A 57,415-nucleotide genomic window follows, 5' to 3' on the forward strand; every position below is an offset into this window, starting at 1 on the left:
GCGGCGCAGGGTTGCGAACTCCGGCGGCAGGTTCCATTCGGCAAGAGGCGCGGCCTGATCCAAAGCATTGATCTTCCTCTCGATGAGCGGGAGGTAATGCACCGGATCGAACACCATGTCCTCGCGGTCATAGCAGCGGGGGTGGCGTGCGATGAGCTCGCCACCGCAGCCGATCACAACCTCGTCGACATAGCCCCTGATCCAGACATCGCGGTGGCCGTAGGCGACCGGCACCGAGTAATCGTTGGTCTTGTAGCGCACCAGCGCTTGGGAACTGACTCGCCCGGTGGCTTGGTCGCAGGCATCGAACGGCGCGGGTGGCAGATCAGACATCACGACCAGATCTCGCACGAGGCGTTCCCCGATGGTCTCGGACTGGCCGCGCAGAACATCCGCCTGACGTTTGCGACACTGCTCCTCCAGATAGGCGTTGAACGAAGCCCAACTCACAAACCGCGGGACCGGGACCATGAAGTTGCGGCGGGAATAGCCGACCAATCCTTCCGCGTTGCCCTTGTCGTTCCCCTTGCCGGGGCGGCCATAGCGGTCTCGGAACAGGTAGTGGGACAGGAACCCGCTGAAGAGCGTGGCCCGCTGACGTGTGCCGTCCGCCAGGATCTTCGCAACAAGACAGCGATCGTTGTCGTAGAGGACCGATACCGGCACCCTGCCGAAGAAGGCGAAGGCGTGGACGTGGCCGTCTACCCAGGCTTCCGCTGTCGCCGCGGGATAGGCGCGCACGAAGCAGGCATCACTGTGCGGCAAGTCCATAACGAAGAAGTGCGCCTTCTGCTCGACGCCGCCGATGACGACCACAGCCTCGCCGAAGTCGGCCTGGGCATGTCCTGGCGGATGGGCTAGCGGCACGAAAATCTCTCGGCCGCGCCGCTCGCGCTCCCGCATATAGTCCTTGATGATCGTATAGCCGCCGGTGAAGCCATGCTCATCGCGAAGCCGCTCGAATACCCGCTTCGCCGTGTGCCGTTGCTTTCGATGGACCTCGCGATCCCCCTCCAGCCAGCCATCGATGATCTCGGTGAACCCATCCAGCTTCGGCCGCTTCACCGGCGCCGTCCGCCGGTATCCAGGCGGAACCGAGAACGCCAACATCTTCCGAACGCTGTCGCGGGAAACCCCAAACTGACGCGCAGCCTCGCGCTGGCTCATGCCTTCTGAACAAGCCAGGCGAACCTTCCGATACAAATCCACGGTGAAAATCCTCCCGCCCTCCCTGTCGCCAGAAAGGGTAAAGGTGGACGACTTTTACGCCGCCCGCAGCGGGCTCATCCCGCCGCTACCGTGGTCGACTTTCTCACCGCCGTTCTCAGCCGGGCTGGACGAGATGTTCAACGAGCCCGGTCCCGATCCCGGCATGATGGAAGAGGACGTGCAGGCCGAGGACGATTACCTGCGTATTTCGCCGCCGGCGGGTGAGGCCGACGATGTGCCCGAGGCGCTGACCGAGAACGTGCCTTACGAAACTTGCGAGAAGGTGCCGGAAGCAAAGACGCAAGAATTCTTCAGGGGAACGCCGGACGCCTATGCCAATCGCATGTTCTACGATTTTGCGCGCTATGAGCGGGTATTGACGACGAAAGACTGCACCTGCGCCGGCAAAGTCGCGCCTTTCGATACGGTGCAAGAGATCAGGGATCAGATCACGGCGGAACAGGGCGAGGACTGGAACCGTCTCATCATCGGTGGTGACTACGAAACCGCAGGAAACAAACTGCGCGATCAGGTCGAGGCCATGTGCGGAGGCAGGTTCTGATGGGCATTGTCACCGACATCCTGACCACCATCGACACCAGCGTCATGACCGCCGGCGAACGGTTTTTTGAAAGCACCGCCGCGGGCATGTTGCCGGTCATGACCATCGCGACCACCATCCTGCTCATCCTGGTTGGCATGAACATGGCGCTCGGGGTCTACCAGATGACGGCGCGGGACTCGCTCCAGCTCACGGTGCGGATCGTCATGGTCTATCTCTTCGCCTTCAGCTGGTCGAGCTTCGGCACGATCTACGATGCCTTCGCCACTGCCAGCGGCGACATGGCCATGCGCTTCTTCGACATTGCCGCGACCACCGGGGAACGCAGCACCTATGAGGCGATGGACAGGTTTGCCTCCCAGATGGCGGATACGGCCGATGGTGTGGCCAAGTCGCAGGGCTCGATCCTGCGGGGTGTGCTCGGCGCCTTCTTCTTCGCATTGCTGGCGCTCCTGATGGGCATCTATGTCCTCATCGTCGGCTTTGCCAAGATCATGCTGGCCTTCCTGATCGGCATCGCCCCGATCGCCATGGTGGCAACCCTCTTCGAGCGGACGAAGAACATGTTCGAGGCCTGGCTCAGCAGCTTCGTCGGCTACCTGATCTACCCGATTGCCGCCTCGGCCGTGATCGCCACCATCGTGGCCGTGGCCAGGCAGCAATTCGTGCGCCAAGAGAATGTGGACACGATCAGCCAGATCATCGGCTTCCTGGTCATCGTCTTCGTCGGCATCTTTGCGCTGAAAGCCATCCCGTCCGCAGCATCGAACATCACCGGGCATTTCCACCTGGCCAATATCACGCCGCAGGCGCTGCGCCTCGGACAGGGCGGGCTCGGCGTCGCGGCGCGGAACCTGCCCGGCAGCTCGACGATCCGCGACGCGGCGACCATCGCCAGCGCGATCCGCACGGGCAGCGCCGATGATCCGAGGCTGCAGGCCCAGAGGCGCGACCGCGAGCTGCGCGAGCGCGGCGCGGCGATCCGGCAGAAGTTCAACGACATCCGCCTGCTGCGCGGCGGCAAGGACTGAACAGAGCGGGCCCAAGCGCCAGCTTCAGGAGGTGAGGGAATGACAGACCGCCTGTCTGAACAAAAGACGATTCTCGAAAGCGAGCTGATTTTCGGGGCCAGGCGCAGCCTGCGCACGGCTTGGGGGGTGGCCGGCCTTACCAGCCTGATCGCACTGGGCGCGCTGAGTGCGCTGATCCTCTTGCTGCCGCTGAAGGAGACCCAGGCCTACCTGACCATCGTGGACCGCGACACAGGCATTGCCGAACGCGCGGTCGCGATCGAGAAGGCGACGATTGAACAGGCCGATGCGGTCAAGCAGAGTCTCGTCTTCAATTACGTCATGGATCGCGAGACCTATGATGCCAATGACAATGAGCGGCGCATCCTCAAGGTCTATCGCCAGTCGGCGGGCCTCGCGCAGCAGGGGCTTCGCGCGCTCTGGACCGAGGGCAATGCCGATTATCCACCCGATCTTTATGGGACGACGGGCAAGATCTCGATCGAGGTGTTGAGCGTCAACCCGATCGACGAGGACACGGTGCAGCTGCGCTTCACCAAGACCCTGACCCGTCCCGGCGAGGATGACCGGATCGGCAATTTCTACGCCACCGTCACCTGGCAGTTCGTGCCCACCCAGCAATCGGCGGTCGAGCTGGTCTGGGAAAACCCCTTCGGCTTCACCGTGACGGATTACCGGGTGAGCGCCGAATCTCTCGAAGCCCAGCAGGACGGAGGCAAGTGATGCTGAAATCGACCTATGGCGCGGCCGCGCTGGCCGCATATCTCGCCCTGCCGGGCCTTGTTCATGCCGAAGCGCGACCGCAATCGGGCGCGCGCGATCATCGCGTGACCTATGCCACCTACCAGGAGGGGCAGGTCTATACCGTCGCGACCCGCCTGCGCAACGTCACCCTGATCGAGCTTGGCGCTGGCGAGCGCATCCAGTCCATCGCCATCGGCGACAGTGAAAGCTTCCAGGTCGACAAGCTGGAAGGCGCCAATGTCTTCACCGTGAAGCCGGTGATCCAGGGGGCCGCGACCAATATGACCGTGGAGACCAACCGGAGGTTCTATTTTGTGAACCTGGTCGAGACGAGCCGCGGCACGCCGAGCTGGTCGGTCAAGTTCACCGTGCCGGGCGAGAGCGGTGGCCCGCGCGCAGCGGGTGCCGCCGCGAGGGTGGCGGCCGCGACCCTGCCGCCGATGCGCTATGCGGTCACGCGCAGGGTGAATGGCGCCACATTCGCGCCGACCGGCGTCTCCGATGACGGCAACAGGACGTATTTCCAGATCCCGCCCGGCGCGCCGATGCCAAGCGTCTTCCGGGTCGATGGCAAGGGGCTCGAATATGCGGTCAACAGCACGACGAAGGGCACCGTCATCACCGTGGCCGGCCGCTCGGAACGCTGGGTGCTGCGCTACGGCGATCATTCTGTCTGCGTGACCGGCAGGGTCGCGCGGGCCGGGTCGTAAGGAGGCCGCGATGGCGAAGGAGAGCGATGAGAGCGGCATCGAGGAGCGGTTGCAGCGCCTGCAGCGCAAGCCTGGACGGGTGAGCCGCTGGAAACCCTGGGCGATCGGCGCCGGCACCTTCACCGCCGGTGCGGCGCTCGCCAGCTACGCCTTCCTGAGCGCGACCGATGCGCCGCCGCAAGGGACATCGCTGAACCTGCCCACCTCGCAGGTGACGGATTTCCAGGACGGCAGCGGTCTCGACGGCTTCACCATTACCCGGCCGAGGCCCGGGTCGCAGGCGCCCGAGGCCGCCGATCCGCCGGCCACGCGCACCCAAACCGTGGAGGTGGTCGATCAGGCCCGGATCGACGAGTTGGCGGCCGAGCTCGAAGGGCTGCAGTTGAAGCTGACCGAGGGCGAGACGGCCCGCGACGCGCTTCTGGCGGAACTGGACGAGATGAAGGGCGATGCGGTGCTGAAGGACGAGGCACTCGCCGAGGCCGAGCGGGAAATGCTGCGGCTGCAATCGCAACTGGAAACCCAGGACCAGCTTTTTGGCGAAGAGGAGGCCGCGGCCGCGCTGGCCGCGGAGCGCCGGGCGGCCTACGAGGCCCGCCGGGCCGAAGAGGAAGCCCGCCGGCAGGCGCAGATCGCCTCGCCCATGGTGGCCTGGCGCGCCAGCGGCGGGTCTGGAGCGGCGTCGGGCGAAGGCGGCGAGACAGGCGATTACGCCGCCGGCGATAACTTCCTCAGGGCCGGGGCGAATACGGCACGGGTGAGCCAGAGCGAGGTCATCGGCAGCCCGTCGAACACCATCATCCAGGGCACGCTGATCGAGGCGACGCTGGAGACGGCGATCAGCAGCCAGCTGCCCGGCAATGTCGCGGCCAATGTCAGCTATGATGTCTGGTCCATGGACATGAGCCAGGTGCTGATCCCCCGTGGCTCGAAGCTCTATGGCCGCTATGATGCGCAGATCGAGCGCGGACAGCGCCGGGTGATGATTGCCTGGGACCGACTGGTCACGTCCGATGGCCAATCGGTGCAGCTCGAAGGCTATGGCACAGACCGGATCGGCCGCGCCGGCATGACCGGCAAGGTCAACAATCATACGCTGGCCCGCTTCGGATCGGCCGCGGCCGTGTCGATCATCGGCGCGCTGCCAGAGATTGCCGTCGCCAGGATCGAGGAGCATGACGGCAGCGAGACCACGCGCGATACGGTCGAGAGCATCGGCCAGGATGCCTCTGACGCCCTCGATAACGTCATGGCGGACTATCTCGACATACCGGCGACGATCTCGGTCGACCAGGGCGCCGTGGTCATGGTCCGGGTGAATGCGGATCTCGAGATGTTCTGATGGCAGGTTATCTCGATCATTACCTGAAGCGGCTGGATCCGATCCTGGGCGATCCATCGACGATCGAACTGGCGATCAATGGCGATGCCGGCCTCTGGGTCGAGAAAGCCGGCGCCGCCCATATGAGCCGCTTCGACGGGATCAGCATGAGCCCATCGGATGTGACCGACCTGGCCCGGCAGATCGCCAATGCCGCCGAGCAACCGCTGACGGCCGCATCGCCGATGATCTCGACCACCGTCCCCTATGGCCGGGCGACGCTGCGGGTGCAGGCGATCATCGCCCCGGCAGCCTTCGGCGGCACGGTGCTCTCCGTCAGGCTATTCCGCCAGCGCCGGCCCTCCGAGGCGCCGAAGAGATTCGGCTTCCTCCGCCCGCAGGGCATCTCGCTCGAAACCGAACGACTGGCGAAGATCGAGACGATCCAGCGCCTCGCGGCCGGTCTCGGGCTGGGCGGCGATGCCGATGCGCTCCTCAAAGCCTGCATCGATCTGAAGCTGAACCTGATCCTCTCCGGCCCGACCTCGGCCGGCAAGACCGAACTCGCACGCCGGCTGATCTGGATGATCCCCGATACCGAACGCCTGGTTCTGATCGAGGATTCGGCCGAGGCCCTGCCGCATCAGCCAAACCATGTCAGCCTGATCGCCGCGCGCGATGACGCCTCACCGCGCTCTGCCGACAAGCTCTTGCAGGCCACCCTTCGGCTGCGGCCCGACAGGATCATCCTGGGCGAGGTGCGCGGCGGCGAAGCCGCCACCTTCCTCGGCGCCATCAATACCGGCCATGAGGGCAGCTTCACCACGCTGCACGCGGCCAGCGGCCGCAAGGCCATGGACAAGATGGCGCTCCTCGTCATGAACACCGGCACCCAGCTGAGCTACCGCGAGATCCTGCGCTACCTGCGCGGCTCCATCGATGCGGTGATCCAGACCGGCCGCGACGGAGAAACCCGCGGCATCATGGAAGTCTATGTCCCGGCACTGGACCAGGACCTTCTCCGATGAGAACAGATCACCCTTCCTTTCCCCGGCAACAAAAAGGAGCATTGCCATGACACAGGCCTATTACCGCATCACCGTCCCCGTCGAGGGCAGCGACGGCAAGACCCGCTTCCGCCCGGTCGGAACCCTGTTTGCGCAACGCGAGGACGCCAAAAGCGCCTTCAAGATCAAGCTCGACTTCCCCGTAGGCGCCACGGAGCTCGTGGTCTTCGATCCAAAACAGGTCGCCGACGACAATCCCGTCGAGTGAAAAACCCGGGGGGCTTGCGGAAGTGGCCCCTGAGCAACTGCCAAAAGAGCCGCACGCGATTGGAGGAGGCCGGTGATCTGAGCACGACCGCGCCATCAGGTGTCGCGTCTCTCGGGCGGGGGGTGGTCTTGCGGCGCTCGAGTTCGTGCTCTGCGCCGCAACCTGATTTGAAGGAGTGAGAGATGGACAAGGAAACCGAAGACCTGGCCCGGCGTCAGCGGGAGGCATTGGCCGAGGGGCGTGCGGCGGAAGAGGCGGGGGAGCCCGTCATCTACATTCATGGTCGCCCTTACGCGGACCCTGCCGGCGAATTCTCTCCCTCCAGTGAAGGCACTCGTCCGCCGGCAACACTTGCGACACGGGATGTTGGCAATGAGCGTCTGAGGGACATCGAGTCTGACAATACGACGATGATGATGAAGCTGATTGAAAGCACCGCAGAGACCATGGCCTTCATCCGCAAGAATCTCTCGCAGCTGGCGGAACCGGATCGCCGGGTCGTCGCGGCGGCATATGGCCGGATCGTCGCCGAGGCCGCCAGGGACCATCGGCACAGCGTTGCTCCGAGGACGCATGATCTGGACATGGATCTCTAGGAGCCAGGCAGATGAACCGGACCTTCCTTGCCCTGCCCTTCGGCATTCTCGGCGGCGCCCTCATCGGCCTGATGCTGGGCGGTCTCTGGGTCCAGCATCAACTCGGGGTCAATGCCGCCTCCGCCGACATGTTCATCCTGATAAAGCAGTTCCCGGGGCTGGCCCGCAGCCTGACCCAGCCCTGGCTGACGGGCTATCAGATCGCCGCGGCGGGCCTGGTCGCGACCGTGCTCTTCACGCTGGCGATGTCCTTCACCGAGACGCTGACCCAATATGGCAGGGCCCATTTCCAGTCTCCGGCCGAGATCAGGAAGAACGGCCTCCTGCGCGAGATCGGTGGCGGCCTGGTCTTTGCCCGGCTCAGGACCCACAGCATCCTCGGCCGCATCCTCGGCAGGTCACGCTTCATCGCCTCGGGTTGGGACAAGTTCCCGCATTGCCTGGTTGTCGCGCCGACGCGGGCCGGCAAGGGTGTCGGCTATGTCATCCCGAACACGCTGCTGTTCCCCGGCAGCTGCGTCATCCTCGATGTGAAGGGGGAGATCTTCGAGGCCACCTCCCGCCACCGCCAGCGCCAAGGTGACGAAATCTTCTACTTCGCCCCCTTCGACTTCGAACATCCCTCGCATCGCTACAACCCGCTTGAACGCATCGGCGCGCTGGCCAACCCTGATCAGCAGTTCACCGAGCTGAGCAAGCTGGCCAGCTATTTCCTGACCACCAGCGAGAAGGGCGGGGCGGCGGATTTTATCGTCGGCGCAAGGGAGTTGTTCGTCGCCGGCGGGATGCTGGCGATCGAGCGCGGAAAGCCCTCCATCGGCGAGATCACCCGCATCCTCTTCGGCGGGGCCGACAAGTCCGAGGTCTACCTGGCCCGGGCCGACGAGCTGCGACACCGCCAGGCCCGGGCGACCTTCGTCGATTTCAGCGGCTATGCCGATCGCACGCTCTCCTCCTATATCTCGGTCCTGAAGGGTGCCGGCCTCGGGCTCTGGCTGAACCCGCAGGTCGACCGTGTCACCAGCGGCAGCGATGTCAGCTGGCAGAGCATCCGCATGAAACCGCAGACGGTCTATATCGTCGTCAACAGCGACGATATCGTCACCCTCGCGCCGCTGATGCGGCTGCTCTTTGGCGAGTTGATCGCCACCCTGCGGTCGTCCCTGCCGAACCAGAAAACCGAGCCCTGGCCGGTGCAGATCATCCTCGACGAGTTCGACCAGCTGGGCCGGATGCCGATCGTCGTGCAATCGCTGAAGCAGCTGGCCGGCCATGGCGGGCGTGTCTCGATCATCACCCAATCCATTCCCGGTCTCGACACCCTTTATGGCGAGAATGACCGACTGTCGCTCGAATCCGGCGCTGGCATGAAGTTCTTCATCAGCCCGAACGAGAAAAAGACCGCCGCCGAGGTTTCCGAGGCCCTGGGCAAGACGACCCGGCTCTCGGTCAGCGACAGCCTGTCCTCCGACGGGTACGGCTGGCGGCGGCGGTCGCTGTCCCGCCGGAACGAGGAGCGGCCGCTGATGAGCCCGGATGAGGTCAGGAAACTCGACGCCTCGAAAGTTATCCTGATCCCCGAGCGCCAGAACCCGATCCTGGCGGATCGCATCGTCCATTACCGAGACCGGTACTTCTCGAAGATCATGGCGGCGCAGACCGGGCCGCTGCCCTATCCCGGCGAACGGCACCAGATCAGGTCGTTGCGTGACGAGATCGAAAAGCTGCAAGGCCAGGTGGCGCAGTTCCGGCCGCTGGCCTATGCGCCGCCGGCGGGTATCACCGCCAAGGCGGTCATCGCCGAGGTCGAGGCGGCACGGCCGACCATGACCGAAGCCGAGGCGCAGGAGACCCTGCGCCAATCCGACGAGGAAGCCATGAGGAAAGCCTCTGACTTCCGGAAGAAGATTAAGGCGAAGGTTCCTGACGCGTGATGCTCCTGTGTGCAAACCCGACCGGCGGTGTCGCGCTAGGGGATGCTCACATTCAGGGTTTGTTGACGGCGGCACAGGGTGCAGAGGTCCGGCACCACCCAGTCCAGGCCGACAAGCTTCAGCAGGCTTTGCACGAACCCAGTCGTTTGTCGCAAGGGCATGCCAAAGAGCACCTTCAATGTCAGGCAGGTCAGGATCGCCGTGTCACCGTAGCTCGGTTTTCTGCCACGCTTGCTGGTCGGCGGCGGTGCCCAGATCATTTCTGGATCAAACCAGATTGTCAGCGATCCGCGCCGCTAAAACGCATCATTGTAAGCCGACCAGTTCGTGGTCTGGTATTCGTAGCTGCCCAACTGCTCATGCCTACAAGCTATCATACTGGGTTCACGCGGTGAATCTTCCACCCGATTCGTGCGCGAAAGCCAGTGCCATTGATATTTACAAATTAATTTTAAGAAAGAAGATGTTTATTGTTTATGATATTGTCATTTTGTATTTTAATATAAGGAATCGAGTAATTAATATATGGGCGTTTTCGCGATGTCCATTATCCATTTTTTACAATGTTCAGATAGGAGCGCAAAGATGAAAACCGAGAACGGCGACGTCAGGATCTACAGCCGCAAGGTGGTGTTCCGGCTGCATGAATTCATCCGGGTAGACGATCCGAAATGGACAGCAAAGCTGATCGAGGCAGGCGAATTCGGACCCTGGTCCAAACTGCTCGAGATCTTTCCAGGCATCCGCATCGAACCGCGCTGGATGGCGGCGGATGACAGCGAGATCCGAAAGCTGGTGGACAGGGCGCGCCATACGGATCCGGAATTCAAGCCGGGACCGATCCTGCATTATTTCCAGATCGTCTGCCCGCACGATGTCGATCCGGACAAACTGGCCGCAGTGTTGGGCGAATGGTCGACGGTAGATTCCGCCTGGCGCGCGCCCGATCCGCAGGCGCCCCCAGTCGTGCCGAATGACGATCCGCGCTTTCCGAACCAGGGCTATCTGGACCCGGCCCCCGAGGGCATAGATGCCGAATATGCCTGGACCATTGCAGGCGGAGACGGCACTGGCCAGAATTTCATCGATATCGAATGGGGATGGACACTGAATCACGAGGATCTGGCCGCGCATGGCGCTACTTTGCTGTCGGGGCTGAACAATGGCTACGAAGGCCATGGCACTGCGGTTCTGGGCCAGGTCGCGGCGGTCGACAATACCCTCGGCTGCGTTGGGATCACCCCGGCGCTGGCCTCGGTCAATGTGATTGGGCAGTGGCGCGACGCCACCAATTTCGACATTGCCGATGCGACGCTGGACGCCTGCAAGCGGATGGGCTTCGGTGACGTGCTGCTGCTGGAGGCCCATAGCAGTTTCAACGGCTTTACCCTTGTTCCGGTCGAGGCCTTCGACGACACTTTCGAGGCGATACGGCTGGCTACCGCGCTTGGAATCATCGTGGTCGAGGCGGGTGGCAACGGCGGCGAGGATCTGGACCTCGTAACCAATCCGGGCGGACAGAACTTCTTCGATCCGAGCGATCCATCGTTCCGCGATTCCGGTGCGATCATCGTAGGCGCCGCCTCGTCGGTTGCCCCGCATGCGCGGCTGGGTTTCAGCAGCCACGGGGGTCGGATCGACTGCTATGGCTGGGGCGAGAACATCGACACGACCGGTGACGGTTGGACCGGCACGTCAACGACCGCCTATACGACCAGTTTCAATGGCACCTCGGGCGCCTCGCCGATCATTAGCGGCGCGGCCCTTTCGGTGCAGGGCATGGTCGAGTCGGCCACAGGCTCGCGCCTGTCGCCCCGGCAGATGCGGGCAGTGCTGACCAATCCTGTGACCTCAACGGCTTCGGCCAATCCGGCCGTGGACCGCATCGGCGTGATGCCGAACCTGCGCGCTATCGTCGAGGATGGGCAGTTCAACATGCGCCCCGACATCTATTTGCGGGATTTCGTCGGTGACGCCGGCGATCCCCATGCAGGCGCGATATCGGCCAGCCCGGACGTGATACTGGTACCGATGACCGTGGTCAATGCACAGGCCGCCTTCGGCGCGGGAAGCGGAACCGAGAACCAGAACAATCTCGGCCACGAGGCCGAGGACGGGCAGGACAATTTCATCTATGTCCGTGCGATGAACCGTGGCGGATCGGATGCCGCGGGCAGCACGGCACAGGTCTTCTGGTCGCCGCCCTCGACGCTGGTCACGCCCGATCTGTGGACTGCCATCGGCACGTTGCCCTTGCCTGATCTGCCGACCGGCGACACGTTGGTCGCGGCAGGTCCGCTGACCTGGAATGCGGCGGATATTCCCGCACCTGGTCATTACTGCTTCGTCGCGATCCTGTCCCACGCGCAGGATCAGGGGCCGACGCCGGCCGAATTCGGCGACTGGGACAATTTCCGCGCCTTCATCCGCAACAACAACAATGTGACCTGGCGCAATTTCAATGTCGTGCCCAATGTACCACCGCCCGGCGCCAAGATGATCGCCCAGGATTTCCTGATGGCGGGGGCGTTCGACAAGACCCGCAGGATGCGGCTCGAGGTCACGCTGCGGTTGCCGCGCGGCTCGAGGGCCTGGCTAAGGCTGCCGAGTCATTTGGCCGAGCCTTTCCTGCGTCAGCGCGGTCCCTTCGTCGAAGCTGATCCAAAGGGCAACGGCCTGCTGCTGCCGCTGAACCCGGCGGGCGTCACCCGCTTTCCCGATGTCGCGCTGCCACCAAAGATCCGGCACGCGCTGCAACTACGTGTCCACATTCCCGAGCAAGCCACCGGACAGTCCTATCTTGGCTGGGCCGCACAGTTCGAGGGTGACGAAGAACTGGGCCGCGTCACCTGGCGCTTTGCCTCGAAGGAAGAGATCGCGCTCCGCGACGAGCATCTGAAGAAGCACGCTGGAAAGCAAATCGGCTGACCGACATCGGGCAAACACCGCGACACCGTCTTTGCAACTGCGGGGTCGCGGCGCCTATCAGGTCAAACGGCACTCAACGCCCCACCGGCCTCCCGATATTCCCGTCTGCATTTCCGTGTCATCCAGGCCTTGCGGGCCTCACAAGCCTCCTCGGCCCCGGCTAACCACGCGCGCCGGGCCTGCCCGTCCCTCCCGGTCCAGCCCCATTGTTTGGTCAATGTAACCCCGCAGAACAGGTCTGCCGTCAGTTCCAGACGATAGAACCGCGTCATGTTGCAGGCAGGGTCCTGCCGGTTCAGATGGATGGCGCTGTTCATGGCGGCATGCTGGACCCCCTGCCCGGCTCCGTGCAACGCCTTTTCTGAATCGGCCCGGCCAGATCGATTCACGGTGCTGATGGATCGCGCTCAGATCATCGCCGACCAGAACCGGAACCGCCGTCCCCCTGTTACCTCCCGCATGGGAACCTCCTGTCTGACGAATGAGAGGCCTCAATCGTCAGACAGCTGCCCACATCTCCAAATGCACAGGGTGGCGACCAGTCCCGAACATCAGCCACGCGCGCCAATGCCGCGCGAGCAGCTTCGTCCAAGGGCTCTGACCGGCCATGCGACATCGCGACATCTGCCGATCGACCTCAGTTTCCCTGCCGGCTGCATGGACGGCCCATAGCCGCCGGTCGAGCTCGACATATGCTGCATTGCCGCATTCCTGGAAGCTGCCGTTCGTCTTGCGCCGCAACACACACGCGACCAAGAGGTAGCGATACGGACGCTCAGACCAAATCACTGTATGAATTGCCGGTTGAAAACCTAACCCATGCCCGCTAACGGCTAGGAGCCTGAACAAACCGCTGATGTAATGGCTTTTTGCCAGGGCCGGAAATCTCTCCCTCATTGTGTCGGAGAGAAAATGTACAGGCAAAGATGACAGATCAAACCGGTCGGCTCGGAAACGCGCCTCCCCGCAACGCGCGCGCCTGGCTCAGCACCCTGGCGCGGTATCGCGACCCGATGTCGGCGCGCAGCCTTTTCGAACTGGCGGCGACGCTGGTGCCGTTCGTCGCCCTCTGGGTGCTGGCCTGGGCGGCGCTTTCCGTAAGCGCATGGCTGGCGCTGTCCGTGGCGCTTCTGAACGGGGCATTCCTTGTCAGGATCTTCGTCATCCAGCACGACTGCGGACATGGGTCGTTTCTGACCAACAGAAAGGCGCAGGACTGGATCGGTCGTACCCTCGGTGTTCTGACCCTGACGCCCTATGCCGTCTGGAAGCGCACCCATTCGATCCATCACGCACATCATGGAGACCTCGATCAGCGCGGTATCGGGGATGTGCTGACACTGACCATCGATGAGTACCGGGCACGCTCGGCCGTCGGTCGCCTGATGTATCGGCTGTATCGCCACCCGGTCGTGCTGTTCCTGCTGGGGCCGAGCTATCTGTTCATCCTGCAAAACCGGCTGCCCATGGGCCTTATGAACGCCGGCTGGCGCTACTGGACCTCGGCCATGGGCACCAATGCGATGATTGGCATAGCCCTAGGGTTGATGATCTGGTTCGGCGGGCTGATGCCGGTGCTGCTGATCTTCCTTCCCACCTCTGTCGTGGCGGCGACGATCGGGGTCTGGCTGTTCTACGTCCAGCACCAGTTCGAAGAGACCCATTGGTCTCGCGGGGAGCAGTGGCAGCTGCATCATGCGGCGCTCGAGGGCAGTTCACATTATGTGCTGCCGCAGCCGCTGCAATGGCTGTCCGGGAACATCGGCATCCACCATGTGCATCACCTCTATTCCCGGATTCCGTTCTATCGGTTGCCCGAAGTCCTCCGCGATCACCGCGAACTGGCAGAGGCGCAACGCCTTACCATTGGCGAAAGCCTTGCGACGGTGCGGCTGCATCTTTGGGATGAGACAGAGGGCAGACTGGTGTCCTTTGCCGAGGTTCGCGCAAGATCCGGCCTGTAGTCTTGACCAGCGACAAGGCCGACACCCTGTCTCGGCCGAAGACAACCGGGGCTGGTCCTGCAGAAAGAAACCCGGTCGCCGCGCACGCAGGCCCTAACTCAAGCGGCCTGACGGCGAGAAAGGGCGATCAGATCCTCGGGGACGAAGCCAGCGCTGCGAGCGGCGGCGATGAAGGCACGGCGCGCGGTTCCGACCGAGCCCAGGCAGTCCATGGCAGCATCAAGATGATGCAGCGCACGTTCGCGAGCGTCATCTGACACCGGCCATTTTCTGGACAGCCAGTATCTTGCCTGCTCGATGGTACTGAATTTCTGCACGTCGCCTTCCGGCGACATGACAAAGGACAGGGGTTCCCCCCAGTGGATTTCTATCAAGTCAACTCTTTCAGGGAGAAGAGAACGGGCACATTCACCATGTGCATCCGGTTCAGGAGTACGGGCGGGTCCGGACATCGCCGATCCCACCCGCAGTAAAGCTGCCTGGACTCAGGCGAGCGTAAGATTCGTAGCCGATTCGCGGGTCACGTCCGTCAAGGTGGTGTAATTTCTCGGATGGCCTGAGGGCATGATTAGGCGGCTTTCGTTGTGATGCTAAGAATGGGATCGATCTCCTCCTTGTCGATCTGGGCGAAGGCCTCGACCATCATGTAGCGGCTTGCAGTCTGCCACTCGTCGTTTTGTTCGAAGAGGACGGCACCGATCAGGCGCATGATGGAGGCCTCGTTGGGGAAGATCCCGACGACGTCGGCGCGGCGTTTCACTTCCTTGTTCAGACGCTCGATCGGGTTGGTCGAGTGCAGTTTGGTGCGGTGCTGGCGAGGGAAGGACATGTAGGCCAGCACATCGTGCTCGCTTTCGTCCATGAGGTCGGCCAGCTTTGGCCATCTCGGGCGCAACTGCTCGGCCACCTTGCGCCAGGTTTCGCCGGCATGGGCACGGTCGGGCTGGTCGAAGGCCTGCCGGATCGCGGCTGCGATGACGGTGTGCTGGCCGCGCGAAACATGAGCGAGGGCATTGCGCATCCAGTGAACGCGGCACCGCTGCCACGTCGCTTCGAACACCCGGGCGATGGCGGCCTTGAGACCGGTGTGGGCGTCGCTGATGACCAAGCGGACCCCACCGAGGCCGCGCGCCTTCAGCGAGCGCAGGAACTCTGTCCAGAAGGTTTCGGCCTCAGAAGGACCGATGCCCAGACCGATGATTTCCCTGCGCCCCTCGGTGTTCGCGGCCACGGCGATTATCGCCGCCACCGGCACGATACGGCCGCCCTGCCGGACCTTCAGATAGGTGGCATCCAGCCAGAGATAGGGCCAATCGCCGGTCAGCGGCCGGTTCAGGAACTCGCCGACCCTTTCGTCGATGTCCTTGCACAGCTTGGACACGGTGCTCTTGGAGATGCCCGACAGCCCCATGGCCTGCACCAACTCGTCGACGCGACGGGTCGAGACGCCACCGATCCAGGCTTCCTGGATCACCGCGACCAGCGCCTGTTCCGAGGTCTTCCGGGCTTCGAGGAAGCCGGGGAAATAGCTGCCCTTCCGGAGCTTCGGCACCCGCAGGTTCAGCGTGCCCAAACGGGTATCGAGAGCGCGCTCTCGATACCCGTTGCGCCAGGTCGTGCGTTCGCCGCTGCGTTCATGCCGGCCGGCGCCGATCAGGCCGTCGACATCACTCTCCATGATCAGCTGAAGAACGGCCTCGGCAATGCCGCGCAGGAAATCGCCCTGATCATGCTTGGCCAGAAGCTCGGACAGGTCCATGTTGGTCTTGGTCATCGGGGTCTCCGTAAGGTTCGTGGTTGAAGCGTCGAAACTCCACCTCGACCATACACCTCGATGGCCACCCGGGATTACACCGATGAAGGCGTAGAAATTACACCACGTCCGCGGACGCTAACGATTCGCGGCCATTGCGGTCGCGCTCGATGTCGAACGAGACAGCCTGACCGTCTTCGAGGCCACGCAGCCCTGCGCGTTCCAGCGCGGTGACATGGACGAAGACGTCCTTGGCTCCACCTTCGGGGGCAATAAAGCCGAAACCCTTGGTAGCGTTGAACCATTTCACGTTGCCATTGGCCATCGTGACATTCCTTTTCAAGATGCTGCCCACACAACGTAGCAGCCCGGCAAAGCTGAAGATCGAATGCTGAGCCGAAAGGAGCAGGTCCGAAAAAAACATATGCTCATCCCATATAGGGCAAGGAGCGTGAAATTACGAGGAGTATCTGGGTGCCCCAAAAAATAACTCAGACCTGCTGCGAAAACAGGGCAGTTTTGCGGAATACTTCAGTCACCCGGCTCTTCCTTCACCCGCTTTTCCGGGCTTGTATCGGCGTTTGCATCCTTTTCCGTCGTCGGCCTCGACGCCGGCTTTCTTCCCCAGACGGGTTTCCGATAGGATCGCGGCGCTGCTTTCTGGCTCAGAAATTCGGCCAGGTTGAACGGCGTCTTAGGTGTCGAATATCCCATATCACTTTCTCCTGATTTACAAAGCAAAGCGGCGGAGCAGGCTCCGCCGCTTTACCCTCCCGGCTACTCTTTCTTGATGGGTGCGGACGAGCTGTAAATTAGCATCGCCTTGTCCCACCAATTCACACGGGAACCTTAACCGCCATTGCGAGGCGGTTTCCTATTCCTGGATCAGCTTGTGCAGCCGGACATAAGGCAGCATCGCCCCGCCACCAGAGGAATCGACCTCGATGGATTTTTCTTCACGCGCTGAACATGTTCTTGAGTCTGTACTCTCATTGGTGTTGCCAGCGGAACTCGCGAGTACTGGCGCGCAGTATCTGTTCGATTTTCGCATCAAATCCCCCCGTATTTTAAGTGTTTACTTGTTCCTGACGATGCCGAAGCCATCGATGGCAGCCTATCAGGGACGGGGCTTTCGCTTCTGTGGAGGGTCCGCAGATAGCTCTTCCTCCTTTGCCAGACGGGCAGCGCGAAGTGACTGAGTCAATTCATGGCGTTTTCGGAATTCCGCTTCGACGATGTCTCGCGCAGCGACTGTGGTTCGGTCCATGAGGTTCTCTCTGGGAGACGCGCGAAGAACCTCTTGCTTCCTTTTTTTGGCAGTCAAATCAACCTCCGCTCCATGCCGTTTTTGCAGAACTGAACTGCAAAACCACACCGGCAAAAGCCGATGTGAGATAAGAGAATTCCACGGAGATTTCTCACGAAAGAGATAAATCGCGCAGTCACCCGATCGTTCACCCGGGCAAGCTCTGCTCCTATCCAAGTAAGCAGTCGTTTCAGAAAATCAAGGCATTACAATAAATAAATTATCAAACCCAACCCGAAGCCACTCCAACCGCATGATATAATGACAACTTATGAGCACCCTTCGCTTCAGCCGCTGTAACGCTCATCCAAAGGGGTTGCTATTGAGGTCCTCTTCCATCATTCTCACGTCACAAGTTGATCTGGCGTCGAGAAAGCTCCGCCCGACGCCGTTGCCTTGATATCCAAAAATTACTGGCACTCCCTGAGTGAGTGAATGTGATCGCTGGTTCGAAACCTTCTCAGCCCCTTCGCATCGCGCGTGGGCTGAATAATCATGCCCGCGCTTTGCGGTCCGTAAATCAAAGGATAACTATATGGCCAAGGGAAATAAACGCGGAAATCGTGAGGCGAAGAAGCCCAAACAGGTCAAGGCTGCCCCAGTAGCGGCGCCTCTGTTCGAAAAAGGCGCACTGGCACCCGCTGCAGCGCCGAAGAAGAAAAAGGGTTGAGCGGCTGCCTCGGAGCGGCGGTCGAACGTATTTCTGCCGGGATGACGACCCGTGATATCGTGCCGGGTCACCCCTGGGCGGATACGGCACCTGTTCGCGCAGAACTTTTCAGCGCCGAGCGGCTTGAGCAGCACGCGATCTCGCTGGCTTCTGCGCAGCCGGTGGCTGAACGGACAAAAAGGGTCCGGACATTGCGCCGCCGGCTGGACGACAATGCAAAGGTGTTGCTTACGGCGTGGCGCGCCAGCGCCAGTGAAGTTGCAGCCGGGCGCGAAGTGGTGCCCGCCGCGACCTGGCTTCTGGACAATTACCACCTCGTCGAGGCGCAGATCCGGGAAGTTCGCACCGATCTTCCCGAAGGGTATTATCGTCTTTTGCCAAAACTGGCGGATGGTCCATTCGCAGGATACCCACGCGTCTTCGGCGTGACCTGGGCATTCGTGGCCCATACCGACAGCCATTTCGATCCGGACATCCTGCGCCGTTACCTCGTCGCATATCAAACGGTGCAGCCGCTGACGATCGGCGAGCTCTGGGCCGTTGCCATCACCCTGCGCATCGTTCTGATCGAGAACCTGCGCCGGCTGGCGGATCAGATGACGATGGGGCGCGCTGACCGGCTCGATGCCAACAGCCTCGCTGATCGCATCTGTGCCCCGGGTCAGGCACATACCGCCTTGTTGCCCGAAGTGGCACGCCTCGCCGGACGCCCGCTGTCCGAGGTGTTCGCCGCCCAACTGGCCAAACGCATGCGCGACCGCGATCCGCGCACCAATCCCGCGCTCGGCTGGCTTGAGGAGACTCTGGCGACGCAGGGAACGAATATCGACACTGTCGTCCGCCACGCACAGGAACGACAGGGCGCCTCGAACGTCACTCTGCGCAATGTCATCACCGCGATGCGCAGAATTTCCGCGACCGACTGGTCTGATCTCTTTGAAAGCGTCAGCCTGGTCGAGGCTGATCTGCGCGACTATCCCGGCTATGCGGCAATGGATTTTCCCAGTCGCAATCTTTACCGCAGTGGGGTCGAGGATCTCGCGCGCGGTGTTGCACTGAGCGAGGGAGAAGTCGTCGCTTTGGCATGCCGACGGGCATCGGCAGCGCCCGCAGGGACCATGCGGGCGGATCCTGGTTGGTCGTTGATCGCGGCAGGAAGACCGGCCTTTGAACAGGAGATCGGCTTTCGCCCCCCTATCCATCTGAGGTTTCGCAGATGGGGGATCGCCGCGGGCCTGCGTGGCTATCTCGGCGCTATCGCGGTTCTGACGCTGGTCTTGCTATCGCTGTGCGTCATGTGGATCACGGGTGGAGTTGTCGGGGCTCTCTGGCTTCTGGCCATGGTGCTGCCGGCCAGCGGCGTTGCGGTGATGCTGGTGGACCGCATCTTGGGCGGCGGTATCGGTGCAACCTTATTGCCGGGCCTCGATCTGAGGGCAGGCGTGCCGTCCGAGTTTCGTACGGTTGTCGCGGTCCCGGTATTGGTGTCTGGCGACGATGATCTGCGCGCGCAAATAGAGGCGTTAGAGGTTCATCATCTTTCTGGTGCAGGCGGCGATCTGACGTTCATTCTGCTGACGGACAACGTTGACGCCCCGCATGAGGTCATGCCGGGCGATGCGGCACTGCTGGAACAGGCGACAGAGGGCATCGCAGCCCTGAACCGTCGCCATCCGCCTGGTCCGGCGGGCCCGCGTTTCCTGCACCTGCACCGCCCCAGGCAGTTCAATGCGTCCGAGGGCGTCTGGATGGGGTGGGAGCGCAAGCGCGGCAAGCTGCACGAATTGAACCTCTTGTTGCGCGGGGCAACGGATACGGGGTTCCGCGAAGCCGATGGGCGCGTGCCCGTCGTTCCTGCCGATGTGCGCTATGTCATCACGCTGGATGCCGACACAAGGATGCCGCGCGACACGGCGGCGCGTCTGATCGGCAAGATCGCCCATCCGCTGAACCGTCCGATCTTTGATCCCGCATTGGGCCGGGTGACCAGCGGCTACGGTATTCTGCAACCCCGTGTCACCCCATCGCTGGAGTCAGGCCTGCCCGCCACGCTCTATCAAAAGGCGACCGCAGGGCCGGGCGGGATGGAACCCTATGCCTCGGCGGCCTCGGATCTGTGGCAGGATCTGTTCGGCGAGGGGTCTTTTACCGGCAAGGGTATCTATGACGTCGACGCCTTCGAGGCGGCGATGCGGGGGCGAGTGCCTGACAATACCCTGCTGAGCCATGACCTGCTGGAGGGCATTTTCTCCCGCGCGGGTCTGGCCTCGGATGTCGAACTGATCGAGGCCTTTCCTGGCCGTGTTGACGTTGCCGCGCGCCGCCAACATCGCTGGACGCGGGGCGACTGGCAGCTTTTGCGCTGGCTCTTCGCGCCCGGGGTGCCGGTGCTGGGACGGGTCAAGATGGCCGATACGCTGCGCCGCTCGCTGATCGCACCGTCCATGCTCGCGGCGTTGACGCTCGGGTGGTTGCTGCCGGGAAAGGCTGCGCTAAGCGCCACGCTGCTGCTGTTGGCCGCGCTGGCGTTGCCGGTGGTCTGGCCGACGATCCTTGGGGTGATCCCGCGTCGGGCGGGGTTGGACTCCTCCAGCCATCTTCGCCAGTCGGCGGGCGATCTGGGTATGGCCGGCTTGCGGGTCGGGCTGGCTGCGACTTTCCTCGCCGATAACGCCTCGCGCATGATGGATGCCATTCTGCGCAGTCTGTGGCGGACCGGTGTCTCTCACCGCCATCTTCTGGAGTGGACAACTGCAGCCCAGGCATCTGGCCGGGCGCGGCCCGGGCTTTGGAGCCTTTCACTCTTCATGGCCGGCGGGATGGGGTTGGGCGTAATTCTGGTGACCGGCGCCGTGACACTGGCGCCTGCTGCGGCCCCGCTGGCGCTGCCGTTTGCGGCGTTGTGGCTTTGTGCGCCGTTCATCGCATTCCGGATCAGCCGTCCATCTGCCGGCCCGCAACAGAATACCCTGTCCCCCGATGCCGCGCGTGACCTGCGCGTGATCGCCCGTGCGACCTGGCGCTATTTCGAGACCTTCGTGACGGCGGATCACAGCCATCTGCCGCCCGACAACCATCAGGAAGTTCCCGTGCCGCTGACTGCGGCCCGCACCTCGCCCACGAATATGGGCCTCTATCTGCTGTCCTGCGTGGCCGCCCGCGATTTCGGCTGGATCGGAACCGTCGAGGCGACAGAAAGGTTGGAGGCTACCCTTGCCACGATGCAAGAACTGCCGAAGCATAAAGGGCATTTCTACAACTGGTATGGGACGGCAGATGGGCAGGTGCTCAACCCGGCCTATGTCTCATCGGTCGACAGCGGGAATCTGGCAGGGCATCTGATCGCTCTGGCAAACGCCTGCGAAAGCTGGGCAAGCGATGAAGGCTGGCCGGACAGCAACACCCAACGCGCGGGCCTTGTCGATACACTCCGACTTGCCCGGCAGTCACAAAATGGCGGCGGAGTGCCCATCAGCGGCCTCCTGGACGGGTTGGAGGCTGCAATACTCATCCCCGGCGAAAGCGTCGCCTGGCCAGCCATCCTTCGTCTGGCCGTAAAGGCCAAGGGGGCATTGGCGAGCGAACCATTTGCCGATGATCTTCGCGAATGGTTGCAGGCCCTGTGTGATCAATGCGCGCGCAACGCTCATCCCTATGATCCCGCCGCGCTGCCGCCGCGGCTGCACGCATTGGCGGCGCAGGCGCGGGCCATGGCTCTGGCGATGGATTTCGCCTTTCTCTTCGATCCAGACCGCAAGCTTCTGTCGATCGGCTGGTCCCGCAACGACAATGCCCTCGACGAGAGCTGCTATGACCTTCTGGCCTCCGAGGCGCGGCTGGCCAGCCTGTTCGCCATCGCAAAGGGCGATGTGCCGGTGCGCCACTGGTTCCGCCTGGGCCGACCCGCCACGCCCGCGCGCGGCGGGTCGGTGCTGGTATCCTGGTCCGGCTCGATGTTCGAATATCTGATGCCGGCATTGGTGATGGAGGAGCCATCGGGCAGCCTGCTCGATCAGACCAACCGGCAGGTTGTGGCCGGGCAGCGCGCCTACGGCCGCCGGCATGGGGTCCCCTGGGGCATATCGGAATCCGGCTTCAACGCTCGCGATCTGGATATGAATTACCAGTACTCCACCTTCGGTATCCCGGGAATGGGGCTGAAGCGCGGCCTTGCCACCGATCTGGTGGTGGCGCCCTATGCCACCGGGCTTGCGACGATGTTCGCCCCGGCCGAGGCTCACCGCAACTATGCCGCGCTGGCGGCGGCTGGAGGCCGTGGTCGCTACGGGTTTTATGAGGCGCTGGATTTCACGCCCTCGCGGCTGCTTGACGGCGAAACCGTTGCCGTGGTTCGCAGCTATATGGCGCATCATCAGGGCATGACCATCGTCGCCATCGCAAATGTCCTGCAGTCTGGCCGCATCCGGTCGCATTTCCATGCCGAGCCGATGATACGCGCGACCGAGCTTGTCTTGCAGGAACGCATCCCGCGCGACATCCCCGCCGTGACGCCGCGCCTTGAAGCCGTGGCGGTGCCCGACAGCCCGAGCGCGCTGGACATGCAGCGGATGGCGCTGATCGAAGGCACCCCACAGGGGCCGCCGGTCAGCCATATCCTGTCGAACGGCAGTTATTCGGTGATGCTGACCACAACCGGCGGCGGCTATAGCCGTTGGGGCGACATCGCCCTGACGCGATGGCAGGCGGATGCCACGCGTGACACCGGCGGCACGCGGATCTGGCTACGCGATCTACAGGGCGGCCAGCTGCATTCCGTCGAGGGCGCGGCAGACGACGACCAGCGCGAGGTGCAGTTCTTTGAGGATCGCGTCGGCTTCTCACGCAGGCAGGGCACTCTATCCACAGCGATGGATGTGCTCGTTTCGGGCGAGGATGATGCCGAAGTGCGCCGGGTTGCAATCACTTCCACGTCCCGCCGTCCGCGTGAGGTAGAACTGACATCCTATGCCGAGCTGGCCCTGACCACACAGGCTGCGGATGCAGCGCATCCCGCCTTTACCCGGATGTTCGTGCAGACCGAATACCTGCCGGAATTCGGCGCGGTCATCGCGACCCGCAGGCCGCGTTCCCCTGATGAAACCCCGGTCTGGGCGGCCCATTTTCTGGTGGTGGAGGGTGAGCTTTCCGCGGCGATGGAATTCGAGACCGACCGCGCTGCTTTTGTCGGGCGCGACAATGACCTGTCCTCGGCGCAGGCTCTGATCCCGGGGAGCCGGTTGGAGGGAGGGATCGGCACTGTGCTGGACCCGGTCTTTGCGCTGCGTCAGCGGGTCAGGATCCCGGCAGGCGGCACCGTGAAACTCGCGTTCTGGACAGTGGTCGCGCCGACCCGCGATGCGCTCACCGACCTGATCGACCGACACCATGACCGCAATGCCTTTGATAGGGCAAAAACACTTGCCTGGACCCAGGCACAGGTTCAACTGCGCCATCTCGCGATCACACCGGTGCAGGCAGCCGGCTTCCAGCGCCTCACCGCGCCGATCCTCTGTTCGGACATGCGTTTCCGGGCGCGTGCCGATCTTGTTGCCACGGGCGCAGGCAAGCAATCTGCACTTTGGCCGATGGGCGTCTCGGGCGATCTGCCCATCGTGCTGCTGCGCATCGACGATGCCGCCGACATCGCGCGGGTGCATGAGATGCTGCTGGCGCAGGAATATTGGCGTGGCAAAGGCTTGGCGGTGGATCTGGTAATCCTCAACGAGCATCCCGCCTCCTATGTTCAGGGCCTGCAAACGGGGATCGAGGCGGCGCTGAGGGGCTCGCGGGCGCCGGATGGCGGTGGAGGTGGGCAAACACATGCCCTGCGCGCCGATCTGATCTCGCCCGAGGCGCGGTCGCTGCTGATCTCGGTGGCGCGGGTGCATCTGGTGGCGCGGCGCGGCACCCTGGCCGAACAGATCGCTGCAATCCTGGCAGATGATATTGGCGAAGAGGAGCCCCCGGCGACACGGGCGCGGCAACTCCCTGCCACGGCCAGCCCACCAGCGGTCGAAGAACTGGAGTTCTTCAACGGCATCGGCGGCTTTGCGCGGCAGGGCCGGGAATATGTTACGATCCTCGACGGCAGCATCCCGACACCGGCGCCCTGGATCAATGTCATTGCCAATGACAGCCTTGGCTTTCACGTCTCGGCCACAGGCAGCACCAGCACCTGGGCCGGGAACAGCCGAGAGAACCGCCTGACACCTTGGTCGAACGATGCAGTGGCCGATCCGACGGGAGAGGCGTTCTACATCCGCGACGATGCCACGGGCGAGGTATTCTCGCCCACCTTTGCTCCTTTGCGCCAGGCGGGGCGTCACATCGCGCGTCATGGCTTTGGCTACAGCCGGCTTCAGCACCAGGCGGGGGGGATCTGCCTTGACCTGCTGCAATTCGTGCCGCTCGCGGATCCAGTAAAAATTTCGCGCCTGACCCTGCGCAACCTGTCCGCCCAGCCCCGGCGGCTGACCGTGATCAGCTATGCCGAGCCAGTGATGGGCCCGTCACGCGCGGGGTCGGCGCCGTTCCTGACCACCGAACGCGACGGTGAGACCGGCGCGCTCTTTGCCCGTAATCCGTGGAACACGGCCTTTCCTGACCGGGTGATGTTCGTCGACCTAGCGGGCGCTCAAAGCGGGTTCACCACCGACCGCACCGGGTTTCTGGGCCGGGGCGGCGCACCCACCATGCCACTGGCGGTCAGCCTCAGACAACCGCTGGCGGGTCGTGCCGGATCAGGCCTCGATCCCTGCATGGCTCTGGAACGCAAGGTAGAGCTGGCGCCGGGTGCTCAGATCGTCATTGACCACTTCCTCGGCCAGACGGTCTCTGTCGAAGACGCACGAACCCTGATCTGCCGCCTCCGCAAGACTGATCTTGATGCCGCGCTGGCCGAGGTCGAAGCGCATTGGGAGGCCGTGCTCGGAACCGTGCAGATCGAAACGCCGGACCGTGCGATGGATGTCATGGTCAATGGCTGGCTGCAGTACCAGACACTGGCGTGCCGCATTCAGGCGCGCGCCGGCTTCTATCAGGCCAGTGGGGCCTATGGGTTCCGAGATCAGTTGCAGGATGGCATGGCACTGACCCTGTCTCAGCCCGACCGTGTCCGCAGCCATTTGTTGCGCGCGGCCGGACGACAATTCCCCGAGGGCGATGTGCAGCACTGGTGGTTGCCGCATTCGGGGCAAGGCGTGCGCACGCGAATATCGGATGATTGCGTCTGGCTGGCCTACGCCGCTGCGGAATATATTGCGGTGACAGGCGACAGCGCGGTGCTGGACGAGCGGGTTCCCTTCATTGAGGGAGCTTTACTGGCATCGGACCAGCATGACGCCTTCTTCCAACCCGAGCCATCGGGAACCGATGCAACACTCTGGCAGCATTGCGCGCTTGGCCTCGACCGCACCATCGCGCTGACAGGCGCGCTCGGCCTGCCGCTGATCGGCACCGGCGACTGGAATGACGGCATGAACCAGGTTGGTGAGGCGGGGCGCGGCGAGAGCGTCTGGCTCGGCTGGCTGCTTCTCGATACGCTTAGCCGCCTCACTCCCCTGGCCGAGGTCCGTGATCCGGTGCGCGCCGTGCGCTGGCAGGCACATGCTACCGACCTCCGCGCGGCGCTGGAGCGGGAAGCGTGGGACGGGGAATGGTATCGCCGCGCCACCTTCGATGACGGGACCTGGCTTGGCTCTGCCGCGGCAACCGCGTGTCGGATCGACTCGATCGCGCAAAGCTGGGCGGTCTTGTCAGGTCAGGCCGATCCGGCCCGCGCCGCGACAGCGATGGCCTCGGTCGAACGGCATCTGATCCGCCCCGATCCGGGTATTGCGCTGCTGTTCACCCCGCCCTTTGACAATGCGGCCGTCGGCTTCGGCCCCGATCCCGGATATATTGCGGGCTATCCCCCCGGCCTGCGTGAGAATGGCGGCCAATACAGCCATGCGGCGATGTGGGCGATACTGGCGCGAGCTAAGCTGGGTGACGGCGACGGCGCGGTGCGCCTGTTCGCGATGCTGAATCCGATCAACCATGCGCTGACCGCGGAATACGCCGGACGATACAAGGTCGAACCCTATGTCGTTGCGGCGGATGTCTATTCAGTCGGCCCGCATGAAGGACGGGGCGGCTGGACATGGTACACCGGGTCTGCGGCCTGGATGTATCGCGCTGCGGTCGAGGGCATTCTCGGCATCCGGCGCGAGGGCGATCATGTGCGGATCGCACCGTGCTTGCCTGCGCATTGGCCTGGCTTCTCCGCAACGGTGCGGGTGGCCGGCACCGCCATCGATATCCGGGTTACGCAGGGCGACATTGCTCCCGAAGGTTTCATCCATTCGAAGGACAACGACACACGCGCGCTGTTGGACGGCGCGCAGCACCTGGTTCGGTTGCATATCCCGCTTCAGTCCGCGTGACCGCCCACACCTCGGTTCGCGCGGCCGACCAGCGCCACGTTAAGATGAGGCTTGGTTCAAGCTCCCCGCAGTCACGGTGACACTGACCGCCATTTCGATAAGTGCATCACTGTTGCCGATGAAGCTGCCCGAAACCGGGACGATCTGGCGCACATCGCGGGCCACGGCCACCGGGATCAGATTCCTTGCACCAACACTCCGGTTGGTCGGATCGAAAGTGATCCAGCCCGCGCCGGGCACATAGATCTCGGTCCAGGCATGGGTCGAACCCGGCCCCGTGGATCCGACAAGGCTTTCACGGGGATCGAACAGATATCCGGACACGATACGTGCGCCGAACTTGAGTATCCTTGCCGCTTCCGCCAGCATGACCGCGAAATCCCTGCACGACCCCCAGCCACGATGCAGGGTTTCAAGCGGCGATTGCGTGCCCTCGGTCTCCCGGCTCTGATAGGAAATGCGGTCGGATATCCCGTCGCTGATATCCATGAGCAGGGACAGCGTGTCGGTGCGCCAGCCGTAGACAAACCCCTCGACCCAGCGTGAGAAATGACCTTCAGGATCGGGATATTGTGGCATGGCCAGCGCACCGAGGTCGGTCCAGTCGTCACCGGAGTAGAGGAACGGCCAGCGCATCGCGGCGGGCGCAATGGCGAATCCTGGCGAGGGCGAAGCCGTCAATTCGATCCTCGCGCGGCTCTCGATCCGCAAGCAGGCGGTCGGCTGCAAAAACGTGGCCGTGGTGATCACGTTTCCCGAGACGTCATTCGCCCATGACAGTTCCGCAGCCGGAGACAGGGAAACGTCATGGGACAGGAGGTGCAGGTCCCGGGACTCGCGTGGCCGAAGCATCATACGGTGCGGTCCGAGGGAGACCTCGCTTCGATATCGGTAGGTGGTCGTATGAACCGTTTCGAGAAAGACCACGTGTATCCTGCTTTCGACCGCCGCTATGCCCGCAGAGAATGCTTTTCAGGACTTTCGCGAAGAGCCCGGGGAAACGGGGACGGCATTCTTCCACGAATGGGACCCTTTGCAGCGTTTGCATATGCGCTCGCCGAACCCCTCGCTCCAGAACATCGTCTGGCATCGCAGGCAGGATCGTTCCCTTGGTGCATCCGTAAGGGCGCGTTGCAGGTCGTTATCGTCAGGCAGGGAATCTTTCACGGTTTTTTCGGTTCGCTCTCGATCAGTCGCGCCAGATCTCCGAGGGCGCGCTGGATCAGCTTCTGCTTACGGGCGTCCCTTGCTTCCGCGGTCTCTGCGTAGCGACGGATCAGGTATTGGGCCTTAACCGCTGCCTCCATCCATGTCACCGATGGCTCGGCGAGAAGTTGCGCTTCAAGCTCCTCCTGGCGTTTGCGCAGGGCCTCCTGATCGGCTTCGAACTCCCTGAGAGCATGACGGCGAAAATCCGTCGCCATCTGTCCTTCGGTGCTACGCCGGGCATCAAGGCTCACCGGATCATCACTCATTCTGCGCCACCCGGCTGAGGTGCTGCCTGATCTCGCCCGATCGCGGCCTCAAGGTCTTTCTCAGTGATCGGTCGCATCTCCGCCCGACCAGCCCGTCCTGTGACAATCATATGGGTCGAGGTCCTGCGGTAGGCCTCAAAGCTCAACCCCTGCAGAAGCTCTTCCTCGACGAGGACATCATAATTTCCGGCGGGCAGCAGATCGGCGTAACCTGACAAGGTGAACGGATGCGCGAAAGTCACCTGCTTCCTGGATGAGCGGATGTTCATCTGTAGCCCCCGATCAGGTCTGAAAAACTTGTCCGCGTGTGACGCCTTCGCTTCGGCGCGGCGACACGGCAGCGTTCTGACCATACGATCATCGTCCGCCGCCGGGGCTGATCGGTGTTAGCGTCCTCTCTGAATTATGCCTGAATCAAAAATGGATGCGACCGTCGCACTTCCGGCTCCCCGGAACGCGATGGCATGCTGAATATCGGCCCATGCAAACCTGGATCAGTCAGCCGCTCCAAGACTCCGTTATACGGAAAGGCGCTGGCGGGGAGCCAGTCAGCAGGTCGTAACAAGTTCCAGCGAGGCTGCGGAGCCCGCAACCGACGATATCCGGCGTGCGGATTGTGCAGCCTCGCTTGTCAGGGCGACAAGGGCGGCAAGGCCTGCCTCCTCAATGGTCGTTGCAGGCGGGTCAACGCAGCAACGGCCCTGCATGATCCATATATCCGGTGTCGAAACCCGCCAGTGCCTGAAGGCCCTCGAAATTGTTGAAGGTCACCTTGCCTTGCCGGAACGTGACCAGCCCGTCCTCCCGCAACTGCCGCAGCACCCGGTTGACGTGAATGGCGCTCAGACCAAGGGCATCGGCCAGATGATACTGGGTCAGGGGACAGGAGAATCCCGTCCTGTCGCCGATCCCCACATGGTTCAGCCGTGCCCCGAGTTCCATGAGCAGATGCGCCATCCGCTCCACCGCTGAGCGCCGCCCGAGATTGACCAGATGCTCGACCATCATCGCCTCGTCGCGGGATGAGGCCCAGAGGACGGCGGTGGCAAGCCGGGGCGCCTCGGCAAATGCGCCGAGGATATCGGGGGCAAAGACCTCGGAGGCTTCGATATCCGTCAGCGCCTCGAGGCTGAGGTCTGACGTTCGGAACAGGATGCTGCGCAAACCCAGAAAATCGCCGGGAATCTGGAAGTTGATGACCTGCCGTCCGCCATCGGGCAGCATCTTGTAGGAGCAGGCCCAGCCTTCGGCCAGAATGTAGACCGAAGCATTCGACTGGCCCTCGTGCATCATCTCATGCCCGGCGAGGAAGGTTCTGCGCCGCCGATGAAAGCGCGCAAGTGTCTCCAGATCCACATCCGACAGGGCCACGAAGGTCGACAGCTTCCGGGTCAGCGGACTGCTCTCAATATGGGTCAACAGCTTCTCCCGGTTGGTGCGGAGTTCACGACAGGCAGTCGGGCAGGCTGCTCTGGATCAGTCCGGCCGACAGAACTTCCTGTCAGGGTGATGCAGCTCATCAGGATTCTGCCCCTGTCCTGATCCTCTTCTATACCAAAAGGACGCCTCGCGATGCCCGGCCAGACAGATCATGCAGGAATGGCAGCACTTTCCATCTGCGAGGCTCTCCTGCTCGCCATCAATGACCACAAACTTCTGCCCGAACGCGAGATCGCAGGCGTGCTCCGCGATGCGGCGGCTGCGCATGAGAATGCAGCAGGCAATGCGACAGAGATGGAGATGCATCAAAGCGTCGCCAGCCTGATCAACGGGATCATGGTCGGGATAAACCCAACCGGTCGGCCTTAGCGCTGCGCTCTCTCAGTCCAGGGGGAACCCGAGACGGCGGCCTTCAGCAGAGGGCAGCGCATCCGGGATCGGCCACGCCCATTCTCGCAGGACTATTGCCCTGCTTCCACATTGCCAATTTTCAGGAGCGACCGACATGTCTGCGAAAGACGTTCTCTTCGGCACCGAAGCCCGCAGTCGCATGGTGAAAGGGATTGATGTCCTCGCCGATACGGTCAGGATCACCCTCGGCCCGAAGGGGCGCAATGTCATCCTGGGCCGGGACTTCGGGGTTCCGCGGATCACCAAGGACGGCGTGACAGTTGCGCAGGAAATCGAGCTTGCGGACAGGTTCGGGAATATGGGCGCCCGGCTGGTTCGGGAAGTTGCGACCCGCACCAATGACGAGGCGGGAGATGGCACGACGACCGCCACCGTCCTTGCGCAGGCCATCGTCAGGGAAGGCATGAAGGCGGTGGCTGCCGGCATGAACCCGATGGATCTGAAACGCGGCATCGACAAGGCTGTAAAGGCTGCCGTCACGGGCATCAGGGACATGTCGCGGCCAGTTCGCGACAGTGATGAAATCGCGCGGGTCGGAATGATCTCGGCGAATGGCGATGCCGCCATCGGCCGACAGATCGCGGATGCGATGGAGCGGGTCGGCAAGGAAGGTGTCATCACCGTCGAGGACGCAAAAGGCATCGAGACAACGACAGAAGTCGTCGAAGGCATGCAGTTCGATCGCGGCTATCTCAGCCCCTACTTCATCACCAACGCGCAAAAGATGACCGTGGAACTCGAAGACTGCGTCATCCTGCTGCTCGACAGCAGGTTATCGGCGCTCAAGCCAATGCTGTCGTTGCTTGAGGAGGTGCTGGAGGCCGACAAAGCGCTGCTGATCGTTGCGGAAGATATCGAAGGCGAGGCGCTTGCGATGCTGGTCGTCAACAAGCTCCGCGCTGATCTGAAGGTTGCGGCGGTCAAGACCCCCGGCTTCGGCGATGGCCGCAAAGCCATGCTGGAAGATCTCGCCATTCTGACGGGCGGCGAGGTGATCTCGGCCGATCTGGGAACGCGGCTTGAAGATGTGACGATGGCGCGGCTGGGCACGGCGAAGAAAATCCTCGTCGGCAAGGACGCCACGACCTTGATCGGCGGTCAGGGCGACAAGGCCGCAATCGCGTCTCGCATCGGCCAGATCCGCGGGCAGATCGAGGATGAAGCGTCGGATTACGAGAAGGGAAAGATGCAGGAGCGGCTGGCACGCCTTTCGGGCAGCGTTGCCGTGATCCGCGTCGGCGGTGCCACCGAGACAGAGGTGACCGAACGCAAGGACAGGATTGACGATGCGCTCCATGCGACGCGTGCGGCCGTCGAGGAGGGTGTGGTTCCGGGCGGAGGGGTCGCGCTCCTTCTCGCCGGAAATCTGCTGGCCGATATGAAAGGCGACAATCCCGAGCAGGACGCCGGGATCAGGATCATCCGAAGGGCGCTACAGGCGCCTCTGCGCCAGATCGCCGAGAATGCCGGGATCGACGGCGCTGTAGTCGCGGGGAAGATCATCGAGGCAGGTCGCGCTGGCTTCGGCTTCGATGCGCAGGCAGAGAGCTTCGTCGACATGTTCGAGGCCGGTATCGTTGATCCGACGAAGGTGGTGCGGATCGCGCTCGAGGATGCCGCCTCGATTGCGGGCCTTCTGATCACCACCGAGGTCATGATCGCTGAGAGCTGATGAGGCGCGCGGAAATTGCGTGAGTGGTTTCCCCGGTGGCCGCTATACGTTCTCACCGACAGAAAACACGGAATTCCGGGAATAATTCAGAAACGCTTTCCTGGCCTTGCGGTGACTACCATGCCGCGTGCCCAACAGAGCGCTCTCCGCCCCTCGCGGTGGTTCTGACTGGGAACTCGCTGCAGTGCGCCCGAACGGCTGCTTCGATAGATTGCTGCAGCGGCCATGCCGCGCTGTAGTCAGGCGGCTCTCCGCCCGATCTGCATGAAGCCCGCGAGAAAACTGACCTTCAAACGACCCATCGTTGTCGACACAGGTCATGCTCATGCGGCGAAGGGATTCCTGATCGTGATCCTGTCGGCCACCCTGAACCCGTCCTGCATGTCCTCGGAAAGCAGGTTATCACAGCCAGCCAGCAGCCCGGCCGCAACGATCATCGCGTCATAGACAGACAGCGCGTGCTTCCGCGCCAGGGCGATGCCCAGATCATGCGTCTCATAGGTCAGTGGCTCGACGGTCACAAACTCACGGATCATGAGCAGAAATTCATCGCTCTGCGCCCAACTCATCCTGAACTTCCGCCGCGTGACGTTCGCGATCTCGTTCAGCACCTGCACGCTGACGGTTCCGCCGCCGCGCAGCAGACATTCGGCAACGTCTGCCTTGGCACGGTCTTCAGAGAGCAGGTAAAGCAGGACGTTGGTGTCGAAGAACCTACCTGGCATTCGCCTCGTTCCGGTCGAACCGGTAGTCCTTGGGCATCAATCCGCGAAACTTGCGAAGCCGGGCCAGGATTTCTTCGGGATCGCGGCGGCGATGAACCTCAAAATGCCCGGCATCGGCCGCGGTGATTTCGATCTCGTCGCCCGCCTTCAACCCGAGTTCCTGGACCATCCGCGCAGGCAGGCGGACGGCCAGAGAATTGCCCCATTTCGCGATCTGCATGATGTTTGGCTCCGCCTTGAATGATACACATCTCCAGCAATGTATATCCTGACTGCCGGCGGTTCAATCGGTGATGCGATCACAACTCATGCCCGTGATCCTTGCCGCGGGAGCGATGCTGCTCACCGACCTCCTGATCGGCCATCTTCTGATTGACCTGCCGGGCTTGGGCGAGGGTCATGCCGACCGACTGATGGGCTTCGCCGGCCGCTGCCACAGCCCGCGCGATAGCCCGTCGCTGACCCGCATCCGGGAAATCGACGGCCAGGGCATTGGTGTCACCCGCCGCGATCCGCGCCAGGACATGCGCGCCATAGCGGTCGCGGAAATCGGCGCCGAAACGCTCTGCGTGATCGTCATTCTGGAATTCGACCTTGCCATGCTGGGCATGCGCCTCGGCCATGGCGGACAGGGTACGGGTCAGCTTGTCGCTCGTGGCCTCCTGCTCGATCGGCACCGCGCGGGAAATGACACGCGCCGCCGCCGCATAGAAGGTATCGACCAGCTCGGCCGCCCTGCCCCGCCCGTCCTCGGAAGCGAGATCGATCTTCTTCGCGTCGGCCACAGCCAGAATATCGGCCTTGATCCACGCGCGCTCCTGCCAGGCATTCGCGGCACCGCTTTCCATCCGGGACTGGATCACGACCGGATCGAGGCCGGCCTTTTCTGCGGCCGCGCCGATCTGCGCCGTCATTTCCCTCGTGCCATCCGGTCCGATAACCTTGTGCCTGTCCTGGACAGTGATGCGGGTCTCGTCCATCTGCGCCTGGTAGATGGCCGTGCGCGGGGCGTGATGCATCATCTGCGCGCCGCGCTTATCGCCCAGATCGCGTACGATCTCCGAGGCGATCCCGTAAAGCTCTTCGCGCAATTCACGCTGGTCCTGCACGGGCAGGCGCGAAATGTCCCTCTCGCTCTCCTCCAGCCAGGTCCCGAAGGCAGTGGCCAGATCGCCGCGATTGCGGATGGTATCGAGGTCCATGACGATCTCCTGGTTGCGGTGATGGATGATGCCGCCCGCTTCAAGCAGCCCGGCCGCGGCTTCGATTTTCCGGGCCAGATCCTCATCGCTGATGAGTGTGGCCATGACGGCGAGACTGCGCAGCACCTCGATATTGCGCTGGACCTGGTCGAGCGCATCGCTGAGCGCCCTGCCCTGCCGGCGGTTCTCGATCGGCGCCCTGCCCTCGCGCGCCGCACGCTCGATCTCGGCTCGCGACGGTCCATAGGTCAGGATGCCGCGATCCAGACGGCTGCTCTTGTCCAGAAACAACCCGTGCTCGCCGGCGATCCCGACCAGCCGTTCCTTCATGAAGTCGAGATTGAAGGCATGGTCCTTCGCCATGAAGAACCAGTCGCCATTCTCCAGGCCCCGGTTGTTCACGACCACATGGACATGCTTGTTGACGCGATCCGTGTGCAGGGCCGCGACATAGGCCCATTCCTCGCCATCCGAATGCAGCCCGGACTGGAACAGCTCCATGCACCATTCCTCCACCACCGGACGGGCGCGCTCGGCGCTGACATCGAAGGGAAAGGAGACCAGCAAATGCGTGGTCTGGCCGTTCTTCGGATCGCCGGTCCATTCATCCGACCACTGATCGACGACAGCCTTGCGCTGATCGCCGTCCAGTGTCCGGGCCCGCGGGTCAAGATCGGCCATGTTGCCGAATACCGCCGCCGCCTTGGAAAACAGGTAATCCAGCTGATTGCCAAGCTGCTTGCCGGTATGGGTGCCGCCCTTGTGGATCTTCTTCAGCACCACCGCATTCGAGCCCTGGGTGACGCGCCACAGGCCCGCTGCCCGCCCGGAAACCTTCGGCCTCGGCGTCATGAACCTGTCGAACGCGCGCGCAACCTCGGCCTGCTGGAAGGCCAGCATCCCCGCCCCGCCCTGCCAGATCGGAAACTCGATCTCGCCGATCAATGCCTCGGCCAGCCCACCCCGGCTCATGCCTCGGTCTCCACGAAGGTCTTGAACAGCCGCACCCCGCGGCGGCGCTGCTCGGCAACGACCGCCTGCAAAAAGGTCCGCAGCCTCGGCAGGCTCAGCCGCAGATCGTCCAAGGCGCGCATCTCGCCCTTCGCCAGCTTGATCTTCCTTGTGTTGGCGGCAAAAGCGATCTGGTTGATGTTCACCCCGATCTTGTGCAGTTCATGCTTGATCGCCTCAAGTTCCGCCGCCTGTTCGGGCGGAAATTCGAGCATCCCGACACTCGACCGCAGCAGCGTGCGCAGCACATCCGACCGGCTCTCCGTACCGAGCACGTCCTTCAGCCGGTCCAGTTGCTGCACTTCCTCCGGGGACAGGCGCACGGTCACGACGCTGCCATAGGTCGTGGTGGCCTCGGACTGACGCAGTTTGAGGGCCTTTTCGGTCTTGATCGCCTCGGGCCCAGCCCCGACAGCATCGGCCACCGTCGAAACTGTCCCGCCCGCCTTCACCTTGCGGATCGCCTCGGCCTTCTGCTCTCTCGTCAGCGATTTGCGAGCCATAAATATCCTCCTGACGACGGCAATCAGACGGCTTGTATACATTCCGCATTTCCTGCCACTTCCCCCTATGTGCCAGAGTAGCCCAGGATCGCGAGCATAACAAACAAATTCGCAACCAGGGGTTGCGCCCGCTGTCGCGATCACCGGGATGCTCGGTGCGGCACATAGGGTCCGTTTGCTTTGAAGAAAAACAACGCCGGCACACCGGCACCGCTGCAGGCGCCAATCTGGCGCCGTCGCCTGTGACCGGATGAACCGTGGGGTGATCTGCAACTTGCCGTGGGAAGCCCGTCAGTCGATTGCCGATCGCGCTGTTACCATTTGGGCCGTCACACAGGGCCTTTAGGAAAGGCTGGCGTTCCCGGTCGGCTGGCACTGCTGCCAGTCCTCCCAAAAACGGCACAGAGGCCCCTGCCCTTCGGCCAGAATCGATACGGATGGAACCGGAACCATGACAGATCGAGGCCATGACAGCGGATCGTGTGCCTGCGGCGCAGGATGATCCGTCAGAAGAATGGAAGGGGCGTTGCCCCTCGCCGCAGCAAGGGCAATCGACAGAACCGGGTCCTCGCCGCTGACGCGGCTGCGGGCCGCGCCACTTCCGTCGATTCCCCTTGTCGCAGCTACCCCCAGTCTCGGCGACGGCCAGACCCCGAAAACGACTGTTTTCGGGGCTGTCCCCATTGCGGGGTGCCCCATACCGGTGGAGGGGAAGATGGCCGATGCAGCTGGACGGGATTGCAAGGAGATGAGCCCGGGACTGCGCCTGTCGCGTGTGGCGGACCTGATCGATGCGATCCATGCCTGCCATCCTGACGATGCCGAGCAGGTTCTGTCGGTCGTCCTGGAGGAATGGCAGACCGGGGCGCCCATGCCGCCCTTCCTTGACGCCATGAGCGATGCAGAGTTCTGGGCCCATGCCGCGACGTTCGAGGAGCTGCGCGCTGTCTTCTTGGCCGCAGGACGGAAGCTGGCGCGATACCCGCTCGGGCCGCAGGGCCGGATGCGCATGATCCGGAGATTGATGGAAGGTCTGAGTGATGGCGAACGGCAGGAGATCATCGGCGTGGTCTCTGCAGAACGCGATCCTGCGTGATAAAGCACGATGGAGACACCAAGCCGGGATGTGCCGGAAGGGTTCGTTCTCGGAGGACCTGCTGTCAACTGCAGGCCCTCGGTCGAGGTCGGCGAAAGCCACCCCCTGATCCGGTTGTCCCGGCGACGGCAGAGGGCCAGGATACGCGCATTCAGCGCCGACCTGCACACTGGTTTGATATTTGCTGAAAATCAGGCGGTGGCCCGCATCGCTGCTCCTCTCAGAGCCCGTCGCGGCCACCGCCTTTCCTTCCGTCCAGTTCCCGCCGGCGGCACTGCGCCGGACGGGAAACACTCTCGCGCATCTTCAGGCTCTTCCAGACGAGTGGAGCAGGATAGACCCCGCGCGAGACCCAAGCTCGACACTGCACCGGAGGTGAGTTTTGCAGCGCGTTGGTGCCGATTGATTGGCTCTGGACTTTCCAACTCTACCCCAATTTCTGATTCAAAGCGAGAAGCCGGTTTGTCACCTCCGGCTACAATTCTGTGTCACGGCTGCCCCGTCCCTGCTCCAGTCTTACGGCGATTGCGCGATCGATGGCGCGCCGGGTAGCGGGCCTCTCGATCGCTGATGGCACCATCGTCGGTCACAGCCTTGAACCTGCAACCTCGGGCTGACATTCGGACAGCTTGTCGGCGGGCGTATGTTCCCATTACGTTCCTACCATGCCGTCGATACCCTCAACCAACAGATTCGCCAACCGCTCGATTCGCGACTGTGCCCGCGACCATATGCTCATCGTGATGCGCTGCGATCTGTGCGGCCGGACGGTCAACTATTGGGCCGAGGATCTGGCGAAGGTCATCGATGACCCGTTTCACGAAGCGCATGTGCCGCCCTGGGGCTGCGGCCATTGCCGGATGATCGATTACATGTCGATCCGCTGGCACCTGCCGAACGCACAAGAGCTGGCGGCAGGCTTGACCGTTCGCAGGCCGGTCAGGCAGGTTGTCAAATGGATCTGGCGCGATGAAAGGGTCTGACGATCTGCAATCTGTATAATAACGGCACCACGCAGGAGATGATGCGCCGGCTCTTCCCCGGCGTGACGGACCGTGCCGGCAATCTGCAGCCGGGCCGGGTCTATCCCGACCAGCCCGGTGCGATCATCCGCCATGATGGCGACGGGTTGGAGCTGGTCACAGCGCGCTGGGGTCTGCCCTCGCCGAAATTCGCCCTGAAGACGGAACGCGACCCCGGCGTGACCAATATCCGCAATCTTGGATCGCCGCATTGGCGCCGCTGGCTCAGTCGGGACAATCGCTGCCTCGTCCCGCTGAGCGCCTTCGCCGAGCCCCGCGGCAAGGGGAAGGGCAACCAGTGGTTTGCCGCCACGAACAACCAGCCAATGTTCTTTGCCGGCATCGAGATCCGCGACTGGACCTCCGTCCGCAAGGTAAAGGACGGCGAGACCACGGATGATCTCTATGCCTTCCTGACTTGCGAACCGAATGCGGAGGTCCGGGAGATCCATCCAAAGGCCATGCCGGTGATCCTGACGCAGCCCGACGACTGGACGGCCTGGATGAACGGGGCTCCCGCTTCGGAGCTTCAACGGCCCCTGCCCGACGGATCCCTTGCGTTGCTGGACGAGGCCGAGCTGACCTGACCGGATCGACGACTGGCCCTGAATACGTCAGCGATGCCCCCCGCACGGCGAGACTGCGCGATCGACAGCGCCGTGACATCCGGCAACCTGGCCATCACAAGCATCTCCGGCGGCGCGGATCAGTCTGGAATTGACCTCGACGAAACCGAGGAGCGAGTGACGAAAGGGCATGGGTGTCAGTTCCAGAGAAGCCGCCTTTATCGGCGATCGCGAGGCCCGCCCGAGCGTAACCTGGACTGCTGCGGGAGCGCGACGTGAAGCGCATTGGATCCGTAGCAACCAGTCAAACTCAGGTGCTTCCGAAAGATCGAGAACGCATCGGAAAATTCACCCCCGGAATCATCCACAGAAATTGGGGATAAGTCTCGCCGCCCAAAAGACACCGCTCGAGGCGGGGCAGGCATAAACAGTGCCCCAGTCTTCAGCGCGGCAGTTCTGCCCGTTCCTCATTCGTCATCTCACCGAGGAGGCGGCGCATGAGGCGCATGCGTCCCCGTGCGCCAAGCCGGCGCTCGCTCAGGCGCGCGCCGGTGGCGAAAAAATAGGCCGTCAGTTCCGGCAATGTCGCAAAGGCCGCCCAGGCTTCCGCCTCCTCCTCGATGGTGGTCAGTGCGGGCAGCGGCGGGCCCGCGACCATCTCGGCCAGAACCCCCGACAGGATGAATTCCGCATCGGCGCGGTCGCAGGCCGCGATGGCATCGAACAGGGCCTGCGTGCGTTCCAGGCGCGTTGGATCTGGGCCGGCCATGAGCTGACCCTCACAGCCGGATCCGCGCGGCCAGCTCGCGCGCATCGTGCTGGTGATGAAGCCTGGCGCAACCATCGTCGTGGTGGTCGCGGCGCCGGGCCAGACCCAACCGGACGCGGGGATTGAGCCTCATGACGGCCGCCCGGATCACGGCGCCGCCGCCGGCTGAGATCAGCACGTTGAGGCGGGAATATCGGGCATGGATGGGCATCATTGCTCTCCCATGGGGCCGCCTTACGCGGCGGCCCGGTTGGTTCTGTCCAAGAGACCCGCGGGGGCGGTGCGCATCAGCCAGTCGGCGGCTTTCTGCGCCTCGGTCGCGGCCTTGAAGATGAACCGCTTCTCGGACTTCAATGCCCGCAGCCAGCTTTCCACATAGGCCGCCGTCTGCCCGAACTCCGGCGTCACGCCGATCTGCGCGCAGACCATGGCGCTGCCAATCTCGGCCACCAGTTCCTCGAAAGCGCGATCTGTGTGCCCGTTGAAGCGGCTGAACCGGTCCAGCCGATGCGCCGCGCCCGTGCCGTGGCAGCTCTCATGGGCGAGCGTGGAATAAAATCCGGCCGCATCATGAAAGGTCCCGACCGGCGGCATGTGGATGAAATCGCCCGCCACATCATAGAAGGCTTCCGGTCGGTCGCTGCTGCGGCGTTCAATGCCGGTGGCATCAAAGAAGGCTTCAAGCGCCGGGTCGGTCTCGGTGCCAAACTCGCGAGGCGCCTCGGCGGGCTTGCCCTGAAATTCTTCGGGCAAGCCGTCGATCTGATCGGCATTGAAAACGCGATAGGCTTTGGCATAGCCGAAGGTTTTTTCTTCGCCGGTCTCGGCATCCTCTTGTTCAAAGGTGCCGTATTTGACGACCGTGGCGGATGTCTCGCCCTTGCGGACCTGCGCACCGGCCTCCTGGGCCTGCCGATAGGTGAACCAATGGGCGCTGCGATAGCCCTGTTCAGCCGCCCGCGCCCAGAGCATCAGGATATTGATGCCGCGATAATACTCGCCATTGCTGCGGCGGGGAAAGGGAATGCCGCCGGCATCGCCGGTCCAGGGCTGCCGCCAGACCGGGGTGCCAGCCTCGATGCTGGCCATGATCTGGTCGGTGACATGCTGATAGACATCGAACTCGGCCATCATGCGCCCTCCTGCACGGGGCGTTCGACGGCGCTGACCTCGATGCCGCAATCGTCGCAGGTCTTGTCGTCAAAGACGTTCGACAATTCCCACTCCTGCGTCTCCACGTTCCAGCGGGCACAGGCGTCGGACAGAAAGTTTTCACCTCCGCAATGCGGGCAGTGAATGGTAACGGGTTGATCGGGTTCAAGCGCGGGCATGGTCGACCTCCACGGCGAACACGACGGTTTCGCCCTCGACGCGATAGTCGATCTGGCGCAGCAGCACCTGTTCCAGTGCCTCACGCGGGACGCCGGGATAGGTCGCGGCGATCACGTCCAGCAGCTGCGGGCGATCTTCCTCGAAATAGTACCCATTGACACCCCATGCGATCAGGCCGGGGGTATGAACGAGGGATGACGATCCCAGGCGATATTCAGCCATGTGTGGCCTCCTTTGCGACGGGCGGCGAGGTCTTTGCCCCTTTCCGCCAATGGGCGGACCTTCCTGCTCTGCTTGTCTCGAAAGGCCCATGCCTTTCGGAAAGCAGGAGCGGGAAGGGCGTAGCCCTGCCCGCGGCCCTGGGGCTGACTGTCACGGGGTCGGGAAGGCGGGGTGGTGCGGCCCGCAGCGCGGCACGCGCGAGGACACGGCCCGCCTGGACGACGACGCGCAACACGCGCGGCGCTTGCCCCTTGACCGGCAGACGCAGGGATGCGTGGCGGATGAAACAAACAGGAAGGTCGTCGGGTCGGGGGTGAGCTGGGCCTGCCCGGTCGATCCCCCGGCACGGCCACCGATCATCCTGGACCGCAAAAGCGGGCCTCCATCGATCTTTCTGGCCGCAGGCGGCCCGCGTGAGCGACTGGATGGAACGGTAAAGGGGCGGCTTGCGCCGCCCCTGTTGTTCACTCCTGGTCGTCGTCCCGTTTCGGGAAGGCGACCATGTCGACGCCGGGGAACATGTTGTGGCGGACCTGGATGGAGGTGATCTCGCCGGCGTCGTTGCGGTTGATGAAGAGGACACCGCAGTTGTCCCAGAACGTCTTGCCGTCTTTCTCGCCGGTTTTCACGCGGAGCTTCATGCTATCAAAGGCCATCTGGTTTTCCTTTCCTGCTTGGCGTTTCGATGAAATTTCTGGGACGGGGCAGGAAGAGGGCCGGTCAATGGGGAATTTGTCTTCCGCGCGGAATGGCCGGAGGCCAGGGGACATTCGTCATTGAAGGCCATAGGCCGTCCGGCGCGCTGCCCTGTCATATTTCATCGATAAGAAACGCACCCGCTGGAACGGACCGTGTTGGCCACGACAGCCAGCATCCGCAGAACCGTGAGCGAGAACGACGGCAAGACCGGGACCGGCTGCCCGTCACCGGTGCAACCGCAATGCCGCTGGGTAGCGCTGCGACCGGCGACGACCGCGACACCATGTTCCTGCACGCGAGATTTTGCCCCGTCCAAACAGGCCGACCGGGGTTGGCCAGGGGCGTTGATAGCTGCCCCATGATCCGGTTGCGAACGCGACGGCAGAAGGGCAACCCGCGTGATCGGCCGAATGGGCCAAGACGCGTCACAGCGGCGCGGGCCCTGCTGCGCCTGCAAAGGTATCTGCAGGCCGGGCGGGAAGCAGGCTTTCGCTGCGTGTGCGAGCCGAGCCCTGCCAGACCGCGGAAGCGGACACTCCGCCAGGATCGCGCCGCGGAACCCTGGTTCACCTGCAGGAAGGGCGGAAAGCGGACGGTCGGGTGAGCGGTGAGAACATCTTTCAGATGTGCCTACCGCCCCCGAGTGTTAGGCCGCCGTCCACATTCCACCCGCCCCATTCGAGCGGACACACGCGCGGATGAAACGCATTCCTGCAAGTCCGTCCTCGGCGGTAGCCAGCGCTCGCGTCGACGCCAAGCCCTTACCTTCGATCAGATCCGCCGCATCGGCGTATAGAGTTGCGAACGCCTCCAGATAGCCCTCGGGATGGCCGGACGGTATGCGGCTTGGCGTTTGGGTCAAGCCGTCACCGCGGCGCAGCAGGCGGGTCGTGTCGCCAAGCGGGGTGAATTCGAGCAGATCAGGGTCTTCCTGATCCCATGCCAGCCCCCCCCTTTCGCCGGCGATGCGGAACCGCAGCGCGTTTTTGGTGCCGGGGGCGATCTGGCTTGCCCAGATCATCCCCTTCGCGCCGCCGTCGAAACGCAAGAGGACTGCCGCGTTGTCATCCAGCCGCCGTCCCGGCTCGAAGGCGGTGAGGTCGGCAAGAACGGCCTGAACTCCAAGCCCCGAAACAAATGTGGCGAGATTTACGGCATGCGTTCCGATATCCGCGATGCAGCCGCCCTCGCCCGACAAGCCGGGATCGGTGCGCCAGACGGCCTGTTTCTGCCCGCTCTGTTCAACGGGTCCGGCCAGCCAGTCCTGCAAATATTCCACCTGCACATGACGCACCGCCCCGATTGCCCCTTCGGCGATCATCCGGCGCGCCTCGCGCACCATCGGATAGCCTGTATAGGTCTGGGTCAGCACGAAGGGCACGGATGTTTCGGCTGCCAGCGCAGCCAGTTCCTCGGCCTCGGGAAGCGTCGCGGTCATCGGCTTGTCGCAGATCACTGCAATGCCTGCCCGCAGGAAGGCCGTCGCCACCTTGGCATGAAGGTGGTTCGGCGTGACGATCGCCACCGCAGCGATCCCGTCAGGACGAGCTGCCTCGGCCAAAGCCATCTGCGCGAAATCGGAATAGCTGCGGTCGGGCGCAATGCCGAGATCCGCCGCCGAAGCCGCGGCCCGTGCCGGGTCGGAGGACAGCGCCCCCGCAACCAACTCCCACCGCCCATCCAGCCTTGCGGCCATGCGGTGGACCCCGCCGATGAAGGCCCCTTGTCCTCCGCCGACCATGCCCAGTTTCAGTGTCATGACCGGATCCCCAGCATTGCGTCCAGCACCGCCTGATCGGCCCTCCCGCCTGCGAAATCGTCGAAGGCCTGCCCCGTCACCTCGATCAGATGACGGGCGATAAAGGGCGCACCCTCGGCGGCACCCTGCGCCGGGGATTTCAGGAAGCACTCCCATTCCATCACCGCCCAGCCGCGATAGCCGTGCTGGGTCAGCCGCGTGAAGACGGCCGGAAAATCCACCTGCCCGTCGCCAAGGCTGCGGAAACGCCCCGCCCGTTCCACCCATGGCGAATAGCCGGAATAGACGCCCTGCCGACCATCGGGGCGGAACTCGGCGTCCTTGACGTGGAACGCCGAGATACGGTCATGATAGATGTCGATGAAGGCCAGATAATCCATCGCCTGTAACAGGAAGTGCGACGGGTCGTAGTTGATCCTCGCGCGGGGGTGTTCGGCCACGGCAGAGAGGAACCTCTCCCAGCTTGCGCCGTCGAACACATCCTCGCCGGGGTGCAGTTCGAAGCCAATATCGACACCCGCATCGTCATAGGCATCAAGGATGGGGGTCCAGCGGCGGGCAAGTTCGGCGAATGCCGTCTCGACCAGTCCGGCGGGGCGCTGCGGCCAAGGATAGAGATAGGGGAAGGCCAGCGATCCGGTGAAGCTGACCGTTCCCGAAAGCCCCAGACGCCGCGCCGCCGTTGCGGCCTTGGTCACCTGATCGACCGCCCATGCCTGCCGTGCGCCGGGATTGCCCCGCACCGTTTCCGGCGCGAAGGCATCGAAGGCCGCGTCATAGGCGGGATTCACCGCGACCAACTGTCCTTGCAAGTGCGTGGACAATTCCGTGATGGCGATGCCCGCTTCGGCGCAAATGCCCACCACCTCGTCAGCATAGGTCTGACTTTCGGCGCAGAGGTTCAGATCGAACAACCGCCGATCCCAGGACGGGATCTGCACGCCTTTGTAGCCCAGCCCTGCCGCCCAGGCCGTGATCGCGGGCAGGCTGTCGAAGGGTGCATCATTCCCCGCGAATTGCGCCAGAAAGATGCCCGGACCCTTGATCGCACTGCCCGTCATGCCGCCCTCTCCGACAGCATGGTCAGGGGCCGGATCTCCACCGGACAGGCCAGCAGACGGTCAAGCTGCGAAACCAGCGGTTGCAGATGCGGCATCGCCAGATGCGCGTCCAGCGCCGCGCGGTCGGTCCAGTTCTCGTAGAAGACAAAGACGCAAGGATCGGCAGCATCGACGTGGAAGTCGTAGCTGATGCAACCCGCCTCGGCCCGCGTCGGCGCCACTAGCGCCATCAGCAGCGATGCCAGTTCCTCGCGCGTTTCAGGGCGGGCGGTGACGGTTCCGATGATCGTATACATGGTCAGCCCCGCTTCTGGCTCAGCGCAACGGCAAGGATGATGATCGCGCCCTTTGCAATCAGCTGCTGGCTGAACTCCAGCCCCATCAGGATCAGGCCATTGTTGATCATCCCGATCATCAGCGCGCCGACGATGGTGCCGATGACCGTCCCCTTGCCGCCGAACAGGCTCGTCCCGCCAAGGACGGCCGCGGCGATGACCGACAACTCATCCCCTTCGCCAAGCTGGAAGCGGCCCGATTGCAGACGGCCAGCGTAAAGCATCCCGGCCAGCGCGGCAGCGCAAGAGGACAGGACCAGCACCTTGAACTTGATGCTGCGCGTATCGATACCGGAATAGCGCGCCGCCATTTCGCCCCCGCCGGTCGCCAGCACCTTGCGGCCAAAGCCGGACCGGCGCAGCGCGACATGACCGACGCCCGCGATCACGGCCATCCAGAACATCAGGACGGGGATCGGGCCGACCGAGCCGCCCCCGAAGATCCAGGAATAGCCGGGGGACAGGATCGGCACGGCCGCCGTGTCGGAAATCCACATGGCCACGCCCTTGGCGATGCCCATCATGGCAAGTGTCGTCAGGAAGGACGGAATGCCGATCCGCGTCGTGAGCCAGCCGTTGAACATCCCGACGGCCAGCCCCGTCGCCAACCCGGCAAGGATGCCGCCAACAGGCCCGGCGATGGCAATCGCCATTGCAACCGTCACCGTGGTCAGCCCCGCCACCGCACCCACCGACAGGTCGATCTCGCCCGCCGACAGCACGAAGGTCATGGCCACCGCCATCACCGCGATCATCGCGGTCTGCCGCACGATGTTCAGCAGGTTGTTCGGATTCAGGAACCCCTTGTCGTTCAGCGTCAGCGCAAAGACGATGAATATCACCACGAAGCCAATATAGATGATGTTCTGCCGCCAATTGGCGAAGAATGCCCCGGCGGGGGCGGTTGCTGCCTTAGCCATGGCTGGCCTCCTTGATGGTCAGGGCTTTCTGGATTTCCACCTGAAGGCGGCGCTCGGCCGCCTGCAGGGCATTTTCGGGGTTCGTCTCAGAGGGATCGTCCAGTTCGGAGCGGTCCAGCATCTGATGCGCCCGGCCATCCGCCATCACGAGGATGCGGTCGCAGGCTGTCAGCAATTCCGACAGTTCCGAGGAGATGACGATCACCCCCTTGCCAGACTGTGCCAGTTCCCGCACGAGACGGATGATCTCGGCCTTGGACCCGATATCGATTCCTGCCGTCGGTTCGTCGAGGATCAGGATCTCGGGTTCAGTAGCCAGCCACTTGCCGATCACCACCTTCTGCTGGTTTCCCCCCGACAGCGTGGACACCGCATGGTCGCGGCTTGCCGTCTTGATCGACAGTCGGGCGATCATGTCCTCGGCGATGTCACGCACGCGGCCACGGTCCACGAAACCCTTCGGCGCGATGCGCCCGATCACCGACATGACCATGTTGTCAGCAACGCTATGCGCCGGGATGATGCCCTGCGTCGCCCGGGCCTCGGGCACCAGCGCGATGCCGTGGGCCACGGCATCGGCCGGGCGGCGGATCCCCGCTTTCATGCCCTTGATGCGGATCTCGCCCGAAACGGCGGGTTCGATACCTGCAATGACGCGGGCCAAGGCGGACCGACCGGAGCCGAGCAGGCCCGCAAGTCCCAGCACTTCCCCCCGATGCAGCGCGAAACTGACGTTCTCGGGTTTGTGCGGGCCGGTCACATTCGCAAGGTCCAGCAGAACCTCGCCCCGCGACACGTCACCCCGGGCGACATCAGCCAGCCCTTTGGATTTCTTGCCGACGATATGTTCGATCATCACGTCGATGGGCAGATCGGCCAGCGGCGCGGTGATCACATGTTTTCCATCCCGCAGGATCGTTGCGCGGTCCGCGATGCGGGCAATCTCGTCCATGCGGTGGCTGACATAGATGATCGCCACGCCCTTGGCCTTCAGCTGCCGCAGAAAGACGAACAGCCGTTCCACATCCGACACAGAAAGCGCGGTCGAAGGTTCATCGAGGATCAGCACCCGCGCATCCTGACTGATCGCCTTTGCAATCTCGGTCAGTTGCTTCTGCCCCGCCCCCAGATCGCCGACCAGCGCGGTCGGATCAACCTCGACCTGCAACATGTCGAAGATCGCCTGCGCCCGCCGGACAGAATCGGCATCGTCGATCATCCCGCGCGCATCGCGAGCTTCGCGGGTCAGGAAGATGTTCTGCGCCACAGTCAGCGTGGGGATCAGCGACATTTCCTGAAAGTTCATGGCGATCCCTGCCGCCCGCGCCGCTTCGGGCGAGTGGGCGGCCAGTTTCTGGCCACCAACCTCGATCTCGCCCTCCTCCGGCACGTGAACGCCGTTCAGGACCTTCAGGATGGTGGACTTCCCCGCCCCGTTACCGCCAAGCAGGGCGTGGACCTCACCGGCAAACACCTCGAAATCCACTCCATCCAGCGCGCGAATGCCGCCGAAGGATTTGGAAATCCCCGTCATCCGCACGGCAACCGGGGCGGGGGCGGTCATTCCACCCGCTCCCACTTGCCGGTTTCACCCGACCGAAGCAGGGCATCGGCCACCAGTTCCGTCAGCAGACCATCCTCGAAATTCGGGCTGGGCTGCTTGCCGCTGGCAATCGCGCTGAACAGGTCGAAGCATTCGACGATCTTCGTTTCCGAATAGCCGATGCCCAGACCGGGGATCGGCCACAGACCGCCGCCATAGGGATGGGCTGGACCAGTGTAGACCGTGCGGAAGCCGCGTGCATCGGCGGGGTCGTCGGCGAACATCACCTGCAACTCGTCACGGCGTTCGTAGTTGAAGTGGATCGACCCCTTCGTCCCGTGGATTTCCAGCGTGATGAAGTTGTTCCGACCCCATGCGTTGCGCGTGGCCTCCAGGCTGCCGATGGCCCCGTTGCCGAAGCGCAGCATCGACACCACCTCGTCATCCACATCCACCGGAGCACGTTCGGCATCAGCGGATTTCTCCGACGCACCCAGCTTGTCCACCCCGCCCTGCTGGATGGGGCGCGTCGTGACATAGGTCTTGGTCATGGCGATCACCTCGGCAATGGGACCGACGAGGTAATGCGCAAGGTCCACCACATGGGTCCCGATATCCCCCACCGTGCCCGACCCCGCGATCTTCTTCTGAAAGCGCCAGGACAGCGGCCCGTTCTCATCTGCCGACCAGTCCTGAAGGTAGGTGCCGCGGAAGTTCAGGATGCGGCCGATGCGGCCTTCCTCGATATATTTCTTGGCCAGCGCCACGGCGGGCGTGCGGCGGTAGTTGAAGGCCACCATGTGGATGATGCCTGCGGCCTTCGCGGCTTCGGTCATCGCGCGGGCCTCTTCCACGGTGCGGGCGAGGGGCTTTTCGCAGATGATGTGCTTGCCCGCCTTGGCGGCGGCGATGGCAATCTCGGCATGGACATTGTTCGGCGTGCAGATGTCGACCACGTCGATATCGGGCCGCTCCACCACGCTGCGCCAGTCGCTGGAGGCTTCGTCAAAGCCGAAGCGGCGGCGGGCTTCCTCGGCGGCGCCATCGGTCATGTCCACGACCACCTTGCGGTGCGGGATTGCCGGGGCGGGCCAGAAGAACATCGGCATCGAGGCATAGGCCATGGCATGCGCCTTGCCCATGAACCCGCCACCGATCATGGCGACGTTCATCACTTTGGTCATTGTCGGTCTCCGATCTTGTGCGGGTCGCGGAAGTTGGGAAGGGCCGGGCCTTCACGGGCGGGGAGCAACGCCCCCAGTAAAGGCCCGGCAGGCGCACGGGGTGATAGGGACACCCCGCGCGTGTTCGGTCACTGCATCGAGGCCTTGATGTTGTCGGTCGCTTCGGTCGAGTAGACCTGCTTCCACGCGTCGAGCAGGTTGTCCTTGCTGACGGGCAGCGCAGGCAGGGCCACGAAGTCGGGCGCATCCTTGTCGAGCAGGGCGTAGCCTGCCAGCTTCGCCTCGACCACGCCGGCGTCATAGGGACGCTGTGCGCCAAGGCCCTTCATGAAGCCGCCCTGCGCCATGCTGATGGCGACGTTTTCGCCAAGGTCGACGGTGGTGATGATCAGATCATCGCGGCCATTGGCGCGGGCGGCGGCCATCACGCCTTCGGCCGGAACGTCCCAGACCGCCCAGATGCCCTTGATGTTCGGGTTCGCGGTCAGCATCGCGCCAGCCGCCTTCTCCGCATCGCCCGAGAAGTCCGGCCCGCCGATCCCCTGTTCTTCCACGATCTTGATGTTCGGGTAGTCGCTGGCGATCGTCGCCTTGAACGCGTCATAGCGCTGCTTCGTTACGAAGAAGTCGGCGGCGTGGAACACGAGCCCGATTTCGCCCCCGTCAGGGCCAAGCGCCTTGGCCATCAGATGGGCTGCGGCGACGCCATTGCCGTAGTTGTCGGCCGAGACGACCGAGACATAGTCGGTGCCCGGAACGAAGCCCGTCGGGACGTTGTCCATGAACACGAGCTTGGCCCCGGCCTCATGCGCGGCGCGGTAGGCGGCGGCGGTGGCGGTGGGGTCGGTCGGGATCGACACGATGATGTCGGGCGACTGCGCCATGATGGTTTCAAGGTCGCTGACCTGCTTTTCGGGCTTGAAGCCCGCATCGGTCACGGAGATCACTTTGATCCCCATCGCGGCGAACTGGGTCTGCAGGCCGTTGATCTGCGCCTGGCTCCAGTCGTTGCCGGCGTAATGCATCACGATGGCAGCGGTGGCGCCCATCTCCTTGATCTTGGCCAGCTCTTCATCGCTGAGCACGACATCCGAGGCGGGCGAGGGGTCTTCACCGCTCGGTCCCTTGGACAGGACGGTTTCCTGCAACTTGGCAAGCGCCGCGTCCGGATCTGCAAAGGCCGGGGCGGCGATCCCCATCAAAAGCGCAAGCGCGGTCGCCGAGCCCATGAGGCTGCGTCTGGTCATCATAACTTCTTCCTCCCAGAGAAGTGTCGGGGTTGCCCCCGTGTGGTGGGCAGGGCGTTCAGCCGGCGATTGCCCGGTTCAGGTAGTCCATGCTCAGCCGCGCCCCTTCGGCGGGGTCACGCCAGGAGTCGAGTTCGGTGCAGACCCAGCCCGCAAAGCCCACATCCCGCATCGCCTTCAGGATCGGCCCCGTCGGCACATCGCCGCGGTCAAGCGGGGTGAAGGCAAAGGGTTCACGCTGGAAGCCCTTGAGGTGGATGTAGGAAATCCGCTTCGCGTGGTCGCGGATCAGTTGCGCCGGATCACCACCGGCTGCGGCCAGATGCGCCGTGTCGGGGCAGAAATCGATGGCGGTCAGGTCGAAGATCTTGGCCACTTCGCCCGGCCCTTCGACGATGGTCGACAAGTGCGGGTGGTAATGCGCCCGCAACCCCCGCGCCTCGGCCAGCGCCTTCACGCGGTCGAGGGCTGCGCCCAGCTTGTGATAATCCGGCTCGCGCGTGCCGTCGAAACGCTTGGCCCCGCCGCCCACCACCAGATGCGGCGCGCCCAGTTCGGCGGCACGGTCGGCGGCGCGCGTCACGCGGGCCAGTTCCTCGGGCAGAATGTCGTCGAAGATGAAGTTCCCGCCCGCATAGGTGGCGACCAGTTCCAGCCCGTTGTCGGCCAGAAGCTTGCGCATCTCGGCGGCGCTGTAGTCCAGCAGGTTGCCGTCGAACAGCTCCACCCCGGCATAACCAGCGGCAGCGATGTCGGCGCAGGCGCGGTCCATATCGCCGTAGGTGCGGTAGGCCAGTTGCGTGATCGAGGTGACGCCCACGGCATCGCCCCCGAGCCCCCCCCAGCAATTGGCGTGATAGGCCAGCTTCCAAGCTGTCATCGGTATCCCCTCCCCGTGCCGCAGGCGCTGCGGGATGGCCCGCCTTGCCTGCTTTCCTGCCGGCCTCCTCTGACCGTGGCAATTTCGTTAAGCCTAGATTCAGCTTTGGTCAATAATAAATCTGCTTATGTCTGATTACTTCTGCATTTTTACAGCATAAGTTTTTCCTTGAACGGCAGAAGGACGCCCTTTATCCCTTCTGAAACCCTGCAAGGACGCGATTTTGCCCCTGACTGCCCAGGACCTGACCGAATCGCCCCGCCCCCGCGGCAAGGGACGGCCGCGCACGGTGGAAACCGCTGCGCCATCGCTGGTCGAACTCCTGAACCTCGTCCGCACGGGTGCCGCCAACACGCGGCAGGAACTGGAACGCCAAAGCGAATTCGGCCGCGCCGTGGTGGCGGATCGCCTGACGATGCTGGGCGATCTGGGACTGGTGGACGAAAGCGAACTGGGCACCGCCACGGGCGGCCGAGCGCCGCGACTGGTGCGCTTTGCCGCGCGACGCGCCGCGATCCTTGTCGCCACGCTGGATCAAACCGCGATCGGGGTAGGTGTGGCCGACCTTTCCGGCAAACTCCTGACCGAACATCACGAAGCCGCCGACCTGACCGCCCCGCCCGCCGAACTGGCCGATCGTCTGACAGCACTCTTCCGCTGGTCGATGGAGCGTCATGCACCGCAGGGCGGCATATGGGGCATCTCCCTCTCCGTCCCCGGGGCCGTTCAGGGCGCGACGGAGGGTGACTTCCTGACCGCCACGCCGCCGGTCCTTCCCGCCTGGGAAGGGTTTCCACTTGTCGAAACGCTGACGCGCGATTTCGGCGTGCCGGTCTGGATGCGGTCCAGCGTCGAGACGATGACGATGGGCGAGCTGCACGCAGGCGCGGCGATCGGCACGCGCAGTATGCTTTTCCTGAAGGTCGGCCGCCGCATCGGCGCGGGCATCGTCTGCGACGGCCAGCTGTATCGTGGCGCGCATGGCGCGGCAGGCCTGATCGGATCGCTTCCAGTCACCTCAGGCGGGCGAAGCGGCCCTCTCGATGCCCTCGCAGGATCGGACATGATCCAGCGCGAAGGTCTATCGGCGGCACAGGACGGGCGAAGCCCCATGCTGGCCGACATCCAGCGCCGCGGTGGCGAGATCACGGCCATCGAAGTCTCGCAAGCCGCACAGATCGGCGATCCCGCCTCGGTCGCGATCCTGACCGAGTCGGGCCACCTGATCGGTCAGGTCGTGGCGACGCTGGCCAATGCGTTGAACCCGGAACTGATCGTGCTGTCGGGGTCCATCGTGCAGACGAACGACATCCTCCTCGCCGCGGTGCGCGAGGCGGTCTATGGCGCATCGCATCCCTTCGTCACGCGCGACCTGCGGATCATCCGGTCGCAGATGGGCAGTTCGGCCGGACTTGTCGGCGCGGCCCGCGTGGCCTCGGAACAGCTGTTCGCGCCGAGTTTCCTGAAGGAATGGGTGATGCAGGGTAGCCCGCTTGCCCATCCGGCCTTCGCCGCCCTGCAGGATCGGCTTTCGCAAACCGCACCGCCCCCTCCGCCGCCAAGGGCGGGGACCGGACAGGAGCTTCCGAGATGACGATATCCGGCCTCGGCCCGCATGGCGAACGCGCCGCCCCGCCCGAACGGGTCAGCCTGCTGCCCGACGACCGCACCGCCGCCAAGGCGGCCGGATGGCGCGTTGCCGTGGTCCTGCACACCTTGGAAAGCGACTGGGCCAAGCAGCAACTTGCCGGCATGATGGGTATCTTCGGCGATTGCGGCGCCGCGGTGATCGATGTCGTGGATTGCGCCTTTTCCCCCGACATGCAGGTGGCCGAACTTGACCGGCTGATCTCGCAACGCCCCGATGCGATCATCTCCCTTCCCGTGGCGAATGAACAGGTCGCCGCCGCGCACCGCCGGGTGTCCGAGGCGGGAATAAAGCTGGTCCTGCTGGACAACGCGCCCACCGGCCTGTTGCCGGGCAAGGACTACACGGCGCTGGTGTCTTCGGACAACTTCGGTCTGGGCAAGATCGCGGCCGCCGGACTTTCTCCCCGCATCCCCGACGGGGCGAAAGTCGGCGTCCTCGGCTTCGCCGCCGATTTCTTCGCTACGAACGAACGCGAGATCGCCTTCACCAAATGGCTTCAGGTGAACCGCCCCGACATCACACCGCGCATCCACCGCTTCGCGCGGATCGAGGACTCAGCCGCAGCCGCGGATGACCTTCTGTCGGCAAACCCCGATCTGGCCGGGCTATTCGTCGTTTGGGACACGCCTGCCCTTGCCGCAGCCACCCGCCTTGCAGAACGCGGCGCAACGATGTCCATGGCAACCGTGGACCTCGGAGAGGCCGCAGCCATCGCCCTCGCAACGGGCAATTCCTTCTGCTGCATCGCAGCCCAGCAGCCTTTCCTCCAAGGGATCACAGCCGCACAGACCGTGATCCTGTGCCTTCTCGGTCGCCCCGTTCCCGCCTGGATCGCCCTACCCGGCATTGGCGTCACACGGGACAACGTGGTCGAAAGTTTCCAGACGATCTGGCGGCAACCGGCCCCGCGCGAAGTGCTCCGCGTGCTGGGCCTGTCGCGCGGCAAATGAAGGCCGGCATGGCAGCGATGCGACAGGCTCACCGGCGGATTTGAATCCGCCAAAGTTCCATTACGACTGTCCATCGACATATCGCCGCGACCGTCCGCTTTGGGCCGAGGGTGTGTGGAAACTCATGGCCTGGGTTGGCCACGGGCGATCATACGGTCCGGTGCGCGCCATCGGCGTATCCCTCCGGCGGGGACCGTCTGACGGGATTTCGCCGCCGGTGATAAGTCCGACCTTATGGCCGACCATAAGTTCAGACCTGAGATCGAAGTTCTTTCTGCCGCGGATGCGCCGCGCCGGCGGCACTGGCGCGATGCGGACAAGATCCGGATCGTGGAGGAGAGCTTCGTGGGGCCTCGTCAGGTGGCGGCGACGGGCCCGGCGGCATGGTGTGTCACGCTCTCTTCTGACGATATGGCGCCGGCAATATCGCAACGGCGAGTTTGGTGATGAGACAGCGTCGGCGTTCATACCGTTGACGATCTCGCCCGGGAGGCTCGCGCCAGTGACTGCGAAGGCGCCAGTGGCGCGGCGTGACACCCCTAATGTGCAGCTCGAGATCGTGCTGAGGAACGGGCGCCGACTTCTTGTCCCCTCCACGGTGGACCCGGAAGCGTTGGCCCGGCTTCTTCCGGTGCTGGAGGGTCGATGATCGCCTTCCCGGCGGGGGTGCGCGTGTGGATCGCGGGTGGGGTGACGGACATGCGGCGCGGCATGAACACGCTGGCGCTGACAGTTCAGCAGGGACTCGGGCGCGATCCGCATGCGGGCGAGATCTTCTGCTTTCGCGGGCGCAAGGGCGACCTGGTCAGCTTGTTGCCTGCCGGGCAACGATAGACGTCGCGTTCCGGATCGTAGAGAAAGTCCGCCTTGACGAACATGCCTTTGCCTTCGTTGCCCGAGGTGGCGGGCCGCGGCACGGTCGTGGTGATGCCCACCTCATGGCAGGCAAGGATCTCGGTGCCGCTGAAGTAGCCCTTGTCGACATTGGCGTGCAGGTCGTCGCGGCCGAGAGCCTCCTTGGCCGCCACCGCCATCGGGCTCAGTTGATCGCGGTCAAAACCCTGGTTCGTGACGTCATGCGTGACGATGATGTGGGTCTCGGTATCGACGACATTCTGGACGTTGTAGCCGACGAGCCCGCTGTGCCGGGCGCTGGTCGCCATGGTGCGGGCATCTGGATCAGTCAGGGATATCTGGCCGTCCGGCGCGTCGGCCAGGGCCTTGTCCATCGCCTTCAGCCGCGCGACCTCCTGCCGGATGCGGCCGTAGCGGCGGGCAAGATGGGCGACCTTCTCAGTGCGCGCCTCGCCTTCCTCCTGCCCGTCGATGCGGACCATCTCGTTGATGTAGCGTTCGACATCGGCCTCGAGATGCGCCAGGCGGCTGGCGATCTTGCCCTTGGTGAAGTTGCGGTCGCGGTTGTTCACCGCCTTGAACTTGCTGCCATCGATCGCGACGCAATCGCCCTTCAGCGTGCCGATCCGGCGGCAGAGTTCCACGAACTGCGCGCAGGTCTTGCCGATGGCCGGGCCATTGTCGCGCCGGAAGTCGGCGATAGTCTTGTGGTCCGGCACAAGCCGACCGGTCAGCCACATCGCCTCGACATTGCGCCCCGCCTCGCGCTCCAGCCGTCGGCTGGAAGGGATCCGGTTCAAATAGCCGTATATGAACAGCTTGAGCAGGACCGCAGGGTGATATCCGGGCCGCCCCGTCCGTGCCGGGGCCGAACGCACGAAGCCAAAGCCTGGTAGATCAAGCTCATCGACAAAGAGATCAACGACGCGAACGAGGTGATCTTCGCCGATCCAGTCCTCCAACCGCTCCGGGAAAAGGGCGGTCTGGCCACGCCCAATACCTTCGATGAAACCCGCCATGCCGAACCCCTGCTGACCTGCAGAAGTCTACCACAGCAGGCAGTGTCCACACAGCCTCGGCCGTTCAGATATGACTAGGCGGCGACGATCACCGTGAGCAGTCTTCGCTACTGCGATGCCCTTCCGGCACGCCCTCGGACGGCTTCACTGACCTTTGCACCTAGTTCTTTCGCTGCGCCAGTCGTGGAGGGCTTCGCGGCAAGGCAGCGGGCAAGCCTGTGTCGAGCGCGTAAAACCTCGGGAGCGACCATGTCGGCGGCCGAGGCCGTCACAAGAAGCTCCATTGCCGCCCGCAGAGACGATGGCGATAGCATCCGGTCACGTGCCTCGATGGCGTTGATCAGGTCGTCTGCCATGCGGGCTTCGAGCCAGGTAAACAGCTCACGCGGCAGCGCGCTCCCGGCCGTGCGGAGCCGTTCCAGGCGGAGCGTCAGTGCCGTGATCTGACGGTCCGCAGCCGTCAGCAAGGCTGTGTGCAGGTCGCGCGCCGCTTCCAAGACCTCTGCGCGCCATTCACTCCTGATCCCCCGATCCAGCAGATCATGCGCGCGTCCCGTGCCGAGCAACGCCGCGACCCCAGCAACCGGCCCAAGGATCAGCGCCCCCGCGGGGCCGAGGACCACAAGGCCCAGGATCGCGCCCCCGGCCTGTCCCGCGCCGGCCAGACCACCGCGGACGGACAGGTCGATCACCAGCCATGCCGGCAGATCCTCGACCGGGATCTTTCCTGTCCATGCTTTATGTGCCGCGCGTGCTCCGCCGATGATCGTCGCATAGAGAGGCACAGGCACATCCGCCAATCCGGCGGCAGCCTCAAGTGATCGGTCGACGAGGCTCTGGACATGATCGAGATCGAAACCGCTCGCGGTCGTCACCATTGGCGCCCAGGGCTCATCCAGAACTTGGGCCTGTGCGGCCAAAGCGTTATCGGCGATGACCGGAATGTCAGGGTATTTCGCGAAATGGTCATGCAACAACGAGATGCTGGTGCCGCATTTGACTTGGACCGGAACGCCATCGACGATCAAGTCGTAGCCCGGCATCGTGGAACTCTCGGGCAGGATCACATCGTGGCCGTCTTCGATCAGTTGCGCCATGACCAGTTGCTCGGCGCTGTAACCCCGCAATGCAACCCGGGCACCCAGAGAGGCGAAATTCGCGATATGAACCGAAAGGTCCAGCGGCGTGTCGAACTCGGACACGCGCGAGAAATCGGCAGCGGCCAGAACGGAGGGATCGACGGCCGCTGCGTGATAAAGCATGTCGCCTGCGGTCAGACCTGCAACGAGAGCCGTGTTCTGACGGTCGGTGCTTTGCTCGACGGCGATCCGCGCACCCCAGAGACCTGGCGCCGCATCTGACACGGAAGGAATGTCCGTCGACAGGGTGGCGATGATTGTCCCGGCCCGCATCCGAACAGCCTTGCGCTGCTTGCCGTCGAGATGGCGCAGCTCTGTGTCGGGCATCCGGTAGAGCCCTCGAAACGCGTTCAAGAGCGTAGCCATCCCGTTGACCGCACCCTGACCGCGCACGGCCAAGAGGATCGCGACCCTTGCGGCGGCAATCTCAAGAGCGGCGCTGGCCCGGCTGCTGATCGCCCAATAGCCAAGGGTCGCGCTGCCGGCGATGACGGTCACGGGATTGATCATCACGAACAGAAGCGATGTGAGCGTCGGCCCCGCCACGAAAGGAATGACGGATGAGAGGTGGGCCGCCATGAGATAAGGCGCAAAGCCCGCCGACCCGATCGCGGTGGCCAATGCGGCCCATCCGCCGCCGGCAAGAACCGCAGTAGAGATGGCCTGCTGGCCCTTGCGGATAGCTTCGGCAACCTCGGGATCCAGCTCTCCGCGGTCGCTCGCTGCCGCAAGGCCCTTCATCATGACCATCATCTCATGCGCGACGACATCCGGAAAGGTCACCGCCGCCCGCGCGCGCCTGCCGACGCCCGTCGCGCGGCGCAGCAGCTGCCGTCCCGCCCGACCCGTGATCGACAGGTCGGCATCCGCCCTCTCTTGCTGCGCATTGGCGACGGCAGGGGCGAGGATCTCGGAGGCCCGGACGGCGATGGCGGCGGCCTCCTCCTCCATGCTGCGGGTTGAAAGAGGATAGAGGTCCGGCAGCCCAAGACTCTGCTTCACGCCGAGCCACAGCCTTGATCGCAGCGCATCCGTCGAGAGGGGCCCGCTCATAAGATCCTTGGCGAAAGCGGTCACACGATCGGCACCCTGCTTGTCGTCCGAGACAAGCTTTCGCCAGGCGGCCTCGCCCACGGCGCCTGCAATTTTTGCAAGACGTGCGGCGTTCAGCAGGGCCAAGAGGCCACAGATTTCCTGGCGGGACGCATCGCCCAGACCGGCAGCGATGTGGCGGGGAGACGGAGCGGCCTGTTGGGAGATCATATTCGGCATCTTAGAAGCCTACCTACAGGGTCGGCGGCAGGGAACCCATGCTATGTGACGATGTCTCCTGATTTGACCGAAGCTTCGCTTGGCGCGCATCAGATATTCACCTGTCAGGGTCACTGCACTGAGCATGAGCGGCCGGTTTAGGGAAGCTAAGCTCTACGGTCGCTGCTCCCCTGAGCGGCAGCTAATGGGATGTGCCGGCTGCTTCCCCCACCGTTGGGTTATCCTGAACCGGGATCATCCGCGCCAAAGGAGAAGCAGCCATGTGTGCGAAGAAGACAGGAAGCATTGAAGACCTGGCAGTTGTCGGCATCGACATCGGCAAGGATACCTTCCACCTGGTCGGTTTCGACCGCTCGGGTCAGGTGGTTTTGCGCAAGCAGATCAAGCGGCTCGCACTGGACGCAACGTTCGAGACGTTGCCACGATGCGTGGTCGGGATGGAGGCCTGCCTCAGCGCCCATTTCGTCAGCCGAAGGCTGCGCGACTTGGGGTTCGATCCGCGGATCATTCCGGCGATCTACGTGAAGCCGTTCAACAAAGGCCAAAAGAACGACTACAACGATGCGGAGGCGATCGCCGAAGCCTCCCTGCGGCCGAACCTTCGGACGGTGACGGAGAAGAGCCAGGACCAGCTCGACCTTCAGGCCCTGCACCGGGTTCGGTCTCGGCTCGTCTCGCGACGTACGGCAACGATCAACCAGATCCGGGCTTTCCTGATCGAACAGGGGATCGCGGTCCGCAGCGGGCTCCGCGCCTTGCGGAATTCCTTCGAGACGATCCTCGAACAGCGGCGCGACGAGATCTCTGCCCGGATGCGGAATATCCTGATCGGGCTTTACGGCGACTGGCTCTGGCTCGATGACCGGATTGCCGCCGTATCAACCGAGATCGAGGAGATCAGCCGTACGGAAGAGAACTGCGCGAACATCATGTCGATCCCGGGTATCGGACCGATGATTTCGACGGCCATGGTCGCGGCGGTCGGTCGGGGCGAGGTCTTCGACCGGGGCCGCGACTTTGCCGCCTGGG

At 63.6% G+C, this 57,415-nt stretch carries 50 protein-coding genes and 2 pseudogenes (2 of these 52 only partly in view); 22 read left to right on the forward strand and 30 right to left on the reverse strand.

From position 1 onward, the window contains the following. Positions 1–1,209, reverse strand: partial view of an IS21 family transposase gene (gene istA, locus CX676_RS21880; protein WP_157935855.1) — the 5' portion only. It extends 279 nt beyond the left edge of the window; only the first 1,209 of its 1,488 coding nucleotides appear in the window; its start codon is at positions 1,207–1,209; the stop codon falls past the left edge of the window. Positions 1,210–1,252: 43 nt separating this feature from the next. On the opposite strand from istA, the gene CX676_RS21885 reads away from it, so the two are divergent. From CX676_RS21885 to CX676_RS21925, 9 genes are all read left to right on the forward strand, one after another. Then, entirely contained in the window at positions 1,253–1,771 is a 519-nt protein-coding gene (locus tag CX676_RS21885; protein ID WP_157936049.1) for a hypothetical protein, read from the forward strand. After that, complete coding sequence (locus CX676_RS21890) at positions 1,771–2,802, forward strand: type IV secretion system protein (RefSeq protein WP_101754900.1); 1,032 nt, start codon at positions 1,771–1,773, stop codon at positions 2,800–2,802. The genes CX676_RS21885 and CX676_RS21890 overlap by 1 nt, the downstream gene beginning before the upstream one ends. Before the next feature lie 39 nt (positions 2,803–2,841). Then, on the forward strand, positions 2,842–3,525 hold the full coding sequence (locus CX676_RS21895; RefSeq protein ID WP_101754901.1) for a virB8 family protein: 684 nt from the start codon (positions 2,842–2,844) through the stop codon (positions 3,523–3,525). Continuing rightward, entirely contained in the window at positions 3,525–4,256 is a 732-nt protein-coding gene (locus CX676_RS21900) for a TrbG/VirB9 family P-type conjugative transfer protein (protein WP_101754902.1), read from the forward strand. Before CX676_RS21895 ends, CX676_RS21900 begins: the two co-directional genes overlap by 1 nt. Before the next feature lie 10 nt (positions 4,257–4,266). Further along, the gene (locus CX676_RS21905) at positions 4,267–5,598 is read left to right on the forward strand and encodes a TrbI/VirB10 family protein (RefSeq protein WP_101754903.1); all 1,332 of its coding nucleotides are present in this window, start codon (positions 4,267–4,269) and stop codon (positions 5,596–5,598) included. Next, a complete protein-coding gene (locus CX676_RS21910; RefSeq protein WP_101754904.1) occupies positions 5,598–6,605 on the forward strand; it encodes an ATPase, T2SS/T4P/T4SS family in 1,008 nt (335 codons plus the stop codon). The genes CX676_RS21905 and CX676_RS21910 overlap by 1 nt, the downstream gene beginning before the upstream one ends. Positions 6,606–6,651: 46 nt before the next feature. Then, entirely contained in the window at positions 6,652–6,852 is a 201-nt protein-coding gene (locus CX676_RS21915) for a hypothetical protein (RefSeq protein WP_101754905.1), read from the forward strand. 182 nt (positions 6,853–7,034) lie between these two features. Continuing rightward, a complete protein-coding gene (locus tag CX676_RS21920; RefSeq protein ID WP_101754906.1) occupies positions 7,035–7,448 on the forward strand; it encodes a hypothetical protein in 414 nt (137 codons plus the stop codon). 11 nt (positions 7,449–7,459) lie between these two features. Then, on the forward strand, positions 7,460–9,382 hold the full coding sequence (locus CX676_RS21925) for a type IV secretory system conjugative DNA transfer family protein (RefSeq protein WP_101754907.1): 1,923 nt from the start codon (positions 7,460–7,462) through the stop codon (positions 9,380–9,382). A gap of 38 nt (positions 9,383–9,420) precedes the next feature. On the opposite strand, the pseudogene CX676_RS21930 reads toward CX676_RS21925, so the two are convergent. Then, positions 9,421–9,743, reverse strand: a pseudogene (locus CX676_RS21930) (transposase); the annotation flags it as partial. 164 nt (positions 9,744–9,907) lie between these two features. Here CX676_RS21930 and CX676_RS21935 point away from each other — a divergent pair. Further along, on the forward strand, positions 9,908–12,310 hold the full coding sequence (locus CX676_RS21935; RefSeq protein ID WP_101754908.1) for a S8 family peptidase: 2,403 nt from the start codon (positions 9,908–9,910) through the stop codon (positions 12,308–12,310). Positions 12,311–12,372: 62 nt separating this feature from the next. Here the strand turns inward: CX676_RS21935 and CX676_RS21940 are convergent, their stop codons facing one another. After that, on the reverse strand, positions 12,373–12,627 hold the full coding sequence (locus tag CX676_RS21940; protein WP_157936050.1) for a WGR domain-containing protein: 255 nt from the start codon (positions 12,625–12,627) through the stop codon (positions 12,373–12,375). Positions 12,628–13,236: 609 nt separating this feature from the next. Between CX676_RS21940 and CX676_RS21945 the strand changes: the two genes are divergently transcribed. Continuing rightward, positions 13,237–14,274, forward strand: coding sequence for a fatty acid desaturase (locus CX676_RS21945; RefSeq protein WP_101754910.1), 1,038 nt, complete (start codon positions 13,237–13,239; stop codon positions 14,272–14,274). Positions 14,275–14,372: 98 nt separating this feature from the next. Here CX676_RS21945 and CX676_RS21950 read toward each other — a convergent pair whose 3' ends face one another. The 3 genes from CX676_RS21950 to CX676_RS21960 all read right to left on the reverse strand — a co-directional run bounded on the left by CX676_RS21950 (position 14,373) and on the right by CX676_RS21960 (position 16,352). Beyond that, positions 14,373–14,726, reverse strand: a complete 354-nt coding sequence (locus CX676_RS21950; protein ID WP_101754911.1) for a DUF982 domain-containing protein — start codon at positions 14,724–14,726, stop codon at positions 14,373–14,375. 116 nt (positions 14,727–14,842) lie between these two features. Next, positions 14,843–16,048: an IS256 family transposase gene (locus CX676_RS21955; RefSeq protein WP_101752090.1), complete on the reverse strand. Its 1,206-nt coding sequence runs from the start codon at positions 16,046–16,048 to the stop codon at positions 14,843–14,845. Between the two features lie 97 nt (positions 16,049–16,145). After that, positions 16,146–16,352: a cold-shock protein gene (locus CX676_RS21960; protein WP_101754967.1), complete on the reverse strand. Its 207-nt coding sequence runs from the start codon at positions 16,350–16,352 to the stop codon at positions 16,146–16,148. A 1,516-nt stretch (positions 16,353–17,868) separates the two neighbouring features. Here CX676_RS21960 and CX676_RS23250 point away from each other — a divergent pair. Then, a complete protein-coding gene (locus CX676_RS23250; RefSeq protein WP_101754912.1) occupies positions 17,869–18,003 on the forward strand; it encodes a hypothetical protein in 135 nt (44 codons plus the stop codon). 41 nt (positions 18,004–18,044) lie between these two features. Beyond that, a complete protein-coding gene (locus CX676_RS21970; protein WP_101754913.1) occupies positions 18,045–26,426 on the forward strand; it encodes a GH36-type glycosyl hydrolase domain-containing protein in 8,382 nt (2,793 codons plus the stop codon). A 39-nt stretch (positions 26,427–26,465) separates the two neighbouring features. Here CX676_RS21970 and CX676_RS21975 read toward each other — a convergent pair whose 3' ends face one another. From CX676_RS21975 to CX676_RS21990, 4 genes are all read right to left on the reverse strand, one after another. Next, positions 26,466–27,353: a transglutaminase family protein gene (locus tag CX676_RS21975; RefSeq protein ID WP_101754914.1), complete on the reverse strand. Its 888-nt coding sequence runs from the start codon at positions 27,351–27,353 to the stop codon at positions 26,466–26,468. Between the two features lie 236 nt (positions 27,354–27,589). Then, positions 27,590–27,901, reverse strand: a complete 312-nt coding sequence (locus tag CX676_RS21980; RefSeq protein WP_101754915.1) for a hypothetical protein — start codon at positions 27,899–27,901, stop codon at positions 27,590–27,592. Beyond that, positions 27,898–28,170 (reverse strand): hypothetical protein, encoded by a 273-nt coding sequence (locus CX676_RS21985; RefSeq protein ID WP_101754968.1) that lies wholly within the window; start codon positions 28,168–28,170, stop codon positions 27,898–27,900. The genes CX676_RS21980 and CX676_RS21985 overlap by 4 nt, the downstream gene beginning before the upstream one ends. 415 nt (positions 28,171–28,585) lie before the next feature. Beyond that, entirely contained in the window at positions 28,586–29,320 is a 735-nt protein-coding gene (locus tag CX676_RS21990; protein WP_101754916.1) for a Crp/Fnr family transcriptional regulator, read from the reverse strand. A 153-nt stretch (positions 29,321–29,473) separates the two neighbouring features. Between CX676_RS21990 and CX676_RS21995 the strand changes: the two genes are divergently transcribed. Together CX676_RS21995 and groL are read left to right on the forward strand one after the other, a co-directional pair. Further along, positions 29,474–29,710, forward strand: a complete 237-nt coding sequence (locus tag CX676_RS21995) for a hypothetical protein (protein ID WP_101754917.1) — start codon at positions 29,474–29,476, stop codon at positions 29,708–29,710. A gap of 136 nt (positions 29,711–29,846) precedes the next feature. Continuing rightward, complete coding sequence (gene groL, locus CX676_RS22000; RefSeq protein ID WP_101754918.1) at positions 29,847–31,424, forward strand: chaperonin GroEL; 1,578 nt, start codon at positions 29,847–29,849, stop codon at positions 31,422–31,424. Between the two features lie 323 nt (positions 31,425–31,747). Here the strand turns inward: groL and CX676_RS22005 are convergent, their stop codons facing one another. The 4 genes from CX676_RS22005 to mobC form a co-directional block, all read right to left on the reverse strand. Then, complete coding sequence (locus CX676_RS22005) at positions 31,748–32,149, reverse strand: PIN domain-containing protein (RefSeq protein ID WP_101754919.1); 402 nt, start codon at positions 32,147–32,149, stop codon at positions 31,748–31,750. Continuing rightward, positions 32,139–32,369 (reverse strand): AbrB/MazE/SpoVT family DNA-binding domain-containing protein, encoded by a 231-nt coding sequence (locus tag CX676_RS22010; protein ID WP_101754920.1) that lies wholly within the window; start codon positions 32,367–32,369, stop codon positions 32,139–32,141. The genes CX676_RS22005 and CX676_RS22010 overlap by 11 nt, the downstream gene beginning before the upstream one ends. A gap of 79 nt (positions 32,370–32,448) precedes the next feature. Further along, a complete protein-coding gene (locus tag CX676_RS22015) occupies positions 32,449–34,323 on the reverse strand; it encodes a relaxase/mobilization nuclease domain-containing protein (RefSeq protein WP_101754921.1) in 1,875 nt (624 codons plus the stop codon). Further along, on the reverse strand, positions 34,320–34,865 hold the full coding sequence (gene mobC, locus CX676_RS22020; protein ID WP_101754922.1) for a plasmid mobilization relaxosome protein MobC: 546 nt from the start codon (positions 34,863–34,865) through the stop codon (positions 34,320–34,322). Before mobC ends, CX676_RS22015 begins: the two co-directional genes overlap by 4 nt. Before the next feature lie 748 nt (positions 34,866–35,613). Between mobC and CX676_RS22025 the strand changes: the two genes are divergently transcribed. From CX676_RS22025 to CX676_RS22035, 3 genes are all read left to right on the forward strand, one after another. Further along, positions 35,614–35,961: a hypothetical protein gene (locus CX676_RS22025; RefSeq protein ID WP_101754923.1), complete on the forward strand. Its 348-nt coding sequence runs from the start codon at positions 35,614–35,616 to the stop codon at positions 35,959–35,961. A gap of 743 nt (positions 35,962–36,704) precedes the next feature. After that, on the forward strand, positions 36,705–36,944 hold the full coding sequence (locus tag CX676_RS22030; protein WP_232816729.1) for a hypothetical protein: 240 nt from the start codon (positions 36,705–36,707) through the stop codon (positions 36,942–36,944). Between the two features lie 41 nt (positions 36,945–36,985). After that, positions 36,986–37,570, forward strand: coding sequence for an SOS response-associated peptidase (locus CX676_RS22035; RefSeq protein WP_232816730.1), 585 nt, complete (start codon positions 36,986–36,988; stop codon positions 37,568–37,570). 421 nt (positions 37,571–37,991) lie between these two features. On the opposite strand, the gene CX676_RS22040 is transcribed toward CX676_RS22035, so the two are convergent. From CX676_RS22040 to CX676_RS22100, 14 genes are all read right to left on the reverse strand, one after another. Continuing rightward, positions 37,992–38,318 carry a hypothetical protein gene (locus CX676_RS22040; protein WP_101754926.1) on the reverse strand — a complete coding sequence of 109 codons (327 nt, stop codon included), beginning with the start codon at positions 38,316–38,318 and terminating at the stop codon, positions 37,992–37,994. A gap of 10 nt (positions 38,319–38,328) precedes the next feature. Next, positions 38,329–38,529: a hypothetical protein gene (locus tag CX676_RS22045; RefSeq protein ID WP_157936052.1), complete on the reverse strand. Its 201-nt coding sequence runs from the start codon at positions 38,527–38,529 to the stop codon at positions 38,329–38,331. Positions 38,530–38,552: 23 nt separating this feature from the next. Beyond that, entirely contained in the window at positions 38,553–39,449 is an 897-nt protein-coding gene (locus tag CX676_RS22050) for an ArdC family protein (RefSeq protein WP_332872962.1), read from the reverse strand. Further along, the gene (locus CX676_RS22720; RefSeq protein ID WP_157936053.1) at positions 39,449–39,649 is read right to left on the reverse strand and encodes a hypothetical protein; all 201 of its coding nucleotides are present in this window, start codon (positions 39,647–39,649) and stop codon (positions 39,449–39,451) included. Before CX676_RS22720 ends, CX676_RS22050 begins: the two co-directional genes overlap by 1 nt. Then, on the reverse strand, positions 39,636–39,872 hold the full coding sequence (locus CX676_RS22055; RefSeq protein WP_101754929.1) for a hypothetical protein: 237 nt from the start codon (positions 39,870–39,872) through the stop codon (positions 39,636–39,638). Before CX676_RS22055 ends, CX676_RS22720 begins: the two co-directional genes overlap by 14 nt. 464 nt (positions 39,873–40,336) lie before the next feature. Beyond that, a complete protein-coding gene (locus CX676_RS22060; protein WP_101754930.1) occupies positions 40,337–40,528 on the reverse strand; it encodes a hypothetical protein in 192 nt (63 codons plus the stop codon). Between the two features lie 689 nt (positions 40,529–41,217). Then, positions 41,218–42,330, reverse strand: a complete 1,113-nt coding sequence (locus CX676_RS22065) for a Gfo/Idh/MocA family protein (RefSeq protein ID WP_058099351.1) — start codon at positions 42,328–42,330, stop codon at positions 41,218–41,220. Then, positions 42,327–43,391, reverse strand: coding sequence for a sugar phosphate isomerase/epimerase family protein (locus CX676_RS22070; protein ID WP_058099352.1), 1,065 nt, complete (start codon positions 43,389–43,391; stop codon positions 42,327–42,329). The genes CX676_RS22065 and CX676_RS22070 overlap by 4 nt, the downstream gene beginning before the upstream one ends. Beyond that, positions 43,388–43,687: a putative quinol monooxygenase gene (locus CX676_RS22075; protein ID WP_101754931.1), complete on the reverse strand. Its 300-nt coding sequence runs from the start codon at positions 43,685–43,687 to the stop codon at positions 43,388–43,390. Before CX676_RS22075 ends, CX676_RS22070 begins: the two co-directional genes overlap by 4 nt. Before the next feature lie 2 nt (positions 43,688–43,689). Further along, positions 43,690–44,646: an ABC transporter permease gene (locus tag CX676_RS22080; RefSeq protein WP_101754932.1), complete on the reverse strand. Its 957-nt coding sequence runs from the start codon at positions 44,644–44,646 to the stop codon at positions 43,690–43,692. Then, positions 44,639–46,210: a sugar ABC transporter ATP-binding protein gene (locus CX676_RS22085; RefSeq protein WP_101754933.1), complete on the reverse strand. Its 1,572-nt coding sequence runs from the start codon at positions 46,208–46,210 to the stop codon at positions 44,639–44,641. Before CX676_RS22085 ends, CX676_RS22080 begins: the two co-directional genes overlap by 8 nt. Beyond that, positions 46,207–47,373, reverse strand: a complete 1,167-nt coding sequence (locus tag CX676_RS22090; protein ID WP_058099356.1) for a levoglucosan dehydrogenase — start codon at positions 47,371–47,373, stop codon at positions 46,207–46,209. The genes CX676_RS22085 and CX676_RS22090 overlap by 4 nt, the downstream gene beginning before the upstream one ends. Before the next feature lie 128 nt (positions 47,374–47,501). After that, complete coding sequence (locus CX676_RS22095; RefSeq protein ID WP_101754969.1) at positions 47,502–48,620, reverse strand: substrate-binding domain-containing protein; 1,119 nt, start codon at positions 48,618–48,620, stop codon at positions 47,502–47,504. A gap of 58 nt (positions 48,621–48,678) precedes the next feature. Next, the gene (locus CX676_RS22100; RefSeq protein WP_101754934.1) at positions 48,679–49,500 is read right to left on the reverse strand and encodes a sugar phosphate isomerase/epimerase family protein; all 822 of its coding nucleotides are present in this window, start codon (positions 49,498–49,500) and stop codon (positions 48,679–48,681) included. Between the two features lie 223 nt (positions 49,501–49,723). On the opposite strand from CX676_RS22100, the gene CX676_RS22105 reads away from it, so the two are divergent. The 3 genes from CX676_RS22105 to tnpB all read left to right on the forward strand — a co-directional run bounded on the left by CX676_RS22105 (position 49,724) and on the right by tnpB (position 52,935). Then, positions 49,724–51,094 (forward strand): ROK family protein, encoded by a 1,371-nt coding sequence (locus CX676_RS22105; protein WP_232816731.1) that lies wholly within the window; start codon positions 49,724–49,726, stop codon positions 51,092–51,094. Continuing rightward, entirely contained in the window at positions 51,091–52,101 is a 1,011-nt protein-coding gene (locus CX676_RS22110; RefSeq protein WP_101754935.1) for a substrate-binding domain-containing protein, read from the forward strand. The genes CX676_RS22105 and CX676_RS22110 overlap by 4 nt, the downstream gene beginning before the upstream one ends. 711 nt (positions 52,102–52,812) lie before the next feature. Further along, the gene (gene tnpB / locus CX676_RS23355; RefSeq protein ID WP_408634507.1) at positions 52,813–52,935 is read left to right on the forward strand and encodes an IS66 family insertion sequence element accessory protein TnpB; all 123 of its coding nucleotides are present in this window, start codon (positions 52,813–52,815) and stop codon (positions 52,933–52,935) included. On the opposite strand, the pseudogene CX676_RS22125 reads toward tnpB, so the two are convergent. Continuing rightward, positions 52,905–53,975 (reverse strand): annotated as a pseudogene (locus CX676_RS22125) (IS1182 family transposase); the annotation flags it as partial. The gene tnpB and the pseudogene CX676_RS22125 sit on opposite strands and share 31 nt — an antisense overlap. Before the next feature lie 107 nt (positions 53,976–54,082). Then, complete coding sequence (locus tag CX676_RS22130) at positions 54,083–56,386, reverse strand: hypothetical protein (RefSeq protein WP_101754937.1); 2,304 nt, start codon at positions 56,384–56,386, stop codon at positions 54,083–54,085. A gap of 260 nt (positions 56,387–56,646) precedes the next feature. Between CX676_RS22130 and CX676_RS22135 the strand changes: the two genes are divergently transcribed. After that, positions 56,647–57,415, forward strand: the 5' portion of a protein-coding gene (locus CX676_RS22135) for an IS110 family RNA-guided transposase (protein WP_101753191.1). 299 nt of this gene lie beyond the right edge of the window; only the first 769 of its 1,068 coding nucleotides appear in the window; the start codon lies at positions 56,647–56,649; its stop codon lies off the right edge, out of view.

It is taken from the genome of Paracoccus zhejiangensis (assembly GCF_002847445.1).
Lineage (GTDB): Bacteria > Pseudomonadota > Alphaproteobacteria > Rhodobacterales > Rhodobacteraceae > Paracoccus > Paracoccus zhejiangensis.

Excerpts from the sequence above, each read along its gene's own strand:
- CX676_RS21890 (WP_101754900.1), top strand. The coding sequence starts at position 1,771 with ATGGGCATTGTCACCGACATCCTGACCACCATCGACACCAGCGTCATG.
- CX676_RS21895 (WP_101754901.1), top strand. The coding sequence starts at position 2,842 with ATGACAGACCGCCTGTCTGAACAAAAGACGATTCTCGAAAGCGAGCTG.
- CX676_RS21900 (WP_101754902.1), top strand. The coding sequence starts at position 3,525 with ATGCTGAAATCGACCTATGGCGCGGCCGCGCTGGCCGCATATCTCGCC.
- CX676_RS21905 (WP_101754903.1), top strand. The coding sequence starts at position 4,267 with ATGGCGAAGGAGAGCGATGAGAGCGGCATCGAGGAGCGGTTGCAGCGC.
- CX676_RS21910 (WP_101754904.1), top strand. The coding sequence starts at position 5,598 with ATGGCAGGTTATCTCGATCATTACCTGAAGCGGCTGGATCCGATCCTG.
- CX676_RS21915 (WP_101754905.1), top strand. The coding sequence starts at position 6,652 with ATGACACAGGCCTATTACCGCATCACCGTCCCCGTCGAGGGCAGCGAC.
- CX676_RS21920 (WP_101754906.1), top strand. The coding sequence starts at position 7,035 with ATGGACAAGGAAACCGAAGACCTGGCCCGGCGTCAGCGGGAGGCATTG.
- CX676_RS21925 (WP_101754907.1), top strand. The coding sequence starts at position 7,460 with ATGAACCGGACCTTCCTTGCCCTGCCCTTCGGCATTCTCGGCGGCGCC.
- CX676_RS21935 (WP_101754908.1), top strand. The coding sequence starts at position 9,908 with ATGGGCGTTTTCGCGATGTCCATTATCCATTTTTTACAATGTTCAGAT.
- CX676_RS21940 (WP_157936050.1), bottom strand. The coding sequence starts at position 12,627 with ATGAACAGCGCCATCCATCTGAACCGGCAGGACCCTGCCTGCAACATG.
- CX676_RS21945 (WP_101754910.1), top strand. The coding sequence starts at position 13,237 with ATGACAGATCAAACCGGTCGGCTCGGAAACGCGCCTCCCCGCAACGCG.
- CX676_RS21950 (WP_101754911.1), bottom strand. The coding sequence starts at position 14,726 with ATGTCCGGACCCGCCCGTACTCCTGAACCGGATGCACATGGTGAATGT.
- CX676_RS21955 (WP_101752090.1), bottom strand. The coding sequence starts at position 16,048 with ATGACCAAGACCAACATGGACCTGTCCGAGCTTCTGGCCAAGCATGAT.
- CX676_RS21960 (WP_101754967.1), bottom strand. The coding sequence starts at position 16,352 with ATGGCCAATGGCAACGTGAAATGGTTCAACGCTACCAAGGGTTTCGGC.
- CX676_RS23250 (WP_101754912.1), top strand. The coding sequence starts at position 17,869 with ATGGCCAAGGGAAATAAACGCGGAAATCGTGAGGCGAAGAAGCCCAAA.
- CX676_RS21970 (WP_101754913.1), top strand. The coding sequence starts at position 18,045 with ATGACGACCCGTGATATCGTGCCGGGTCACCCCTGGGCGGATACGGCA.
- CX676_RS21980 (WP_101754915.1), bottom strand. The coding sequence starts at position 27,901 with ATGAGTGATGATCCGGTGAGCCTTGATGCCCGGCGTAGCACCGAAGGA.
- CX676_RS21985 (WP_101754968.1), bottom strand. The coding sequence starts at position 28,170 with ATGAACATCCGCTCATCCAGGAAGCAGGTGACTTTCGCGCATCCGTTC.
- CX676_RS21995 (WP_101754917.1), top strand. The coding sequence starts at position 29,474 with ATGCCCGGCCAGACAGATCATGCAGGAATGGCAGCACTTTCCATCTGC.
- groL (WP_101754918.1), top strand. The coding sequence starts at position 29,847 with ATGTCTGCGAAAGACGTTCTCTTCGGCACCGAAGCCCGCAGTCGCATG.
- CX676_RS22005 (WP_101754919.1), bottom strand. The coding sequence starts at position 32,149 with ATGCCAGGTAGGTTCTTCGACACCAACGTCCTGCTTTACCTGCTCTCT.
- CX676_RS22010 (WP_101754920.1), bottom strand. The coding sequence starts at position 32,369 with ATGCAGATCGCGAAATGGGGCAATTCTCTGGCCGTCCGCCTGCCTGCG.
- CX676_RS22015 (WP_101754921.1), bottom strand. The coding sequence starts at position 34,323 with ATGAGCCGGGGTGGGCTGGCCGAGGCATTGATCGGCGAGATCGAGTTT.
- mobC (WP_101754922.1), bottom strand. The coding sequence starts at position 34,865 with ATGGCTCGCAAATCGCTGACGAGAGAGCAGAAGGCCGAGGCGATCCGC.
- CX676_RS22025 (WP_101754923.1), top strand. The coding sequence starts at position 35,614 with ATGAGCCCGGGACTGCGCCTGTCGCGTGTGGCGGACCTGATCGATGCG.
- CX676_RS22030 (WP_232816729.1), top strand. The coding sequence starts at position 36,705 with ATGCGCTGCGATCTGTGCGGCCGGACGGTCAACTATTGGGCCGAGGAT.
- CX676_RS22035 (WP_232816730.1), top strand. The coding sequence starts at position 36,986 with ATGCGCCGGCTCTTCCCCGGCGTGACGGACCGTGCCGGCAATCTGCAG.
- CX676_RS22040 (WP_101754926.1), bottom strand. The coding sequence starts at position 38,318 with ATGGCCGGCCCAGATCCAACGCGCCTGGAACGCACGCAGGCCCTGTTC.
- CX676_RS22045 (WP_157936052.1), bottom strand. The coding sequence starts at position 38,529 with ATGCCCATCCATGCCCGATATTCCCGCCTCAACGTGCTGATCTCAGCC.
- CX676_RS22050 (WP_332872962.1), bottom strand. The coding sequence starts at position 39,449 with ATGGCCGAGTTCGATGTCTATCAGCATGTCACCGACCAGATCATGGCC.
- CX676_RS22720 (WP_157936053.1), bottom strand. The coding sequence starts at position 39,649 with ATGCCCGCGCTTGAACCCGATCAACCCGTTACCATTCACTGCCCGCAT.
- CX676_RS22055 (WP_101754929.1), bottom strand. The coding sequence starts at position 39,872 with ATGGCTGAATATCGCCTGGGATCGTCATCCCTCGTTCATACCCCCGGC.
- CX676_RS22060 (WP_101754930.1), bottom strand. The coding sequence starts at position 40,528 with ATGGCCTTTGATAGCATGAAGCTCCGCGTGAAAACCGGCGAGAAAGAC.
- CX676_RS22065 (WP_058099351.1), bottom strand. The coding sequence starts at position 42,330 with ATGACACTGAAACTGGGCATGGTCGGCGGAGGACAAGGGGCCTTCATC.
- CX676_RS22070 (WP_058099352.1), bottom strand. The coding sequence starts at position 43,391 with ATGACGGGCAGTGCGATCAAGGGTCCGGGCATCTTTCTGGCGCAATTC.
- CX676_RS22075 (WP_101754931.1), bottom strand. The coding sequence starts at position 43,687 with ATGTATACGATCATCGGAACCGTCACCGCCCGCCCTGAAACGCGCGAG.
- CX676_RS22080 (WP_101754932.1), bottom strand. The coding sequence starts at position 44,646 with ATGGCTAAGGCAGCAACCGCCCCCGCCGGGGCATTCTTCGCCAATTGG.
- CX676_RS22085 (WP_101754933.1), bottom strand. The coding sequence starts at position 46,210 with ATGACCGCCCCCGCCCCGGTTGCCGTGCGGATGACGGGGATTTCCAAA.
- CX676_RS22090 (WP_058099356.1), bottom strand. The coding sequence starts at position 47,373 with ATGACCAAAGTGATGAACGTCGCCATGATCGGTGGCGGGTTCATGGGC.
- CX676_RS22095 (WP_101754969.1), bottom strand. The coding sequence starts at position 48,620 with ATGACCAGACGCAGCCTCATGGGCTCGGCGACCGCGCTTGCGCTTTTG.
- CX676_RS22100 (WP_101754934.1), bottom strand. The coding sequence starts at position 49,500 with ATGACAGCTTGGAAGCTGGCCTATCACGCCAATTGCTGGGGGGGGCTC.
- CX676_RS22110 (WP_101754935.1), top strand. The coding sequence starts at position 51,091 with ATGACGATATCCGGCCTCGGCCCGCATGGCGAACGCGCCGCCCCGCCC.
- tnpB (WP_408634507.1), top strand. The coding sequence starts at position 52,813 with ATGAACACGCTGGCGCTGACAGTTCAGCAGGGACTCGGGCGCGATCCG.
- CX676_RS22130 (WP_101754937.1), bottom strand. The coding sequence starts at position 56,386 with ATGCCGAATATGATCTCCCAACAGGCCGCTCCGTCTCCCCGCCACATC.